Below are 57,671 nucleotides of genomic sequence, written 5' to 3'. Positions count from 1 at the left end.
CATCAATCATTGGTATGAAACAACAAAAACAGCTCAGTAACATTGCCTTCTAAGCTATTGGCGAGCTGCACCATCATGTCAATGTCACCTCTCATCATGCCAAGCTCTTCACTCTCTTCATCCATGCCTGACAAAATGACCATCGGCAAGGTCAGCTCCGCCACGTCTTTTTCGGTGTCAGCATCATCAAACCAATCCACAGACTCATCGCCATACATCGCCTCGATGAAGCCGATACACCACGCCACCACGTCTGAATTTTCGCCAAAGTCTTCTTCGTCGTCGTCAGCATCAAAGGGCAGTTCAACAGGCTCTTCGTCTTTTAGGGTTTGATAAATCCCATCTCGCCATGCCGTCAGGGCGGTTTTGACATCATCGCTCACCTCATTTTCATGCCCATCAAAATACACAGACAGCCAATTTGGCAGAGGCTTGCCGACGATACTGGCGGTCAAAAACCCATGCGTGGCAACAGGGTCAAAGCCATAAGGGTTCGTCTCTTCGCTGTATAGTAGCGTTATTAATTCATCGCGGGTCATGGGTGTACTCTTAGGGTTTGGGATTAAAATAGCATGGCTAAAAGTGGTATAATTAGATGACAGGCAAATGACAACACCAAACTTAGCCTAAGGCAAGTTTAGGCATCAAAATCATCATCGTCCAAATCATCAAATTCGGCAAAATCATCGTCATCTTCTAAGGCACGCATGAGTTTATTTAGGCGTTGCTCTTCGAGCATGGCGTCGATTTTAAGGCGTTTTTCTAAGGGTTTGGCTTTGGTGTCGTCTGCCAGTTGGGCATCGGCATCTTCTTCAAAATTATCATCATCAAAATCATCATCAAGACCGCTCATGATAACTCCTTTTGGATAAATGGGTTGGGGTAAATAATGGGCAATATGGATAAATTTGTTTTTATTTTTAAATCAATTTGGCAAAAACAAACTGACCCAATTTCAAAATCCTTATAAAGGTAAAATCATCTTTTGTCAAGTAAATTTTTAAAAATATTACCACCATTCCCCATTTTTATCCATCAGCCAGACAGCAATACCTTGTCTCGCACTCGCTCCAATGTCTCGGCATGGGAGACGCTCACGTGTCTTAGATGACGGCATTCACGCTCGGCGACACTAATCGGGTCGGCAAGTTTTAGAAAATTACCGTGAGACGATAAATCCGTGATGACACGATTTGGCATCAGCACCAGTGGTGTTTTGCGGTGTTTTATGCCCACGCTCACCACTTCATCTTGACGGGCGACGTCACTGACATAAGTACGTATGGGTAGGGCAAAGCGTTTGAGTTCACGGTGCTTGTCATAGATGGTTTGATTGAGCATGAGTGCCAGTCGTGCCAGCAGAATGGATGCTAGGGCAGATTTGCTGTATTTGTCTTTGCCTGACAGGACGATACGACAGCCTTGGTCATCAAAGGGCGAGATACTCTCGACGCTGACCCCATGAAACACCGGCAGGGCAAGCAGTTCTGTGGTCGCCTTACTCAGTAGCTGATGGCACAGTGAAAAATAGACGTTTTTGGTCTGATTGCTCACCGTGGCAAGCAGGTCGTTGGGGTCGTCAAAGCGGGCTTGGATGACATAGGTATGCTCGCTTTGTGTTTGATGTGACGGTTCAGATTGGGCGGGGGGCGTATCATACTTGGCGTGATGTGTACTAGATGAGCCTGTTTGAGTGCCGATGGGGTCGCCACTGCTGTGGGCGTGGTTCTTTTGATTGACATCATACAGCAGTCCCTTAGCAAGCAGGCGGTTACGCACGTCATGGGAAATCTCTGTGCAAATGGCGTCGGTCGGGCGTGCCACATAGCCATAAATAAGCAATAGCAGTGCATGTAAAAACGCCACGCCCACCAGATACATCCAGTTATCAGAGATAATCTTGGCTCGATTAATCTCATGCGTCTGCACCGTCACATGACCCAACACGCTTTGACTGCCTGTCACCACTTCTTTGACCGCATGCCCATTTGTCTCTTTGCCCACAGGCACGAGCAGATTGTCATTAACATCATACACCCCCACAAATGCCACGTCATCGCCCCGAATGTAGCGATTTGCCACCACGCTCATGCTGATGCGGTCGTTAATGCTAAGCGGTGCGGACAGCTCTTCGGCAATCGCCACCGCTTCTGCCTGTATGCTACGCTCATAACGCTCTTTTTGCTGTCGCTCGGCACTGATGACAAAAAACAGCAAATTTAGGGTTAGGCTTACCAAAATAAAAACAGCAAATAAGCCATGACGAGGGGCAGGATAGGTCATGATGAATCGTTCATTGGGCATGTGGACAAATAGGGTATAGATTTTATCATTTTTTTTGTGAAATTTTAAGCACTTAAACTCATACTGGCATGATTTGGATAAAATTTTTACATAATATTGACCAAGTTGTTATAAAATTTCAATAATTCATGTCCATGCCAATTTTAACTTTTCATTGCCCAGCTAAAAATGTTACAATAAAACGCAACATCAACAATAACGAGTACTAACGATGAATACTTACGCATTTCCCAAAGATTCTAAGGCATGGCAAAATGCCATTGATCGCGTGGCACATCTTTTGCCTGAGGGTACAACAGGCAGTATTCAAGCTCTAAAACAGTTGCCCGTTTTTGCCATTATTGTGGTGGTAGCAAAGACAGCAGTTGATAAACTGACAGACAGTGGTCGGCAGATGGATGACGTGGTGCAAACATGGAGCAGTGAGCAAAGGGGCTGGCAAGCTGTGGTGGTCGCTGATGATGAGATGGCGGTTGCTAATGCACATCTGATTGGCACTCATGAGCATCTCTCTGACGTGGCGGTATATCGTTATCTACTCATCCCAACCGACCACAAAGAGATGAATGCCGACAAGCGTGAGGCGGTCGCCCACATCATCGATGAACAGCTGACCGCTTATCTAAGAAAAACCTTAAAGCCCAAGCCCAACTATCAATTTCAAGTTGATGAGACAGGGCAAGTATCCGAACTTACCCCCGAGCAGATGGCACAACTCAAAAAAGGCTATATTGACGTTCATATCCTATCCATCGCCCAAATGCTTCGCCGTCATAAACTTGTTTGTTTTGACATGGATTCAACGCTCATTCATCAAGAGGTTATCGTTGAGTTGGCACGCATTGCCGGTGTGGCGGACAAGGTTGCAGAAATTACCGAATCTGCCATGCGTGGTGAGATAGATTTTAATGAAAGTTTTGCCAAACGTGTGGCACTCTTAGAGGGTGTGGATGTCTCGGTGGTTGATGAGATTATCAAAGACCACATCAGCTTCTCAGAGGGAGCATTTGCCACCATCAAAGCCCTAAAACGCAAAGGCTGTCGCACGGTGCTGATATCAGGGGGCTTTACCCCCTTTGCCAAATATGTTGCCGAGACGTTGGGCATGGATGAATATCATGCCAATCCCCTACTGGCAACAGGCGGTAAGCTGACAGGCAGAGTCGAGCGTGGCATCATTGATGGCAAAGCCAAAGCCCGCATCGTCGCTCATGTCGCTGATAAGATGGCGATAGACATGGAAGAAGTAGTGTGCGTGGGCGATGGGGCAAACGATTTGCCCATGATGGCGATTAGCGACATTGGTGTTGCCTATAAAGCCAAGCCCATCGTGCGTGTTAAAGCTGACACTTCGGTCAATATCACAGGACTAGAAGGCGTGCTGTACGCCATGGGTCATCGCTTTGATAAGCACTGATAAATCCAAGTTACCAAAAAACACTTTTAAACGCTCGGATTTGCGTTAGAGTATTATTTTTTATTTTGCCATTTTGAGAACATCATGCCAACTTTACCCATCATCGACGTAAAAACCGACCCTTTGGATGCCCTGCTGTACGGCTTAGGACTGCGACTGTCAGCCCTATCCAAGGGCGATAACGAGACTTATCACAACCTTATCAAAGACAAAGAGCTTGCCATTCAATTTAAAAGTGGCGATGACGTGGCACGCTACTACCGCTTTGTTGATGGGCATTTTGGGCAGGCGTTGGGGACTGCCAGACATGCTGATTTGACCATTGACTTTAAAAACTCCATGACGGGCGTGCGACTGCTTGCCAAAGGCGACATCACCAGTTTTATGAGTGCCATCCAAGATGGCGATGTGGTCATCTCGGGCGATTATAAGCTCGTGCTGTGGTTTGCAGGTGTTGCCAAGCAGGGGGCGAGCTTGCCTGAACCTTATGCTGATTATGTCAAACAAGCCAAGCCGTATTTTGAGCAGGCTCGTCCTTATATAAATAAAGCGGTTGATTTTACCAATAAGACGTTTGGTAAAAATTTTGGCAAGTCTGGTAAATAACATCTCATTCATCAAACGCATAATGCATGGGGCGTGGCATACATGCTCTTTTTTACACGTCCCTTTTTAAAATGGATGTAACAAATCGCCCCATGCCATCCCCAATTTAAATCACTACACCCATTACCCTACCCATACACCAATTTCTTACCGCTGACCAGTCCTGCCAACAGCTCCTTAATGCCGTCCACGTCCAGCACGTCCTTGCCCCGAGTGCAGGCGACATAGAGCAGGCGTAGCTCTTCGGGGCTGATTTTGACGGTTTGGCGATTGACATCGTACAAAAAGTCATCATCTATCTGCACCCTGCCCCATTCTAACCCCTTGGATTTGTGGGCGGTAGAGACGACATAGTCAGCGTGTGAATGCGTGGTTAGGTTATTGATGGCGGATGTGATGGTCTTGGTGCCATGCTCTTCGATGAGTCGCACCCATGTTTTTAGGTCACTGCCTTCGCCTGTCTCGCTAAACTCTTGGACTTCGCCCCAATGACTAAAAAAGGCAAGCTCGGGCGTGCCATAGGCGGATTTGCCATGTTTTAAGCTGTCCGCCCCTTGGCAAAATCGCAGTATTCTTGCACTGTCGGCTTGCAAGGCGACTTTATGCCCCATCTTTTGCCCTGCCAACAGACGAGCCATGGCGTTGGCGTTGGTGCGACAAAGGATGGCATCTTTTTGCCCATTTGCCAGCAGGCGTGCGGTCATCGAATGTTTGGCAGGGTTGCCTTTTAGGGGGATTTCTTCTTGTAATGCCTTTAAAAAAATATTGGCAACTTTGGCAATCTCATCGCCAAAGCGAAACGACTGCGTAAGTAGCGTGGCAGGATACGGCAAGCGTTTCATGGCGTTGGTCGCTCCCCGCCATTCATAAATCTGCTGATGAGCATCCCCGACATAAATGGTCTGCTTATTTTGTTGTAATAACGCCCCCATCATGAGCGGGTCGGCATCTTGGGCTTCGTCAAACAGGATGAAGTCGGCAGGAATGATGGGATTTGAGAGCGTCCACAGTTTTAGATAGACATCATGCCCTATCCCTGCTTGATGGCGGGGGTCGATGGACGACAGCCAGCGATATTCAAAGGCAGGATAGAGTAGCTCTTGCAATCGCACCTTGTCAGCATCGGACAGCCAAGACGGGGGCGTGATGTGGCGTGGGGCAGGATAGGCAGATGACGTCTTACAAAACGTGATGATGGCTTCGCTTATGATATTAGCAAGTTTGGCAGGGGTCAGCACCACGGATTTTTTAACCCCGTCAAAACTTCGCTCCACTTCGATGGCACTCAAGCCAAGCTCCGTTGCCAGTCTAGCAGGGGTCAGCCGTGGCAGACTCACTTTGGCGGTAATGCCCCGCGGCACATGGCGATAGGCGAGCGAGTGAAAGGTTTGGCATTTGACATTGGGGGGAAATTTGCCTTGGGCTTCACTGGCGATGGACTTATTAAATGCCAAATACAGCCCACGCCCACGCAAATTCTCGCTGATGAGTTTGAGTGTCGTGGTCTTGCCTGCCCCTGCATACGCCACGATTTTAAAGGAATCGCCTGTCATCGCCATATTTAGGGCGGATAATTGCTCATCGGTAGGGGCGTATGCGGTCATGGCGGTCGGTCTGGATAAAACGTGGTATTATAGCAAATTTTGCCTGCATTGTCGGTAGTTTTGGCAATAATAAACCGCCCTTTTTGGCGGTTTGTCTGACATCACAATCACAGCGAAGTCTTAGAATTAAATCTCATAAGACGCTCATACCGCCCAGCGAGCAACTCATTTTTGCCCAGCATTTCAAGCTCGTTTAATTGCTCGTTTAACAAATTTTTTAAATTTGTCATCACCACATCAGGCTCAATATGTCCACCAGCCCCTTCGTCCACAACTTCGTCAATGAGTCCCAACTGGTGCAAATTATTTGCCGACAGTTTCAACGCTTCGGACGCATCAGGGGCTTTTTCTGCGGTTTTCCACAGGATAGAGGCACAGCCTTCGGGGCTGATGACCGAATAAATGCTATTTTGGAGCATATTGACCTTATCCGCCACACCGATTGCCAACGCTCCGCCCGAACCGCCTTCACCAATGACGGTAGCGATGATTGGGGTGTTAAGACTGCTAAATACCGCAATGGCACGGGCAATGGCTTCTGCCTGCCCACGCTCTTCTGCTCCCACCCCGGGGTACGCCCCTGGGGTGTCGATGAATGTCAAAACAGGCAAGCCAAAGCGTTCTGCCATCTGCACAAGGCGAATGACCTTGCGGTAACCTTCGGGGCTTGCCATACCAAAATTGTGGGTAATCCGCTCACGAGTAGAACGCCCACGGTGCTGACCGATGACCATGACAGGCTTGCCGTCAAAACGAGCAAGACCGCCCAAAATCGCACGGTCGTCATGAAAAGCACGGTCGCCATGCAACTCATCAAATTCAGTAAATAGCGTCTTGACATAATCCAAAAACAGCGGACGGTCGGCATGGCGGGCAAGTTTGACACTTTCCCAAACGCTCACAGGTTGGTTCATAATGTTTCCTTATCATTCGTACAAATGTAAACTTATATAGTTTAGCATATTTTTTGGCGTTTGGGAAATGGTTTAGGGGTCGTCCCACGCTCGCCCATTGGTGTAGTTTTTCTTGACAAAAGGGAAATGGCTGGCGGTTGGGTCTTGTTGGAGCATTTTTACCATACTGTCAATTATCCAAATGCAACTTCTTAGGTTTTCAGGAATGTATCTTTCATTTTGATGGGTAAAATAAAAAATAGCTCCCATCTCATTGGAACTGATTACATAAGAAAAATCATGCCACAATGACTTTTTTAAACTTATCGCAAACGACAGATTGCCCTTAGACAGAATATAAACACTTCCTATCTTATCAATCGGCATAGCCACAAGCTCTTCACCAAAAGGGTCATACACACGCATGTCTTGATGATGAATGGTAATAAAAGGAGTGATTTTTGGTAGATTTTTAATTACTTTTAATTGCTTTTTATATTGGTATTTGTCAATCATTGAAATGACTGCAAACATCACGATGAGTAGAAGCCAAAACCAAATAATATCCAGTATCGAATTACCCAAAGATAACAAAAGACCCAACACAAACAGTTGTCCTATCACCACCAAAGCACAAAACAACCAACCATGCAGATTGTCTTTTTTATAATACTCTGCAAATCGCGCTTTGGTAGCATTCTCACGCATGATGACAAACGGCAAGGGAATGCTCATACGGCTTGAAATGTCATCATTGCTCTTGTATACGGTCATGGATTAGCCAACCACCGACAATTTCACCCCCCATTTGGCAAATTGGGCAATGTCATTATTTAATTCATTAACGATAAGCTCTTTGTGCAAGCCGTCTCCCAGCGTGATTTGCCAATGGTCTTTGTTTTTGTCCAAAATGGATAGGTAAATGGGGGCGGATTTTATGGTGCGTGAGTGGTTGGCGGTAACGGCAAGGCGTAAAATCAGGCACAGATAGGCAAGTTTGCGACCGCCTAAGTTTTCAATAATATCTAGGTTTTCGGATTTGAGTTTGCGTCTGTGGTTTAGGGCAATCTGAGCCATGCTCGCTTGACCCGTTTGGGCAAAACCTGCAATGTCCGAAAATTCAAGCAAATACGCACTATGACGCTGATAGTTGCTATGACCCACGGCAAGCCCAATCTCATGCAAATTGGACGCACGGCGGAGCAAGTCTCTGTCTTCATCATCAAAGCCCAAATCCGCCTTGACCATGTCAAACAGTCGCCCACAAGTCGTCATGACACGCCCTGCCTGCTTAAAATCCACCGAATACCGCTCAGCAAGGGCGGACACCGAACGGTCTCGCACGTCTTCATTGTCAAGCCGCCCCAGCATGTCATACATCACGCCTTCACGCAACGCCCCGTCTGAATAATAAAGGTCTTTAATATCAAGCGTTTGCATGATTGCCAAAAGCTCCGCCACTCCCGCTGGGAATACCGCTTGGCGATGAGCTTTTACCCCTTCAAAGGTGATTTTGTCAATGTTGCCAAGTTTGATAAGGTGTTTTTTTAATTTTATCATGCCGTCCAGCGTGATGACATCTTTGGCAAATCCAAGCTCTTCTAGCACAAGTTTACACGCCTTTGCTGTGCCAGATGACGCGATGGCGTTGTCCCAGCCTGTTTTTTTGTAGCGTTTGGCGATACTTAACAGCTCGGTTTGGGTTGCCGTCATCGCCCCGTCAAACGCACGCTCGCTGATACGTCCGTCTGCAAAAAATTTGCGAGTAAAAGACACACAGCCCATTTGCAAACTTTCCATTTCAATGGGTTCAAAGCCTTGTCCGATGATAAATTCGGTACTGCCCCCACCGATGTCAATCACAAGGCGTTTGTCGGTACTGGCGTTAGAGTGCGACACGCCAAGATAGATAAGGCGAGCTTCTTCACGCCCTGCGATGACTTCAATGGGCTTTGGCAAAAAAGCATTGGCACGGCGGATAAATTCTTGGGCGTTCACCGCCTTTCTTAGGGCGTTGGTTGCCACCACCCTTAGGCGGTCGGGGCTGATTTCGCTGACATGGGGCAAAAAGCGTTTTAGGCAATCAATGCCACGCTCCATGGCTTCCTCAGATAGGACGTTGTTTTCGTCAAGCCCTGCCCCTAATTGCACTTTTTCAGAAATGCTGGCGATACGGCGTACCTCCCCATGGTCAAGCCGAGCGATTGCCAAGTGAAAACTGTTTGACCCCAAGTCTATCGCCCCCAAAAGTTCATCACGGGACAGCCCTGTGTCAGAAATGGATTTGGCAATCGCTTCATGGCGGGCGGTCGTGTCTATCATTACAGGTTTCATGGCGTTTTTCCAAAAAATATAAATGACTACTGTAAAATAAAATTGGCAAATTGTCTAGGGCTTTTTGGGGAAATTGGGTTGATTTGGGGAAGCGTTCTATGTTTGTCTGTCGTAATGGTAAAGTGCGTATTACGCACCAATATTTTTTAAGCCTTTGCTAATTGATGATAATTTTGGATAGATTTGTAGGAGCAAATTGCAATTTTTCCCTACCAATTTATCCAAAAAACTTACCCATTAACAATGCCTAAAAACATAGTGGTGCGTGGTATGCACCTTACTTACTCTTAACTAGCTCTTAACCCATGTTAAATAATCGCACACAATCCTAAACCCTATCCCCCACAAACCCCCTCATATCATCAGGCATATCCACTTCAAACACCTGCACATTATCATCGCTTGGCACAGCAATCCGCCATGCGTGCAGACACAGCCGTTTTATGCCTTTTTGGGTGGCAAGGCTTGCTTGCGTGGGCGATTGGTATTTGTCATCGCCAAGCAAGGCATGACCGATACTTGCCATATGCACACGGATTTGGTGCGTGCGTCCTGTCAAGGGACTTGCCTTGACAAGGCTTACCGCCATGCCGTCTATCTCAAAAGTCGCCAGCACCTCTATCACAGTCTGGGACGGTTTGCCGTCTTTATCTACCTTGACCCGTCTTTCACCATTTTTTAGGGTATATTTAAGGAGCGGCTTGTCTATTTTTTGACCGCTCTTGACCGTGCCATGCACCACGCACAGATAGTCTTTTTGTATGGTTTTTTCTCTAAAATGGGCTTGTAAGTCTTTTAATGTACTGCGTTTTTTGGCGATAAGCAGTAGCCCTGACGTATCTTTGTCAATCCTATGGATAAGTTCTAAATATTTTTTGCCCGTTGCCACTCGCATGGCTTCAATCACCCCAAAACTCTCGCCACTTCCGCCATGCACCGCCAAGCCGTGCGGTTTGTTTAGCACAATCAAGCCGTCATTTTCAAACACCACTCGTCCAAGCAAGCTTTTAGCAAAGTCATCTGACACCACAGGTTCATCACGCACCGACAGGCGAATGGGAGCGACACGCACGACATCGCCTGTACTAATGCGGTCATGGGGCTTACAGCGTTTTTTATTGATGCGGATTTCATCGTCTCTGATGAGCTTATATAGGTGCGAGCGTGGCAAGCCTTTTAAGCGAGCGAGCAAAAAATTATCAATGCGTTGTCCGTCTTGGTTGGGCGTTACGCTGATAAAATTGACTTTGGCAAAGTCGGTGATGACATCGTCCGCTGATTGGGGTTTGGGCGTTGGTTTTTTGGGCGATTTGGAAAATGGTTTTTGCATAATTTGTAAAAAGTAAAAATTTTGGTAGGAAAAATCGGTCAAATCTGTTAAAATCCAACCGCTAATAACATAGTTTAGCACATTGCCCAATAAAGTGATGAGAAAATGTCAATTTTGCCAATCATGGCGTATGTTTAAAAATTTCAAGCAAATTTCTTTTTAAGGGTGTCATACCCACATTCATCAAACTTAAATCACGGCAATCACCCTATTTTTTATTTTGCACACAAAGTGCGTAAGAATTTTTGCCAAACCCACACGACCACACAAGACAAACACTGTGGTCGGAGAATTGGCGGTTTGGCTCATCGGTGCAAGCGATGATACGGATATTTTAGGAAATTTTTTGTATTGTATTTATCATCATGCCCAATTTATCGTGGTGCCTACACGCACCAAACCACATTGGCACGCTCACAATACCATCAAATCTCCCCCAATGTTAGGCGTTGAACTGATTTGGCAATCATTTGCCAAATGGGTTTTTAAATGTAAATTTTATGTTGCGTGATTGATTTTTAAAGCATAAAGTCAATCACAACCCAACCACTTTTGTCTAATAGGCAACGCCTCCTCTTACCACTTTGATGTGCCTTATGTTAAGGAAACATCAATGAAACGCATTCTTATCAACGCCACCCACAACGAAGAGATTCGTGTGGCACTGTGCAAAGACCACCACCTTTACGATTTTGACCTAGAAAATCGTACGCGTGAACAAAAAAAAGCCAACATCTACAAAGGGCATATTACCCGTGTTGAGCCGTCATTAGAAGCGGTATTTGTCGAATACGGCTCGGCTCGTCAGGGCTTTTTGCCCCTCAGAGAGATTGCCCCAGAGTACCTAAAAGGCAACCCACGCACCGACAACATCAGAGACATCATCAAAGAAGGCGACAGCGTCATCGTTCAAGTCGAAAAAGAAGAACGTGGCAACAAAGGAGCTGCCTTGTCCACTTATGTGTCGCTCGCTGGGCGTTATCTGGTACTCATGCCTAACAACGCCAAGGCAGGCGGTATCAGCCGTCAAATCTCAGGCAAAGTCCGTGATGAGATGAAGCAAATCATCGCCAGTCTGTCCATACCCCGTGGCATGAGCGTGATTGTGAGAACGGCAGGGATTGGCAAGGGCTTTGATGACCTACAAAACGACCTAAACCACCTGCTCGATGCGTGGTCATCTATCCAAGAGCAAAACCGCACTCGCCCCAGCCCCTGCCTTGTCCACCAAGAAGCAGGCGTGGTCACTCGTGCCGTGCGTGATTATCTTAGAGATGACATCGGCGAGGTATGGATTGACAGCGAGAACGCCTATAACGAAGCGGCGCATTTTATTGCGTCCGTCATGCCCACCCAAATGGGCAAACTGCGTAAATATACCGATTATGAGCCACTGTTTAGCCGTTTTGGGGTAGAGCGTCAGATTGAGACCGCCTATCAGCGTGAAGTACGCCTGCCATCTGGTGGCTCTATCGTCATCGACCAAACCGAAGCCATGGTGGCAATCGACATCAACTCCGCCAAGTCCACCAAAGGCTCGGACGTCTCCGAGACCGCTTATCACACCAACTTAGAAGCCGCCGATGAAATTGCCCGCCAGCTACGCCTAAGAGACATGGGCGGACTCATCGTCATTGACTTTATTGACATGAACGACCCACGCCACCAAAAGGATGTGGAAAAACGCTTGATTGATGCCACACGCTACGACCGTGCCAGAGTGCAGTTTGCCGAGATTAGCAAATTTGGGCTGATGGAGATGAGCCGTCAGCGTCTGCGTCCGTCCCTAGAAGAAGCCACAGGCTATCTATGCCCTCGTTGTCATGGCAACGGCATGATACGGGATTTGCGTTCGCTTGCTCTGTCTATCATGCGTCAGATTGAACAGATTGCCCTAAAAGAGCGTATGGGTGAGATTCAAGCCGAAGTGCCGACCGAGATTGCCGCCTTTTTGCTTAACGAAAAACGTGAAAGCCTTGTGTATTTAGAGCAAGACTCAGGCACACGCATTACCATTTTGCCCCATGCTCATCTAGAATCGCCCAATTTTAGCTTGCACTTCAACCCAGACGGCTTTGCCCCGTCAAGCTATGAGCGGATTGTTGATGTTGAAGAGCGTGAAAACATTGACCGTGGCTATGAAGTGAACTGGCAAACGCCCGAACCTGCCACACCAAAAGGGGCAAATCATTGGGACAAAACCGAACAAAAGCCCGCCCCAAACACCCAAAAAGACAAGCCCAAAGCCAAAGACACAAAACCTATCCATGAGCCAAAAGCCGTGGCGTGGTTATCCAACCTATTTGCCCCCAAACCACAGGCACGCCTTGCTCACACCCTAAATAACGAAGACGCTGCCGCTGCCATCGAATCCATCGTCAATGGTGGGGGCGTGAGCCTAGGTTCGTTTGGCACCCTAGCTCTGCCCGAAAAAGAACACAAAGAAGCAAAAGCTGACGACAAAACCCACGACAAGAGCGGTGACAAACATCATGACAAGACAGAACGCCTTGCTCGCTCTGAACGTGATGACAAATACAAGAAAAAGACCAAACGTGACCACAGCGACAGTGACAGTCAGAACAAGACCGACAAACGCGAAAACTATGATAAGGACAGAAACGAAAAAACCGACCGTCGCAGAAAAGAGCCAGACTATCCCAAGCGTGAGCCAAACTCTCAGCGTGAATCTCGTGGCGAAATGGTGCGTGGCGAGACATTAAGACCTGCCGACAAAGCGGACAAAGGGGCGGATAAAGGCATAGACAAGGGCATGGACAGATCGGCAACCAAACCCCAAGCCGATGAGCCAAAGCCAGAATCAAAACATAAGCCAAGAGCAGACAAGAGTGCTGATAAACCTGCCAAAGCTGACCGTAGCACACGCAAATCTGCCAACCCCGATGAAGTGGTGCTATACATCAGTCCCATCATCCAGCATGAAATGACAGGCGATGTGGTGCATGTCTCGCTAGACAACAGCAAACCCAAGCCAAAACGCACCAGAGCTGAAAAAGCCGAACCCGCCGATAAACCCAACAAAGACAGCGAAGTGGTAGACTTGGCGGTGCAAGCAGAAGTGGTAACAGAAACCATCAGTGTGGATGACAGTGTTACCACTCCTGTTACCACACCTGCCAATGATACAGGGGTAAATCAGAAAGGGCAAGCCACATCCACCCAAGTAGGTGGAGTAAGTGCTAATGCTTGCGACATGACACAGCAGGCAGACATGCCAACCGCTGATGTCGTGAGTGCAGAACGCCTAACCACGCTCGCCCAAGAGATGAATAAGGCAATCAACGACCCCCGAGTCGTGGCGGTCGCCCTGCGTGAGAAGCTTGGTCTGACCAAAGCACAGTCAGCCCCCACCACAACTCGCCCGACCATCACAGGCACGGCAGGCGAGTTCATCCAAAGCGTACTGGGCGACACCCTGCCCCAAGCATGGCGTGATGACTTTGTGGCACACTTTTTGCGTGCGGTAGACGCCATTCACGCTGACAAACCCACAGAGACTCACTCTGCGACAGATGGAGAGCAAGAGTTTGAACAGGCGTTCGCCAAGCAGTTCGCCAACTATGGCTACGCTCCACTCTCAAGCGAATATCTGGCGGACTTTGCCGAGCATACCACCGCACAGCGTGCATGGCACATCGGACAAGGCAAAACCAAAACCATGCCACGCCCCATCGCTCAGCGTGCCAGCAACGATCCCCGTGGTCAACACCCTGACTTAGGCACAAGTCCCATCCTTGATGAGACAACAGGCGAATCTGTCCCGAGTACGATTACAGACGAGACGCCAACCCCTGCCACAGAAACTCACAAGCCTGAGCCTGTGGACAGCCCTGACCTGCCAGTAGGCGACATGGCGGAGCCTAGTACACATGACACTACCGAGCCAAGCTTGTTAGAGTCTGCCAGCGACACCATGGATAAAGTATTAGAATCCGCTGAGTCCGCCTTGGAATCTTTGGTGCAAGCCTTGGATGATATCATCAGTCCAACTGATGAATCCAAAGACGACGATAAAATGTCAGATGCCAAAGCCCCCAAAGTAGCTGATAAGACTGACGATAAGACAAATGATGAGACCACCAAAACCAGTCCTGCCAGCTATAAGGACATGATTGAGAGCGTCTCGGGTCAACTGCTACAACCAACAGGGATTTTGAATTTGGTAACGCCCAAAAAGCCCAAACCTGCCAAAACAAAAACTCCAAAACCTGCCAAAACCCCTGCCAAGAGAACATCTAAGGCAGCCCAAAAGGCAAAAGTCGTCAAACGCAAACCCAAAGCCGATGACAACACCCCGCTTGATACCCCATCATCTGATGACAATCAAGCAGGATAAACCGCCATACAAACCCACCCAAATTTATTGGGCGGTTTTTGCTTTACAATCACAATACAAGTTAAAAATCGCTTGCAATCTACCAAAAACCTGCTATAATAATCGCCTATTCGGGGTGTAGCGCAGCTTGGTAGCGCACTTGCATGGGGTGCAAGGGGTCGCGAGTTCGAATCCCGCCACTCCGACCAAACAACAATCTAGGGCTATCCACAATCGTGCGATAGCCCTTTATTTTTCTTACTTTCCAGCCTTTTTGTTGTCTTGCACAGTCTTTAACAATCCATTGAAATCTATGCTTTTTGTTGGTATATTTGTTGGTATAAAAATCCTTATACCAACACTTAGGGCAAACCATGCTAACAGATACCACCATAAGACGGCTTAAACCGTCTGATAAATGCACCCCCAACCGCCCCGATAAGCATTCAGACGGCAACGGCTTACAATTATGGGTAAGACATACAGGGGCTAAAAAGTGGATTGTTGCTTATCGTCAGCATGGCAAACAAACCAACATCACTTTGGGGGATTATCCCACCATCAGCCTATCACAGGCACGCCTGCACGCCCTAGAAATCAAAGAAAAGCTAAAACAGGGCATAGACCCCAAGACCGCCAAGCCCAATACGGTGCTATTTGGGGAAATGGCAAGCGAGTACCAAGCCCAAAGAGACCCCAATAACCCAGCCAATAAAGGCAAACATACCGTAGCACCCACCACCCACAAGCGAGACTTTGCCCAATACCAAAACGACATCGCCCCACACCTTGCTCATATCGACATCAATGCCATCACACCGCAAATGGTGCTTGATGTTGCCAAACGCATAGAACAGCGTGGAGCGTATGACATGGCAAAGCGAGCCATACGCCAAATAGGGGCAATCTTTCGCCATGCTAGGGATAAAGGACACTATGACCGTATGCCACCCACAGACGGACTGGAAAAACGCCTAACCAAACGCAAATCAGAACACTTTGCACGCCTAGACTTTCACGAATTGCCACGCCTGCTAAATGACATTGAGCAATCCAGTTGCGAACCACTTACCAAACTTGCCTTTATGTTCATTTGCCTAACGTTCGTACGCACCAAAGAACTAAGGTTCATGACATGGCAAGAAGTGGACTGGGATAATGCCTTATGGCGTATTCCAGCCGATAAGATGAAAATGCGAAAGCCCCACATTGTACCACTTGCACCCCAAACCATCGCCATTTTACGGCAGATACAGGCAATGGGGCTATCTGATACATGGGTGTTTTTTAACCCCAAATCCAAAGCCCCAGTAAGTGAGAACTTTTTAACCCAAGCCTTAGGCAATCTAGGCTATAAGGGGCGTATGACAGGGCATGGCTTTCGTGGTATTGCCAGCACCAAACTACACGAACTACAATACGACCACCAAGCCATCGAGACCCAATTAGCCCACAGCAAGGCGGATAAGGTAAGCCTTGCCTATAATGGGGCAATGTACCTAGATTACCGCATTCAGATGATGAATGATTGGGCGAATTTGATAGATGATGAAAGGGCTAAATTCACTTTTTAACCCCCATTTGGGGGCTTTTTTATGAGCAAAATAAAAAATTGTGTAGCAGAAACCATAAAAAAACGGTGTAAACGGTGTATAAGCCTTTATCTATAAGGGTTTAGGGTTAAAAATACGGTGTACTTATACTAAAAAACGGTGTACTTTATTAAAAAAACGGTGTACTTTGTGGTGTACCGTACACCATTTTTGGCAAAGGCTTGTAAATCAAGGGTTAGAGCTTGATTGTTGGTAAAATTAGATTTATAATGTACACACACCAAACACACAAAAGGGTAATTCCATGCAAGCTACCGAGCGTATCAGCATAAGAACCACGCCCCACGCCAAAGCCGTGATTGAACAGGCGAGCGAACAAATGGGCGTAAGCATGAGCCATTTTATCTTAACCACCATGTATCAAAAATCGCTTGAACTACTACAAAAAGGCGAGCAGGTTAGCGAGAATTGGCAAATTGATAACGACCAAGACAAGGCAATCCTCAAAGAGTTATTGGACAATCCGCCACCGCCCACGCCTGCCATGAAAGAGTTATTAACACTTACAGACGGCATCAAGGATTTAACCCATGCAGTTTGAGTTATTGGACAAGCACCACGACCGCACCGCCTTTGACTGTGGGCAAGATGAGATTAACCGCTACTTATGGACAATGGCAAGCCAACACCACAAAAAGGGCGTAGCAAGGGTTCATGTATTGGCAGACGGCAAAACCATTATGGGATTTTATACCCTTGCTAATATTAGCATTGAGCTTGATTTAAAGGGCTATCCACGTTCCACACCTGCCATTATGATAGGCAGAATGGGCGTGGATAATCGCCATCAGGGGCGAGGATATTCAAAGGTATTACTATCCCATGCCATACAGTCAATTAAGCACATCAGCATAACAACAGGCGTTATGGTTATCGTGATAGATGCCAAAGATGAGCGATTAGCCCAATATTATGAACAGTTTGGATTTGTGCCAACCGCCAATCCATTGCGATTGATTTTAAATGTTCGTCAAATTTGAATTCAGGCAGGCTAGGAGTAGCAAAAGGCGGTTAGCACCCTAAATAGGGTGCATTTTCTTATTTTATTTTTAAAAACTATTGACAATCCGCAAAGCCACAAACCGCCAAAGTTAGAGCGGTGTTAAAATTATCCAATATGCCAAAATCACAATTTTATAAAAAACACAAGGGATTTATTTCATCTTTTCCAATACCCTTATATTGTCTAGCGTGCTATCATATCATCCTTTAATTCCCTAGTTCGTTCAGTGCAAGAGAGACGGCAAGATGAGTAAATTTGATGAAATGAAAAATAATTGTAATGCCACGTTTATTAGTGTAGATAAGTTGATAAATTTGATTTTAGAATATGATAGCGAAAGCAAAGACCATATACCAAACTTATTAAACGCCAAATTCTTTGCCAATCAAACTTGCATGGTTAAAGATGGTTATGCCCTAGAAGTTATCAGAATAGACCAAGCAAGCGAGCCAAGCTATAAAGCCATGAAACAGGCAATTTTGGATAAGTTAGAAAACCGCCATAATGATTTGTTGCATGATTATGGATTTAGTCGAAAACGCACCTTAACCAATTTGGAAAAGATAGGGATTTTTGTGAATGATGAGTTAATCGCACAAGCTAAATCATTTGTGCCAGATGATGATCACCAAGACGAAACAGGGGCATATTATGAATGCCTGCCCCATGAATATGCCCTATTGTATCATGATTATCAAGAGCTAGAAAGAAAATACCAAAATGCCAATACCGAAAAAACACTGGACGATTTGGACGTAAGAACGCTAAATAATTTTGTTCGTTTGTTATTGGCAATCAATCAAATTAAAAGCCCATTAGATTTTAGTAAAAATAAAATGGATAGCAAACAATTACAACAAATCAATGACCAGCTAGACCTTTTGGGGTATAGAGATTTAAAGGAAACCGCTTATAGAACCTTGATAGAGTTAATCAGCGAAAAAATAAGCAAAGGATTGTAGAAAAAAATACCACATAAAATCATACAGTTAAAAAATAAATGACCCTTATAAGGATTTACCCAAATCCCTATAAGGGTTTTTTGTATTCCCCACCGCCTACAATACGCCCTAATCCATTACAGCTTAGGAGCGTATCACATGAACCAACAAACACTACCCCATGACGGCATGAGCCGATTATCTCAATTACTGCCATTTTTGCCCATTGGCAAAAGCACCGTCTGGGCGTGGGTTAAGCAAGGTAAATTCCCACAGCCTATCAAGCTATCCCCCACCGTAACCGTATGGCGAAACAGCGACATTCACGCATGGTTACAAGCACAGGGGGAAGCATGAGCCAACGCCAGGACATCTACAACCACCTAATGACAGGGGCATCAATCACGCCCATCACCGCCCTTAATCTGTTTGGGTGCTTTTCCCTATCACAGCGACTAGGCGAGCTTAGACGGCATTTTGGTGTACCCATTTTGTCAAAGACGGTAGAGAATGCCGATGGCAAACGTTATGCGTGCTATTGGCTAGATAAAACCTATATCGCCAAAGTCAAGGCAGGCGAGATTAAAGGCTATGGCGTGTAAATCTTGCGTACCAGCTTGCGTACCGTGGAAACTTTTTTGGAAACTAATACTTTTCATTTTTGTATTCCATAAATTTATGAAAAACCTTGCTAACCAAGTTGCTAACCAAGCATTTCCTTGTTCACTTTGCTGTTCACCAGTACGCATACAAGTCCATGGAAAACCTTACTAACTTGTTTGCTAACCAAAGGGCTGTATTTTCAGATACGACCCTTTGCCACGTTTTCAAATCCAAGCAAGATTTTTTGGAACCTGTCAAAACCTAACATTCATTTCCACAAAACTGGGGAAAACCGCCACCACAAATTTATGAAAGCCGTTTTCTCAAAATTAGGAAAATCACAACACAGAGCATAAACCATGATAAAAGCGTATTTAACCAAACTGTCCCACGACCTACATACCACAACCGAGCTACTAGGCAAAATCAGCCAGGCAGTAATACTAACATTGACTAACAGGGCAAAACTTGACAAAAGTTGATATTCAAACCAACCCCATGGGAGTAAATTTTTATGATTGATATTGATTACCTGCAAAAAGTTGTGAATGCCCTAAACGCACACGCCGACAAAAACGACTGCATGGCAACGCTATTTTTGCAAGCCCATGAACTAAAAGGCGATACCATGTATCAAGACCATGCCATAATTTGCCTTGAACACGCCAAACAGCTTAGAGAACATAGCGAATATATCCAAGAAGTGATTGATGAACCGCATTTGTTGGTTAAGCAATAGACTTTTTCGGGAAATACTGTACAAGCGAAAAAATGGGGTTGCCCAAAGTTGGGCAAGGGTATTACTTTGAATGAGAAACAACCCCATGGCGAGCGATAAACGCCCATTTGAGAAACAAACCCCATGAAAGCCCCTTTTTAGCCGTCCAAGCCCCACCATAGGCAAAGACACCACCCACCGCCCTAAACCGCCACAGAACGCAACACAGGCGAAAACAGGGCAATAAAAAACCCCTTGCCAATCTTTGCAAGGGGAAATCCACCACAAGGATATTTTACTATGAATGAAATTCAATGTAAATCAAAATTGAGTGAAATTATTTCACTTGCCACGCCTGCCAAAAGTAGGGATAATTTAATTCTCTCTCAAAATTTACTAGCCGTTATGCCAAGCGGTTTAAATTGGCTTTTTTATTGTCAAAAATCTTTGGCAATCCCACCATATACAGGCGTTCGTCTATCCTTTATGGTGTGGTTGATATTGCAAAATAAGCCATTTGGCAAATATGCGAAGCGGTTACTAGTAAAGCCGAGAGTGAGACCACACCACCCTAATTTAGGGCATTCTACTCAAAACATTACTAGGAGCATTCCCATGCTAAACACTCAAACCACCCCCACCACCCGCAATCCAAACACCACAGCGGTTAAAGTCATTTATACCGTCCTATGCAAAGAGCCAAACGTTTACCAAGAGTTTAGCGACTTTGACACCGCCCACACGTTCGCCACACAGCTTGCACAGGACTACCCACAAGCCCACATTGAGAAAGCCAAAGTATCGTTATTTTTTGATGATTGTGATAATGACAATGGGGGGCAAGCATGAGCGAGATTAACACCATTGGCGAGCTTATCAAAACTTACACGCCTGCCACCACCGACCAGATTAACGCCATCTATCAGGGCATGGGGGAGCTATCCCCCAAATCCTTTGTGTGGATTGATGATGATATTAATGCCATCAAAACCGCCAATAATCTAGGTATGATTGTCAAAAACCCCAAAGGGCAAGCGGTCAATTTGGCAATTTTAAAGCCGTCCAAGCCCTATTTGCTAAACCACCGTGAAAAGGTAGGGGCAGGCGTGTTTGGCGATTTGGGGGCGGAGTGTGCTTACCTAGTAGATGATTTATTCACCGCCTTAGATTTGTCTTTTGCCCTAAAAGAGATGGGAGAGCGGTTTTGTGTACTGATGGCATTTGGCAATATTGACAAGGTTGCCAAAACCTTTTGCAAAACACACCGCCTAATCTTGCCCATAGGCAAACACCAAGCGGACGAGCTACAAAATAAAATAGGCAATTTGCCAAACGTGGAGATACACGCCTGCCTAGACCCCGTGGAGAACACCATAGAGCGGTTGAAGGGTAATGACACAGACACCCAAATCATCAAAGAGCTTGATTATCCCTATTTGGGCGGTCATTTTGTCATCAAAGATGGTAAGCTGTTTTATACCAAGTTAGATAGCAAAACCGACCACACCACCGAGACATTTTTATCAAATGCCTTGTACATTGACGGACAAACCCGAGACAAGACAAGCGGTAATTGGGGCAAGCTGTTACGCTTTACCGACCCAGACGGCACACAAAAGACATGGGCAATGCCAAATGATTTATTGATGGGTGATGGGCGAGAGTACCTAAGACCGCTTGCCAGCATGGGGCTTGTTATTGGCACAACCGCCAAAGCCAAAGCCCTATTAACCGCTTATATCCAATTTCATCCATGTACCGACAAACTTTTGTGTGTGGATAATGTAGGTTGGCACGGCACGGCATACGCCCTACCACACAAGATTTGGGGCGATGGCGTGGTATTACAAGCCGAGCAGATAGAGCATGGCTATCGTGAGCAGGGTACATTAGCCGAGTGGCAAGAACACATATCCAAGCCATGTATTAACCATAACCGCTTAGCCTTTGCCTTGTGTGTATCACTCACAGGGGCGGTGTTAGAGCCATTGGGGGCGGATAGCCTAGGTTTTCATTTTGTGGGTCCATCTAGCATGGGTAAATCCCTTGCCCTAAACATGGGGGCAAGCGTGTGGGGCGGACGTGAGTTTGTCCGCACATGGAAAGCCACAGGCAACGGCATGGAGAGCGTCGCAAGCATGCACAATGACGGCTTTTTAGCCCTTGATGAATTGGGCGAGTGCGAGCCTAAGCAAGTTGGGAGCGTGGTGTATATGCTAGGCAATGGCACAGGCAAAACACGCATGAACAAAGACACCACCACACGCCCCAGCAAAAAATGGCGGATTGCTTACCTATCCACAGGAGAGACCACCTTAGACGGCATTTTAAAGCAAGCAGGGCAAAGCATAAAGGCAGGTCAAGCGGTACGCCTAGCCCACATCAATGCCGAAGCAAAATACGGCATGTTTGACAGCCTAGCAGGGTTTAAAAGCGGTCATGAGTTAGCCGAGCGTTTGCGAGACAATGCCAAACGCTATCACGGCACGGCAGGGGTTGCATGGCTTGATTATCTTACCACCCACGACTATTTGGCACAGCTTAAAGCCTTTATTCATGATTTTACTAATTTGTATGATGGGCTAAGCAGTCAGGCAATGAGAGTGTGTAAACACTTTGCTATCGTTGCAGGCGTGGGCGAGCTTGCCACAGTCGCAGGGGTTACAGATTGGCAGGCAGGACAAGCCACACAAGCGGTCAAGGCGTGTTTTGATGATTGGTTAGCCATACATGGCAAGCATGGCGATTTGGAATTAACCGCCCTAGTGGAGCGTATCGTCCACACCATAGAGCGACACCAATATTCACGCATGGCAAGCCTAAGACACGAAGCCGAGAACCTAGAAAATAACTGGACGGACGGTAAACCCAATTTTCTAGGCTGTATTGATGAAAAAAACCGCCTTTATTTGTTCACAAGTGCAGGGTTTAGCGAAGTCAGCGAACCGCTACCGATTAGGCAAGCCTACCAAATGCTAAAAGCGGTCAATCTTACCACGGCAAGCCACCGACAACAATACCAAAAGAAAATCAATGGCAAAAAACGTTTATTTTATGCCATCAAAGATGAAATTTTGACGTTTTTAGACAATGAGCCATAGCAACATAATTTAACACAAAAAACCCATAATTAAATCATGGGTTTTTTTAATTTTTTCAAAACGGTGTACCGTACACCGTTTTTTTGATAAAGTACACCATTTTTAAAATCGTCAAAGCCTTGCCACATAAGGCCGGTACACCGAGTACACCAAGTACACCACAAAAAAATGCAGATACAGAAATTTATTTTTTTATGGGCAAAAAAACGGTAATTTTATGTAATTTTAGAAACATTTCATGATGGCAATTTTAGATTTAAAAACCAAAATCCACGCCTGCCGTTGGTGTACTTTTCTGACCAGTAAAGGGGGTATAAAAAAGACTTTTCCGACAAGTACGCACGCGCGAGACAAATGCGAAACCACCCCATGCAAGGGGTATTTTTTTACAGTATAAAAAAGACTTTTCGGAGCAGTACGAGAGCGAGAGTAATTCCGCATTTGAAATGCGAAACTGGTTTTTGCGAGCAGTACGATAATAGGTTGTTTTGTTATGTTGATTGGTTTTTAGCCAAAAATGAGGGTGACTTTTTTTATTGTTGGTATATTTGTTGGTATAAAAATGATTGTTGTTTTTTAAGTGATTGAAAATAATAGATAAATTTTAATGGTTCGAACTCCGCCACTCCGACCAAACAACAATCTAGGGCTGTCCGTCATCGTACGACAGCCTTAGATTTTCCTAGGCTTTAAGCTCTTTTCTTGTCTTTGGCTGTCCGTCATAATCTATTGCTATCCATAAAAAACTGGTATACGAGTTCGTAACCAAAATATACCAAAAATGAGCCTTACAGATACCGCCATTAAACGCCTACAGCCTAACGATAAATGCACACCGAATAAGCCCAATAAAATCAGTGATGGTAATGGGCTATGGCTTTATATGCGACATACAGGCACAAAAGTTTTTATATCAATTTACAGCCACAATGGCAAGTAAAAAGAAAAGGCATTAGGCAAATACCCTGCCTTATCGTTGGCACAAGCACGAGCCAAAAATATAGAAATCAAAGAGCAGTTAACACAAGGCATAGACCCCAAAGAAGTTGCCAAATAAGCCAAAATAAAGCAATCTGACAACCGTTTTGATACGTTCGATAAGCTGTGGTTGGGACACCCTTTTCACAAAAAAAACAGCTTAAAATTGCTTATAAGCTGTTTTTTATTTTTTATCTTTTGTAATAAATCAATCTTTTGTTTAGTGGTTTTTAAAAAGCCATGAAACATAGATCTTACCCACCCTTTGTATTTACAACGAAAACATCCGTTTAAAAGGCAGGCATTCTCCATTCTTGACAAAATTATTTGGCTGATTTAGGATAAATCAAAAAGATTGCCAATCATGAAATTTATCACTCCCTTACTTATCGCCCTATCATGCGTGGCGATTATCGCCATTATGCCATCGTCTAATAGTCAAAGCCAATTTACCCATATCGGCTATGATATGTGCATGCATAAAGAGCTTAGCAAGATTGCCCTAAAACATGGGGCGGATTTTATGACCAATCACGATTTTGATATGCCCGCCCTTGACATCATTGGCGACAAACAAACCATTCAAACAATCCAAGATGAATTTAATCAAATCCAAAATACGCACTCGGGGGCGGATAATTGCCATATCTCCAATCTTAACTACCACGCCAAGCACGTCAATCCCAAATTAGCACCCCACATTCCTAATGACGTGGATTATGTCAGCTATGCTCCGCCTAATATCGGACAGGATAAAGCGGTATATTGCCACTATCATTTTAGTGAGCAAATTTTTACCACGCCACAAGCAAAGTCGCAATGCCATTTTATTTATCTTGATAATGACCGCCTTATCACCGAAGACATTAGCGATTTAGAGCGACTGCATTTAACTCTCATGCATGACACACATCAATTTTATAAGCCGTATAGCTTTAATTTATGAATGGCATGATAACGCCCATTTACGCTATGGCATCACCTTTGTTGCTCAGGTTAATAATCAGCGTTATGGGTATGCAGGTGTTTATTAAGAGCAATTAAAAATTAGGCTCTGGTCTAAAAAGTATGCTAAACCCAACCATAGTTAATATAATGAAACACCAACTCAAATGCTTTGAAATGGTTTTCTAGCTTTTTAGAAAAACAGCAAGTTCTCCTAAATGCTCGCCTGACGAAGGTTCTCAGTCTGGTGTTATTGCCTTCAATACCCACAGTAAAGCGTTTACCAACTTGTTTTAAAGAGTGCTTAAAGGCAGTTAAAAAGCTATCCCAATCATCACAAGCAATTTTGTTGAAAGTAATGCCTAGTTGGGTAAGTTGTATTTTGAGTTTTTTGGCAGTAGCAAGGTTTCGTTTGCCCCACACAAAAGCAACAATCTCACCTGTGCCTTTGTCATAAGCATAGATGAGCCAAACTTTGTTTTTCTTGTTACCAACATAAGTCCAAAACTCATCCACTTCTAAGGTGTCGTAATGTTGTTGTTTGGGTTTGATTTTGTGGTTGCTGTTTGTGAGTACACTTAGCACCTTTGCTTTGCTCACTTGTTCAATTACCACAATATCTGCAATGCTACACCCACGAGCAAGCATTAAGCGTATTTTGTTGTCTATGTGCGAATAACAGCCCTTGTAGCTTAGTTCTGACTGTTGGACAAACTGTCTGTGGCAATTTTTACAAAAATAATTTTGTTTGCCATAGCTTTTTACGCCATTTTTCTTTATACTATGACATAGGCAACTTGGGCAAGTAATGGTAATTGTCGTCTTCATAACCGTAAATTACCACTGTTTGGTTAAGTTGTCTTTTTAGTTTTTGTTACAGCATACTTTTTGAACCACTGCCAAAAATTAATATAAAAAATAAGGGCAAATTTAATTACCCTTATTCATCTATCTAAAATTTAACACCAATAGATTTAAACAAACCCAAATCCCACTTTTTTATCATCAACCGCTTTATATTCTTTTTCATCAATATGGGTTAATTCGGCAAGGGTCATCTCTTTATCCACTGTAATATCTTTGCCAATGGATTTTAGATAGGCATTGCATTTTTCAATAGACAATTTACCAAATTGATATTCAGCAATGAGTCGCCCACGCCTTAATAAAGCATGGTCAATATCCATTAAATCGGCATTAAAGGTACAAATAAACTGGCATTCTAATACGTCTGACAATATCCCATCAGCGATATTTAGAATAATGCCCACCACATCCGTTTGATTGCCACCGCCGACACGCTCGGCAATATAATTTTCGCAGTCTTCTAATACCAATACCGAATTTTTTTGCTCAATAAGCATACTCATAAATTCAGGTTTGGCAAGCTCGCCAATCATATTATTTGGCACAAAGATAAAATCCTTATCGGGAATTTGGGCGGTGAGCCATTTGATATAATTAGTCTTGCCCGTCCCTGCCAAGCCGTGCAATAACACCACGCCTTTTTTTCCTTGTGCCAATTCATCTTTAATTTTAGCATGAACAGGCAAAAAGTCGTCATTATACATTGTCTGCAAATCAAGCGTATAAGGTTTAATGCCTTGATGCTTAAATACCAAATCTCGCCCTTCTTTTAATAATAGCAATACTTTACTATCTTTTGAGATGTATTTTTGCAAATACTCATTAAAAAAAAGAGCGAATATTGGTTAATGAATGCTCATTTCTTGGGTCATAAAAAATATGGTCTATTCGCAAAAATCCTGATTCAATAATGGTTTTGTCATATTCATTGCTTAGGTTTTCGCTGGCGACAATAAATAAGTCATATTTATCATAAAAATAGCAAATTTCATTTTCATAAAATACATGGTTCTTTTTGTCAAACGCCACAGGATGATAATCGGTACATTTAACAAAATCCACTAATTTGTCTTTTTTAATCACCATATCATGAAAATCAACACTGGGTAAAATGGACGATAAAAGCTGATAATAAGGGTTGTCATGCGTGGACGTAGAACGCTCCAAATCCTGTGCCACGATTTGATATTGATTGTCCATATAGACTTCATTAAAAATCTTTTTTGGATGATAATGTTTGGATTGTAAAATTTTCATAAGATAACTTCATTTTTTGTGAATTTATTAATTGCCAAATTGAGATAATAACAGATAAAGTTAAAAATTACCAATCATCTTTAAACATTCGCTTGCCATTATCATGCCCACGCTTGCCGTTACCGTTACTGCCGAGCCATAGCCACCACAGTTAAGCCCACTCTCGCAGGCATTGGCAAGTTTTAGGGGTTCGGATGAATAGACACACTTCATGCCAAACTTTTCCTTTAAAGATTTATTGATATTTTTATCTCTTAGATTTTGGCGTAATTTGGCAAGTAAGGGGTCTTGATAGACGTCTTTTAAATCACTTACCTTTATTTGTAAAGGGTCAATTTTGCCCCCTGCTCCGCCTGATATGATGAGCTTAACCTTATTAAATCGGCAGTATAAGGCGATTGCCAATTTGGCATTCATATCGTCCACACAGTCTAATATAATGAGCGGTCTTTTTTTGGCTTTGTATTCTTTTATGACATCAATACTTGGTAATAGATTATCGATATTATCAGGCGTGATAAATTCATCAATGGCATTGATTTTGATAGCAGGATTGATGCCTACCACTCGCTTTGTCATCTCGCCGATTTTGGATTCACCAAAGGTGTCCGTTAGGGCGGGCAGTTGGCGATTGACATTACTCTCCACCAACACGTCCATGTCAATGAGCGTCAGCTCGCCTATGCCGGTGCGAGCAAGGGCTTCTGTCGCCCACGACCCCACGCCACCGATACCGATGATGATAACGTGGGCATTGCTAAATTTATCAAAATCATCTTGATATAGCGTGCAGGTGCCTGTAAATCTGCGGTTGATCATTTTATTTTTACTCTTTAAATTTTGGGTAAATAAATTACCCCTATAACCTAAAAATAATTATTAAATAATTGATGAGTAGGTATTTTAAATTAAGATTAAATCATTTCATGGTGCGTAATACACACCCTACCAATTTTTACTTTACATTTTGAGCGAATTGCAATTCGCCCCTACCTTATTATCATTTTCAAAAATCATTTAACAATAGTCAAAATTAGTTTTAAATGCGTCATTGCTATTTTGCCAAAGTTTATATGCCAATTTTTCTTTATCCATATTAAATAATACCGATAACTCATCTAAAACATATATTAAATTTTTTGGCTCATTAAAATAATTACCGCCTATTTGAGCAGGAATAGGGTTCATATCAGGGCAATCGGTCTCAATAACAAAAGCAGATATACCAATTTTATCAAAAACCGTTTTTACTGCTTGGCGTAATTTTTTGGCATTGGGGTTGGTGATTTGCCCTGTAATGCCAATTTTAAAACCCAATTTGGCAAAATGCAACGCTTCATTTTCGCCACCGCTAAAACTATGAGCAATACCGCCTTGATTGTAGGCGTTGTATTTTTGCATCTTTAAAAGTTTTAGGGTATCGGCGTGTGATTTGCGAATGTGCAATAAAATGGGTAAATCATGCGTTTTTGATAAGCCGATTTGCTCTATAAAAAAACGGCATTGCTTATTATAATTATCCACCGATTTTAATTCATCAGAATAAGTATCAAGCCCTATCTCACCAATGGCAATGTTGGGATATTTGTTTAGATAATTATCTAAAATATACAAGTCATCATCGCCATGCTTTTTGATATATAACGGGTGCAAGCCACACGCCAAATGATGCTTGATTGAATAATGGTCATCGGCATAGTATTTGACCTGTCTCATTCTGTCAAAATACTTTGCCAAATAGCCGATAAGCACCACATGACGCACGCCATGCGTAAAAGCGGTGCGGTTGTAGTCATCTCGCTTATTGTCATATTCGGGTACGTCAAAATGGGTGTGGGTGTCAAATAAGTACATGGGCTACCTTTTTGGCGGATTGAGACTACTTCGTCTTGGTATCAATAACAATGCCAAGGCGGTTAGGGTCAGTTTAAGCAGTTTGGATTTTTTCATCAACCCTTATCCAACACCATTTTTAAAAACCGCCCTGTATGCGACTTTTCGTCTTGTGCCACTTGTTCGGGCGTGCCTGTGGCGACAATCTCGCCCCCACCCGAGCCACCTTCATAACCTAAATCCACAATGTGGTCGGCGGTCTTGATGACGTCTAGGTTATGCTCAATAACCACCACCGTGTTGCCTTTATCACGCAGAGCATGCAAAATGTCAAGCAGTTTGGCAATGTCTTCAAAATGCAAGCCTGTGGTCGGCTCATCTAGGATATAAAGGGTTTGCCCTGTGTCTCGTTTGGCAAGCTCTTTGGCAAGTTTCACCCTTTGGGCTTCGCCCCCTGACAATGTCGTGGCGGATTGCCCAAGCTGAATGTAGCCCAAGCCCACCTGCATCAGGGCTTCTAATTTGCGATGAATGGCAGGGATTGCTTCAAAAAACGCCAACGCATCTTCTACCGTCATGGCAAGCACGTCCGATATGGATTTGCCCTTATAGTGGACTTCTAGGGTCTCACGATTGTAGCGTTTGCCTGCACAGACATCGCACGGCACATACATATCGGGCAAAAAGTGCATTTCCACCTTTATCATACCGTCCCCTTGACAGGCTTCACAGCGACCGCCCTTGACGTTAAAGCTAAACCGCCCTGCCTTATAGCCCCTTGCTCGAGCTTCGGGGGTCTGGGTAAACAGGTCTCTGATGAGCGTAAACACGCCCGTATAAGTGGCAGGGTTGGAGCGTGGCGTGCGACCGATTGGGCTTTGGTCTATGTCCACCATTTTATCAAGGTGTTCAAGCCCTGTGATTTTGTCATACGGCTCAGGCACAAGCGTGGTTGCGTTATTTAGGTGCGTGGCAGACAGTGGCATCAGCGTGCGGTTGATGAGCGTGGATTTGCCTGAGCCTGATACGCCTGTGATACAGGTCATGACACCGATTGGGATGGCTAGGTTGACATTTTTTAGATTATTGCCCTTGGCTCCGTCTAGGCGGATATATAAGGGTTCGGTAATGGTTTTTTTGCCTTTTTTAATCTCGCCTGTCTTGGCACTGTGGCGGATTTTGGGAATCTCAATGCGTTTTTTGCCAGATAAATATTGTCCTGTTAATGAATCATCATTTTTGGCAATCTCGTCCGCCGTCCCTGTGGCAATCACACGTCCCCCATGCACGCCTGCCCCCACACCAATATCAATAATATGGTCAGCGGTGCGAATGGCGTCTTCGTCATGCTCCACGACAATGACGGTATTGCCTAGGTCTCGCAGGTGCGTCAGCGTGGATAGCAGGCGGTCATTGTCTCGTTGGTGTAAGCCAATGGACGGCTCATCAAGCACATACATAACCCCCATAAGCCCTGCCCCGATCTGGCTCGCTAGCCTGATACGCTGAGCTTCTCCGCCCGATAACGTCTCGGCAGAGCGGGCAAGGGTCAAATATTCTAGCCCCACTTTGGTCAAAAAGCCCAAACGCTCACGAATTTCTTTAAAAATCTTATCCGCTACTTCGCCTTTGTGTCCGCCGATGTGCAGGTTTTCATAATATTCCCACGCTTGCCCTATTGGCAGGGCAATGATGTCGCCCACGCCCCGTCCGTCCACTTTGACGTTGCGGGCGATGTCATTTAGGCGAACACCATGACACACGTTACAAGTCGTATCGGATAAATATTGAGCCAGCTCATCTCGCACGATGTTACTTGTGGTGCTGTGATAACGGCGTTCTAGGTACGGTAAAATCCCTTCAAATGGCACGGTTTTGGTTGTTTTACGCCCACGCTCATCGGTAAAATTAAAGGTCAGTTTTTCTTTGCCCGAACCGTTTAAAATGATAGTTTGCTCTTTTTTGGTTAAGTCTTGCCACGGCTTATCCATGTCAATGCCAAAATGCGTGCAAACGGTTGTCAATAGCCCAAAATAATACGCATGGCGTTTGTCCCAACCGTGTATCGCCCCTTGATTTAAGGATTTGGCAGGTTCGGTAACGATACGTTCGGCAGAGAAATACTGGCGTTTGCCAAGCCCATCGCAGGACGGACACGCTCCAGCGGGATTGTTAAAGCTAAACAGGCGTGGCTCTAACTCACTCACCGCCCTATCACAGGTAGGGCAAGAGTGCTTGGCGGACAGCACCGTCTCGCTCTCATCGTCCATGTTATGCAAAATGGCAATGTCCGAGCCTAGACGTAACGTGGTCTCCAAACTCTCCGCCACACGATTGCCCAAATCACCTCGCACCTTAAATCTATCTACCACCACGTCTATGGTGTGTTTGTGCGTTTTGGCAAGGGTGGGCAGCTCGTCCATGTCATAGACTACCCCGTCAATGCGAACTTTGGTAAAGCCCTGTGCCTGTAAGCCCTCCAATAGGGCAATATGCTCGCCCTTACGCTCACGCACGACAGGGGCAAGGAGCATGAGACGAGTGCCGTCAGGTTTGGCAAGAATGTCGTCCACCATTTCGCTCACGGTTTGGGCGACCATGGGCAAGCCGTGTTCAGGACAATGAGGCGTGCCGACACGAGCAAATAGCAAACGCAGATAATCATACACTTCGGTAATCGTGCCGACGGTGGAGCGGGGGTTATGGTTGGTTGATTTTTGTTCAATGGCAATGGCGGGGGATAAGCCTTCTATGCTGTCCACGTCAGGCTTTTCCATTTGCGATAGAAACTGGCGAGCATAAGCGGACAAGCTCTCCACATAACGTCTTTGCCCTTCGGCGTAGAGCGTATCAAAGGCGAGCGATGATTTGCCCGAACCTGATAAACCTGTAATCACGACTAACTTGTCTCGTGGAATGTCCACGTTGATGTCTTTTAGGTTGTGGGTTTTTGCCCCTTTGATACTGATGTATTCGTGTGCCATGATATGCCTTTTAATATTTTGATAAATGTTTAGGTATTTAAAATACGATAGGTTTATAAATGGGGGTATTTTTAAAATTTGAAATAGCAATAACCAAAATTTACAATGATAAAACAGCACAAAAAACCACCTAAATGCAGAGCATTTAAGTGGTTTTATTTTATGAACCCAATTAAAATTAATCAGGCAAATTTAACTTATTATTTAGCACTTCTTAGTACTTTACACGATACCATGCATCACGAGCAGCAAGTTTGGCTTGTTCCCACGCCAGACGTGATTCGCCTTTAACTTCATTCCATGAACGCTCCAAATCATTTTCATGATCTTCAAAGCGAGCATCAGCAGGATAATGTGGGCGGTTAGCATAACCTACGGCATAAGCAGGTAGGTAGTCACGGTCATAATCATAACCTGCTACATAAGCGGGCGATGTGGCATAGTGAGCACGCCAGTAGGCTTCTTCAATGGTTGGGTCAAAGGCTTCGCCTGCGGCACTGCCTGCACCACCACCAACGATTGCACCCACGGCACCGCCAATAAGCGCCCCTAGTGGACCTGCCAATGCACCAATGGCTGCCCCTGCGGCTGCACCGCCTAAGCCGCCGACTGCCGTGCCCACTGGGTGTGAACCTGGCTCGCCTGTGATTGGGTCAGCGTTTAGGTCTGCTTTAGTCTCATCGGACATATTTTTTACAACGTCACGATCGATATGGTCATAATTACTCATGATGAATTCCTTATTAAAATGGGTTTGTTACTTGGTTATTACTGATTTGGGCGAAGTGAAACTCTATTTTCATTTAACGTTGATTTTATTCATTATTTAAACTAACATAACAACCTAGCAAATCATCATTAAAATCATCCAAAATTAGCTTTACCCACGGCACCAACCATGTTACGTCATTCATGCTTATCATCTTGGTTCAACAGATATCAAGCATTCATTTAGTATTCATCTCTCGTTGGCGATGGATGTATGATAGGGGATTTTTGGGGCGTGTGATAGCCACAAAATGTAAAATCATCGGCAGTCTTGTGCGTGATTTAACCTAGAAATTTTAAAAATGTTACTATATTGTTGCAACTGTCGTGGTTGTGCGAATGCGTTCGGTAAAATGTAATTTTGCGTAAATTTTGGACAGTCTACCACATGAAAGCTTCTTTAAAAATTGACACTGATGTTTTTGATATCAGCAAGCGAGCATCAACATGACAATTGTTATCACAAACCTACCAATTCATCAATTTTTGCCATAACACTCGCCCAATCCATGCTATAATAGCTAATTTCCCCAAATTTACCCATTATGATAAGATTACAAGGCGTTAGCAAAACTTTCGCCATAAAAAAAGACGGCAAACCCACAACCTTTACCGCCCTACAACCGACCGATTTGACGGTGGCAAAGGGCGAGATTTTTGGTGTGATTGGAGCCAGCGGAGCAGGTAAATCCACGCTCATTCGCTGTGTGAACCTCCTAGAACGCCCCACGACAGGACACGTGTTTGTGGACGGTGTGGACTTGATGAGTCTAGATAACACCGCCCTTATCAAGGCTCGCCGTCATATCGGCATGATTTTTCAGCAGTTTAATTTGCTCTCATCTCGCACGGTGTTTGATAATGTCGCTTTAAGCCTTGAACTGTCTGGCACGCCCAAACACGTCATCAAAGAAAAGGTAAGCTCCCTGCTTGATTTGGTGGGCTTATCCGAGCGTCATCACGCCTATCCGTCTAGCTTATCAGGCGGTCAAAAACAGCGTGTCGCCATTGCTCGAGCGTTGGCAACCGACCCCAAGGTACTACTTTGCGACGAGGCAACCAGTGCCTTAGACCCTGCCACAACAGGGGCGATTTTGGATTTATTAAAAAAAATCAACAGCGAGCTTGGCATCACCATACTGCTCATCACGCACGAAATGGACGTGGTCAAACGCATTTGTGATAAAGTGGCGGTCATTGACAAGGGCGTGTTGGTGGAGCAAGGCACGGTGGGGCAGATTTTTGCCAATCCCCAAACCGAGCTTGCCCATGACTTTATCAAGGCGACTTTTCATGTAAGCCTACCTGATGAATTTTTGGCACGCCTGCACACCCATGAGACGGACGGCACTTATCCTGTGATACGCTTTGAATTTAGTGGCAAAACGGTGGACAGTCCGCTCTTTTCGGAGGCGACACGGCGATTTGGCGTGGCATTTAACATTTTGACTTCACAAATGGACTATGTGGGCGGTGTCAAGTTTGGCGTAACCATAAGCCAAATGATTGGCGAGCGGACGGCGTGCGTGGAGGCGTTGGCGTTTTTTACAGAACATCATGTTGGATTTGAGGTGTTAGGCCATGTGGCATGAGATTTATCAAGGCTTTATGAGCGAGCTGACCCCCCAAATGTGGCAAATGGTCTATAAGTCCACTTACGAGACGGTCTATATGGGACTGGTCTCTACCGCCATATCGGTGCTGGTGGGGCTACCGCTTGGGTTTGTGGCGTTTTTGACGGGCAAGGGGCGGATTTTGGCGAACAAGCCTTTATTTGCCATATTGGACGTGGTTATCAACGTGGGGCGGTCGGTGCCGTTTATCATTTTGCTCATTATTTTATTGCCCTTTACTCGTCTGATTGTGGGGACAACGCTCGGCACGACCGCCGCCATTGTGCCACTTGCCATGGCCGCCATTCCTTTTGTGGCAAGGCTTACCGCCAATGCTTTGGCAGAAATCGCCACAGGCTTGACCGAATCGGCTCATGCCATGGGGGCGACCAACTGGCAAATCATCACCAAATACTACTTCCCCGAAAGCCTACCCATACTCATCAACGCCATAACGCTCACTCTCGTCTCGCTCATCGGCTACTCGGCAATGGCAGGCGTGGTGGGCGGTGGCGGTCTGGGCAACCTTGCTATCAGCTATGGCGAACATCGTGGTATGGTCTATGTCAAATGGATAGCGACCGTCATCATCGTGGCGATTGTCATGATATGCCAAAAGGCGGGGGATATGCTTGCCGAGCGGTTTGACCATAGATGATATGCCAAAATGGCATAACCTTTTGTCAAAATTTTAGCCAAAATTCATATTGAAGTTTGGCTAATTTTTTGCTTTAATATACTAAAATTTATTGTTGTCATGATTTTGTCATTTGATAAATTCAATGATTTTAAATTGACAAACAGATAAATATCATTCCTTTTAAACAGAGAACCCTTATGAAAGCAAACAAATTTTTTGGTCTGTGTGCCTTAGCGTCAGGCATTGCCCTGGTCGGCTGTGGTGGCGACAAACCTACCCAAACCGACACCAAAACCGACACAACCACCCAAACCACAACGGTAAAAGCTTGCCCTGCTGGCGACCCTAACAAAATCAAAGTGGGCGTGATGAGTGGACCTGAACATAAAGTTGCCGAAGTGGCCGCCAAAGTCGCCCAGGAAAAATACGGTCTGGTGGTAGAATACGTTGAGTTCAACGACTACGCCTTACCCAACACCGCCGTATCCAAGTGCGACCTAGACGCCAACGCCATGCAACACAAGCCCTATCTTGACAAAGACAGCCAAGAGAAAAAGCTGGATAATCTGGTCATCGTAGGCAATACCTTTGTATATCCACTGGCGGGCTATTCTAGGAAAATCAAAAGCATAAGCGAACTTAAAGACGGTGCTATCGTGGCAGTGCCAAACGACCCGTCAAACCTAGCTCGTGCACTCATTTTACTTGAAAAACAAGGGCTTATCAAGCTAAAAGACAACACCAACCTATTCTCAACATCGCTTGACATCGTAGAGAACCCCAAAAAACTTGAAATCAAAGAAGTGGATACATCAGTCGCCGCTCGTGCCTTAGATGACGTGGATTTGGCAGTGGTGAACAACACTTATGCAGGTCAAGTGGGTCTAACCGCTAATGACGGCGTATTTGTTGAAGACAAAGATTCGCCTTATGTGAACATCATCGTTGCCCGTGCCGACAACAAAGACTCGGACGCCATCAAAAACTTCGTTCAAGCCTATCAGTCTGATGAGGTAGAAGCCGAAGCCAAAAACCAATTTAAAGACGGTGTGGTTAAAGGCTGGTAAATAATCAAAAAATAAGGGCGTGATTGCCCTTACTTTTTTACCCTGTTTTTATCAATCAAAAGCCCTTGAATATACAAGGGCTTTTGTTTAAGCGATGTTATTCAGAAGTTACCCGATACATCTCTTGGATACTGGTCGTGCCTTGCAAGACTTTCATGATACCCGAGCGTCTCAAATCACGAAAGCCGTGTTTCATCGCTTCGTCTTTGATTTGAATGGCATTACCGTCTTCCATGATAATCCGAGCGATACTTGGGTAGATTTTCATGACTTCATAGATACCCACACGCCCCTTGTAGCCTTCACGACACTCAGAACAGCCCACAGGCTCATAGATGACGTTATCAGGATTGGCAAGATCTTCTTCGGTAAAGCCCATTTCTAGCAGGCTCTGCTTAGGTACGTTGGTCGGCTTTTTGCAGTTTTTGCACAAACGGCGAGCCAGACGCTGGGCAATCACTAGGTTTACCGATGTGGCAATGTTAAACGATGCCACGCCCATATTACGCAGACGAGTTAGGGTCTCAGGAGCGGAGTTGGTGTGCAGGGTGGATAATACCATGTGTCCCGTTTGGGCGGCTTTAATGGCAATCTCGGCAGTCTCCAAATCACGAATCTCACCGACCATGACGATGTCAGGGTCTTGACGTAGGAATGCTTTTAGGGCGGAGGCGAACGTGAGACCCACTTTGGGGTTGACGTTTACTTGGTTAATCCCTTCTAAGTTAATTTCCACAGGGTCTTCGGCGGTAGAGATGTTGGTCTCGGGCGTATTTAGGATGTTAAGACCAGTATAGAGCGAGACCGTTTTACCCGAACCTGTCGGACCTGTGATAAGTAGCATGCCTTGAGGTTTATCAAGAGCTTCTAAGAACAGCTCTTTTTGGTCAGGCTCATAGCCGAGTGCATCAATACCAAGCATCGCTGATGACGGGTCAAGAATACGCAGTACGAGCTTTTCGCCAAAGAGCGTAGGGCAGGAGTTCACACGAAAGTCAATGGCTTTTGTTTTGGAGATTTTTAGCTTAATACGACCATCCTGGGGAGCTCGGCGTTCGGATATGTCCATTTGCGACATGACTTTAAGACGAGCGGCGATTTTACCTGCCAGTTGTACTGGTGGGCGATTAATGATTTGCAAAACCCCATCCACACGAAAACGCACACGGTAAGACTTCTCATACGGCTCAAAGTGCAAATCCGATGCTCCCATACGAATGGCATCAAGGAGCATTTTATTAACGAACTTGACCACAGGGGCATCTTCACCACCGCCTGAATTGACGTCAGCACCTTCATCATCTTCATCACCTGACCCACCATCAAAGTCCCCTGACAGGTCAACATCGCCTAGGTTGCCCAGTCCGCCACCGCCTGAGTAGACATTCTCAATCATCTTTTTGAGCTTGTCTTCTTCGACAACGATGGTCTCAACAGTCAGCTTGGCGTTAAAGGAGATGGCATCAATGGCATCTAGACGGGTGGGGTCGGACAAACCCACAAAAAGTTTATTACCCCGTTTAAAGAGTGGCAATGCCCCATACTGATTAATGATTTTCTCATCAACCAGCTCTTTATTGACCGCATCAGGAGACAGTGCATTTAGGTCAAATAATGGGTCGCCAAATTCATGAGCAAGCAGACTGGCAATCTTATTTGCAGGGGCAACTTTGTTTTCTACCAAATATGGCACAATCGCCATGCTTTGCTGCTGGGCTTCGGTCAGAGCCTTGGTCATGGCATCAGGGGCAACCAAGCCATTTGACACCAAAATGTGTGCCAAACCACCAAAATTCGGAGCGGACATAATATTTTCCTAAATCATTTGCCAATGTTTATTAAAATCAAATGAGCGACAAATTTTAAAAGAAATGTGTCATCAGATAAAAATTGGCGTGAAAATTGCATATATTTTTGCTTATTTTACTCCAAAAATACAAAATTTGCTGTGCTTTTGCCATAAAATTTTACTCAAAGGGCAAAGTTTTAGGATTATCGGAAAAACACCGCCAATAATACCGCCCATCATTTGTGTGCTGGTTTTTTGGGGAATGTTTGCTATAATATGCTGTTAGGTTAAAATTACAATAGAGCCAAAGGAAATCCCATGAGTCAAAAATACGTCATCGGCAACTGGAAGTTAAACCCTGCCGCCGTATCAGACGCGGCCGCCCTTGCCACAAGCCTGCCTGCCAATGATGGCTGTACTGTGGGCGTGGTGCCGAGCCTTGTGCATTTATCAGCTGTCAAATCAGCTTTGGCGGACGGCATCCTGCTCGGCGTGCAAGACATCGCCCATAAGACGGCTAAGACAGGGGCATTTACAGGCGATGTATCGGCTTGCCAAGTGGCGGATATTGGGGCGACTTTTACCCTTGTGGGACACTCCGAACGCCGTCAATATCATGGCGAGACCGATAAGATTTTATCCGCCAAAATCGCCCACGCTTTTGCTCACGGTTTATCGGTCATCTACTGCATTGGCGAGACCAAAGATGAGTATGAGCGTGGCGAGACGTTTGGGATTTTAAAAAACCAATTAGCCATTTTAAAGGCGTTTGTAAATCAAGCAGATGACGATGCTGCCAAACTTATCATCGCTTATGAGCCTGTTTGGGCAATTGGCACGGGGCTTACCCCAACCTTTGATGAAATTGAAAAAACACACCGCTTTATCAAAGACGAATTAGCTACATTTGGTATGACCACCCCCATTTTATATGGCGGTAGCGTGAACGACAAAAACGCCCCCAACTTTGCCAAATCAGATGTCATCGATGGGGCATTGGTCGGTGGAGCTTCCTTGAAAACCGACAGCTTTACCGCCATTATCCACGCATTTAGCCAATCAAAATAACGAGAACACCATGTTTACATTTATCTTAGCCATTCATATCATTGTCGCCATTGCCTTATCAGGTCTCATACTCATTCAGCACGGCAAAGGGGCGGATGCTGGGGCAAGTTTTGGCTCTGGAGCGGCAGGCACGGTGTTTGGGGCGGCAGGTTCGGCAAACTTTCTAACTCGCACCACCGCCATCCTTGCCACCATATTTTTCTGCACAAGCTTGGCACTGGGCTATCATGCCCAACAAGAAGCCCGTGACCAACTACGCCTAGATGTGCCTGTGGCTGATGCGTCCACGCCTACCAAAACACCGTGATTTGATGATGGGCAGGGGTCGGGTTTTGCCAAGCTCTTATCACAATGAATACTTCTCAATTTAACATCCGTGTCTTAATGGCAAGTCATTTAGACACGGATTTTTCGGCAAAATCAACAATACTTTTGGTTTCCCTCCCTTTTTCCTGTTCCGCTCTAGCCTAGCGACACACCAGCCCTACCGCCTTATCGGCATAGTCCAATTTTTGCCAATTAAGACGGCTAAAATCCCGATTTATCACATAACTTTGCACGCCTTTTTGACAGTCAAATAACACGTCCAATTTTTGGGCAGGCAAGCGTCTTTCAAAAAAATACACCTGAGCTTGTTTGGTTGTTTCATCAAGGCTGACAACATTGGCGGTATCTAGCACCACAAATTGAAACACTTGGGGCTTAACGTACGACCACGGACGAAACCACGTTGTCTTTGGCACGCTTGCCACCACCACGCTTCCATCGGGCAGTTTGGCACTGGTATCGCCAAACCATCGGTATTCGCTGTACACCTGATAACTCATCATACCAAGCCCTGCCATGATGGGAATGAACCATTTTGGCGTTTTTTTATAAAAAATCTTAATCGGCATGGCAAGCCCTGCAAATAAAAAGCCTGCAAATATCATTGCCGTAATGTCCCAAAACATCATGTTTTTCCCTTAAAATATATTTTAAAAAAATAGAGTTATACACAGTGTCTAAACTCAACATTATCGTATTAAACAACACCCAAATTTTTATCATTATAAATCAAATCCATATAAAAAACTGCCTAAAACCGAGATTTTAAGCAGTTTTTGGTAAGAGCCGATTAGTGGTCAACAGCAGCACCCGCTCCTTTTGGATAACGCACGCTTTCAACCAAGTCTTGAATCTCTTGTGATGGCGGTGCGGTCATGTACGATACCGCAAAGGCAACCACAAAGTTAATCAACGCTCCGATTGGACCAAAGCCTAGTGGGCTAATCCCCATAATCCAACCTGATGCGTCATCGGCAAGCATATTAGTACCAGGGATAAAGAACCAGCCTTTGAATAGGAAAATGTACACGCACGTTACGATAAGACCTGCCAGCATACCTGCCACCGCTCCTTTGTCGTTGATGCGTTTTGAGAAAATACCCATCATGAGTGCAGGGAACAAGGACGAGCCTGCAATACCAAAGGCAAGGGCAACCGTCTGGGCGGCAAACCCAGGGGGATTCATGCCAAGCCATGTTGCAATCGCAATCGCCACAATCATCGAGACGCGAGCGACATTGAGCTCACCTTTATCGCTAATATCAGGCTTGATAACCATCTTGATAAGGTCGTGCGAGATGGCAGACGAGATGGCAAGCAGTAGACCTGCGGCGGTAGATAGAGCAGCAGCGATACCCCCTGCGGCAATCAGACCGATAACCCATGGTGGCAAGTTGGCAATCTCAGGGTTGGCAAGTACCATGATGTCGTTGTTTACATCAAGTTCATTGCCTTTTAAGCCTTTTGATTCGGCGGCAGCAAGGAAAGCTTCGTCTTTTGACTTGTCGTTATAGTAGTCAATTTTGCCATCATTATTTTTGTCTTCAAATTTTAAAAGACCTGTTTGTTCCCAGTTTTTCATCCACTCAGGGCGAGCTTCGTACTCAATGGGGGCAGACTGCGTGCCGTTTGGATATACAGTATCCACCAAATTCATGCGAGACATCGTACCCACGGCAGGGGCAGCGGTGTATAGCAAGGCGATAAATACCAGCGTCCAACCTGCTGATGAGCGAGCGTCCGAGACTTTATTTACCGTAAAAAAGCGGATAATAACGTGGGGCAAACCTGCCGTACCGATCATAAGCGATAAAGTCAATAAGAACATATTGAGCTTATCAGGCACATCGGCAGTATAAGCGGCAAAGCCTAGGTCGGTAATCAGTCCATCGAGCTTGGCAAGCATGGTTTCACCACCTTCTACCGTGCCAAACATACCAAGAGCAGGAATAGGATTGCCTGTTAGGTTTAGCGAGATAAAAATCGCAGGAACGATATAAGCAATCATCAAAACGACATATTGAGCCACCTGCGTGTAGGTAATGCCTTTCATACCGCCAAGTACCGCATAAAACAGCACGACAATGGCAGCGATGATAAGCCCTGTGTTTTTATCCACTTCCAAAAAGCGAGAGAACGCCACGCCTGCTCCTGTCATCTGTCCGATGACATAAGTGGTACATGCTAGGATAAGGCAGACCACCGCAATCAAGCGAGCAGGTTTTGAGTAAAAACGGTCGCCAATAAAGTCAGGCACGGTAAATTTACCAAATTTACGCAAATAGGGAGCAAGTAGCAAAGCAAGCAGTACAAATCCACCCGTCCAGCCCATCAGATAAGCAGACGCTACATAACCGCCCATCGCAATCATGCCCGCCATCGAGATAAAGGACGCGGCACTCATCCAGTCGGCTCCTGTCGCCATGCCGTTTACGACAGGGTGAACACCGCCACCTGCGACATAAAATTCCTTGGTGGAGCCTGCTCTTGCCCAAATGGCAATCCCAAAATACAGGGCAAAGGACAGCCCCACAAAAATCAAGTTAATGGCAAATTGACTCATCCTTAGTCCTCCTCAACGCCATATTGTTTGTCCAATTTATTCATTCGCCATGCATAAAAGAAAATCAAGGCAACAAAGGTCAAAATTGCCCCCTGCTGCCCAAACCACAGCCCCAAATCCGTTCCCATAAAGCTAATACCCATCAAGGCGGGGCGAAGTAAGATGGCAAAACCGAGCGAGACGACCGCCCAAACGACCAAACAGCCGATGATGATACGCACGTTGGCACGCCAATAGCCTTGGGCATCTGCTGGGGCATTGGGTGACGGGGTGTTTGTTGGGGTGTGAGTGGTGTTTGAAGTTTCTGACATTGCTTTCTCCAAAGTTGGTAAAAAAGCAAAGAAAGCAGATTTTGATGGGTTTTCTCCCTTGAATAATTCATTGCTTCCTTGCAAATTACAGGTGTTTCTTACACCTTGATTTAGAATAGCACAACTGTGAGCAATTGCAATAGTCTATACAAAATTTTTTTGTTAATAAAAAGAATGGTTATCATCAAACCCTGCGATACCTAAGAGCCAAATACATCATCGCTACGTTGATGGCATCATTTAGGGCATCATGGCGTGGCAGGTCGGGAATGCCTAGGGCGTTTATCATCGTTGCCATTTTTAGGTCAATTTCGGCGTCATAATATTTATGGCGAGTTTCTTGGGCGTGGTAAATCCTTGATATTTCTATTTGTTTTTGGGGTAGGGTTATCCCTGCCATTGGTTTTAAAAATTTATTGACCATCGCCACGTCATATTCCAAAAAATAACCCACAAGCGGTCGCCCACCGACAAAGTCCAAAAACTGCCGTATTGCCGTTTCGGTGTCCAAGCCATCCTTTAAATCTTTGGGGCGTAGTCCGTGTATCGTTACATTAGTGGCACTCATGATGCCTTCGGGTTTAACTAGCACATAAAAGCTCTCGTCTGTCAAAATGCGATTGCCCCGAATCTTAACCGCTCCGATAGAGATGATATGGGCTTCTTTGACGTTAAGGCTTGTGGTCTCACAGTCAAAGCTAACCAGTTCATCAAGGTGCGGTTCATATAAGGGCAGATAAGGGGAGCCTGCAGGTAGGCGGTGCTTTGCCCAAGCGTGCTTTAGGGTGTGGAACATGGATTTTCCTTATGATGAATGTCTTCCTTGTTAAATGATGTCGTAAAATGGCATGTATCAAAATACAGGGGCTTGCCCTATTCTCAACTTTGTATCAGTGATGGATTTATCAAGGGCGAATTGCAATTCGCCCCCACATTGGCAAATTTTAAAAGCCCAACTTAATACCCCAAACTATTTAACGCCCGTTCATCATCGCTCCACCCTTTTTTGACTTTGACCCACAAGGTGAGCATGATTTTTTTGTCAAACAGCTTTTCCATGTCTTGACGGGCTTCTATGCCGACTTGTTTAATGCGTGAGCCTTTGTCGCCGATGACAATGGTTTTTTGCCCTGCCCGCTCCACAAAAATGGTCGCATCAATAAACGTTACCGCACGTCGCCATTTGCCCGTCTCAGGGTCTTTGTGAGCAGGCTCGTCTTTAAAGGTGTCAATTTGCACGGTCAAATCGTACGGCACTTCATCGCCAGACGCTCGCATGATTTTTTCACGGATAATCTCGCTCGCCAAAAACCGCTCACTGCGGTCGGTAATCTGCTCGGGGTCAAAAATGGGCGGACGGGTCGGCAAAAAGCCTGCAATCACGTCCATAAGCCTATCTAAGTTATGCCCGCGCAAGGCGGACACAGGCACAATGTCGGCAAAATCAAAACTTTCTTGGTATTCGCCGATGAGTGGCAAAAGTTTGGATTTATCTTTAATGGTGTCAGCTTTGTTGATGACAAGCACCACAGGCAGATTGGTCGCTGACAACTTTTCAAGGGTCAAAAGGTCGTCCTCTCGCCACTGGACACTGTCCACCACAAACAACACCAAATCCACATCTGATAAGGCGGACACGGCGGTTTTGTTCATACGCTCGTTGATTACCTTAACTTCTTTAGTGTGAATACCAGGAGTATCGACAAACACCATTTGGCAAGTGTCGTTGGTCAAAATGCCATGAATGCGATGGCGTGTGGTCTGTGGTTTACGACTGGTAATGGATAATTTTTGACCAAGCAAATGGTTCATGAGCGTGGATTTACCCACGTTGGGGCGACCGACAATCGCCACAAAACCTGCTTTAAAGTCATCAGAAACCACAGACGTGGGATTGTCATTAAAAAAGGCGGAAATGGTATTTTCATTATTGGTCTGGTTTTGGTCGTGTGCGTTTGTCATGGTTTTCCTAAATTCTCAAAATAAGGGCAATGTTGTCATTATATAACGACAACACAGGCGGGGCAAATGGTATTTGTAAATGTCGGTTGGTTTGGGAATTTAAAATGTGGATGATTAAAAATGGGTGATGATTGGTGTTATTTTTTGAGATTGTGGATTTGTAGGGGCAAATTACATTTGCTCTATATAAAAGCACTAATTTTTGGGCGAATGAATTGCCCCTACCTATTCAATTTTTAAAATATGCTTTATAACGCCTTAGGCTTTTCTAATTTATTGAGCTGATTTATCATTCGCTCGGCACATTTTTGCTCGGCAATACGTCTGCTCTCGCCCGTCTCGGTAATGGGCGTGCAGTCCGCCACAGCCACAGTACATGCCACCACAAAGGTTTGATTGGGGGCGTTGCCAATGGTATCCATAAGTGTATAAGTCGGCAGGGGCAGTTTGTTGCCTTGAAGCCATTCTTGCAGGCGGGATTTGGCATCTTTTAGCACTTTTTCTTCGCCCATCTCACCAATCAAGGTCTCATACCAGCATTTAACCAAGCCTTTCACCCGTTCAATGTCGCCACTGTCCAGATAGACAGATGCTAAAATCGCCTCCACCGCATCAGCCAAAATACTGGCACGGTGTCGCCCACCGCCTTTACGCTCGCCCACGCCCAGTATCAGATGAGATGACAGCTCCAATTTTTCGGCAATTTGCACAAGGGTCTCTTGGCGTACCAATGTAGCACGCATACGGGTCAGCTTGCCCTCATCATGACGGGGAAAAAAGGTAAACAACGCCTCGGCAATCACCGCTCCCAAAAGAGCATCGCCCAAAAACTCCAACCGCTCATAGCTCATCTTAGGGTCATACGAGCGGTGTGTTAGGGCGCGCTTTAACAGATTGGGGTCGTTAAAGGTGTAGCCCAATTTTGAACAAAGAACAGGGTAGCCCTGCTCAAAGCTGGTAAAGTGTGTCGGCAATGTGGTGTGTTTAGACATAACTCTTACTTAGCATCGGCTGCGGTAATCTCTTTTTCAAAGCGATTGACAATAAAGGTCTCGCCATAGAAATTACTTTCTACTTCGTATTGGCTTTTGACCGCCAACGCTCCAGGGGTTTTGTTGGTAAAGATAATCATTTCTTCTGGCTTGGTATTATAGTTGGCATTGATAGACAACTGCTGAGATAAGCTCTGCATGAACTGACGCTCGTTTTGCTTGGCATCATTGGCTTTTTTAAGCTCGCCTGCCACCAATTTGGTGAATTGATAATCACCAATATAAGCAGGAATAATCCCAAGTCCCAGCTTGATGATGATACCTGCCATCGCCAAACCGACAATAATCGTGGTAACGCTCGCCCCACGTTGGTCGGTTAATGAAGTTAGTTGTTGCATATCGCACCTGTTAAGTTTATGTTAAGCGATTAATCAATCGCTCCTGCTCGCCCAAAGCTGGGTAGATTAAGCCCAGGCTCTTTGTGCATCCAAATATAAGTTGCTCTGCCTGCCAAATGACTCTCTGGCACAAAGCCCCAAAACCGCCCGTCTGCACTGCGGTCTCTGTTATCACCCATAACAAAGTAGTGTCCATCTGGCACGGTAATCTGCCATGCTGTGCCACCTGATGTGGCAGTTTGCGGTGAGTTTTTTAATAAGAATGGAGCAATGGACGCACTATTTAAATCGCCCAAATAACGCACCGTATAGTCGTGCTCACCCAATGTTTCACGATAATAGTGAGCGTGCTTTTCTTCTTCCATGCCATATCTGGCACGCTCTTCATCGGACAGGCGATGATTCTCAATCACAGCCGGCATCAGCTTGGCATTAAGCTTATCTGCCATTTGGTAATCCACGGGTGTTGTATTTACCGCTTGTCCATTGATGGATAGCACGCCATTACTAAATGCCACCGTGTCCCCTGGCAGACCTATCATGCGTTTGATGTAGTAGCGCTTGGGATTTTTAGGATAGCGAAACACCACCACATCGCCATGCTTGGGATTGCCTGTATTTAAAATCTTGGTGTGCGTAATCGGCAATCTTAGCCCATAGGAGGATTTATTGACAATGATAAAATCGCCCGTGTATAGGCTTGGCACCATCGAGCTTGATGGGATATTAAAAGGCTCAACCACAAACGAACGCACCAACACGATGATGAGCAAGATGGGCAGGTACTCATACGCCCACTGCACCAATTTTGGCTCAACCGCCGGTTCGCCCACGTTCATCCCTGCCTGCTTTTGTGCCTCGGCTAGAGTGCGTCGGGCTTCATTATAGACAAGCGACTGATTTTTGAGCATCTCTGGCGTATGTTCATTGCCGATGAACTCAGCCGGTGCCTCATCATGTCCAAAACGCACGAGTGTCGCTTTAAACTCTTTTTCCACTTGCTCCAAATGAGTCTGAGCATGTAAGATGAGCTTGGTTTGTTTGGCGACCAATTTATGCTGTTTTAACACAAATTTATCCGCCAAATACGCCACCAGTAGCACCAGCGTAACAGGCACCAAGATTAAATTAATGTCAAATTCCACAAGCCACCTTTGTCATAAATATCTGCAAGTTTTATACCAATTTAGAAAGCCTTAGCCGTCCACTTTTAGCACCGCCAAAAACGCTTCTTGGGGGATTTCTACACTGCCCACCTGTTTCATGCGTTTTTTACCTGCTTTTTGTTTTTCTAAGAGTTTTTTCTTACGGCTCACGTCCCCGCCATAACATTTTGCCAAAACGTCTTTACGCATGGCTTTGACGGTGGAGCGAGCAATAATCTGCGAACCAATCGCCGCTTGAATGGCGACATCAAACATCTGTCTTGGAATCAGCTCTTTCATTTTTTCAACCAGCTGATTACCACGACGGCGAGCGTGTTCTTGGTGGCAAATCATCGCAAGGGCGTCCACTTTTTCGCCATTGATAAGTACGTCCACACGAGCCAATTTATCCGCTTGATAACGCTCAAAGCCATAATCTAAGGATGCAAAACCACGAGATGCCGATTTTAATTTATCAAAAAAGTCCATGACCACCTCGCCCATCGGAATATCAAAGACGACTTGCACTTGGCGAGCCATAAACTTCATGTCCACCTGCACGCCACGACGTTCAATGGCAAGCGTGATGACGTTGCCCAGATATTCTTGTGGCACCAAAATATTACAGCGGGCAATCGGCTCACGAAACTCTTGGATTACGCCTGTATCGGGGAGCTTGGACGGGTTATCCACATAGACAATCTCGCCATTTTTTTTGACGACTTCATAAATCACGGAAGGGGCAGTCGTAATCAAATCAAGGTCGTATTCACGCTCCAAACGCTCTTGGATAATCTCCATATGGAGCATGCCCAAAAAGCCACAACGAAAACCAAAGCCCAACGCCTCGGACGTATCAGGCTCAAAAAATAAAGCAGAGTCGTTGATTTGTAGCTTTTGCAAGGCTTCACGGAATTTTTCAAAATCAGACGAATCAATGGGAAACATACCTGCATACACTTGCGGAGTTACTTTTTTAAAGCCAGCAATGCTATCTACCTCAGGCGTTTTGGCAAGGGTAATGGTGTCGCCCACAGGAGCCCCTGCAATGTCCTTAATCCCTGCAATGATAAAGCCCACCTCGCCTGCTTGTAGGATATTTGTCTCCAAGCGTTTTGGGGTGAACACGCCAATGGAAGTTACCAAATGGCTCTCGCCTGTGGATTTGATAAAAATCTTATCGCCTGTTTTGACCTGCCCTTCACGCACACGCACCAAAGACACCACGCCCAGATAATTATCAAACCATGAGTCAATAATCAAGGCTTGCAAGGGGGCATCTCGGTCGCCTTGTGGGGCAGGGATTTTCTCCACTAAGGCTTGTAGCAATTCATCAATGCCCACGCCTGTTTTGGCGGATACTCGTGGAGCGTCCACCGCCTCAATGCCGATGATGTCCTCAATCTCCTCGATGACACGCTCAGGCTCAACCTGTGGCAGGTCAATTTTGTTTAAAACAGGTAAAACTTCTAAATCCTGCTCAATGGCGGTGTAGCAGTTTGCCACGCTTTGGGCTTCTACGCCTTGGGCTGCATCCACGACAAGTAAAGCCCCTTCACAAGCAGCGAGCGAACGAGATACTTCATAAGAAAAATCCACGTGTCCTGGGGTGTCGATAAAATTTAACTGATATTTTTCGCCACTTGGGTGATTGTAATATAGCGTTACCGACTGAGCCTTGATGGTAATGCCACGCTCACGCTCAATATCCATGCTGTCAAGCACCTGAGCCTGCATTTCACGGTCAGACAGACCGCCACACACCTGAATAAAACGGTCGGCAAGGGTGGATTTGCCGTGGTCGATGTGGGCAATGATAGAAAAATTACGGATATGAGAAAGTGCGGTCATGATGTCTATAAAATTTAAATGATAACAGGATATTGTAGCAGTTTTTTAAAAAAATGCCTATAAAAATTCATCACGGCGTGATAAATGATAAATATGGTGGTTATGAAAAGGGGTTGGGCTTATTTGGTTGTTATCGCATCCTGTGCCAAACTTCGATAAAAGCCCGACAGCTCCCACGGGGCTTTGCCATAAAATGAGCCGTTCAACTGCGTCTGCTCGATGAGATATTCCCTAAATTTTAGATAAAAATCACGGTCAGGGGCGGTCGGATTTGCCCAAAACTCAGCCAAAGGCTTTTGGTCGGTCAGTCCCGCCACATCATACAAGGCACGCCCCATGATTTTGGTGGGTTTTTGATGATATACTGATTGCAAAGCGGTGGTGCTGTTTACCGTAATCATGCCAATGCTTGCCTTCATCAGGCTCGGCAAGTGCATGTCACAGCCATAAAACACCCTGCCCTGCACCCCAAGCTCATCACCGAGCTTGGCAATCATGCGAGTGTAGTCACGATGTCCACGGTCTAAGGGGTGATGTTTAAACAGCAGGCTCGTGCCACTGGGGGCATGCTTGGCAAAACTTATCATGACTTCGCTAATAAAATCACGCACGTCCTGATAGTCGCTGTGATGGCTGATTTGTGAGTCGTTATGCACCTGCAAACTAACGAGATAGAAGTTTTTTTGCCCAACCAGTCGCTCTTGCAAACGCTTGTCCGAATGATAACGGGTAAACTTACGCACAGGGGCTTTGACCCACGCCCACGCTTCCGCCCATAGGGACAAGCCCCGATAATGCTCATAATGCGGATATCGCCACTGCCCTACAAACACCGCCACATAATACACCATGCTCGCCACACACAGCCGATAAAAACGGTTGTCGGTAAATTCTGGCTTGTCATTTGCCCGTTGCAGGGTATCAATGAGCGTTGAGTCCAGTCGTGAATAGCCGTTAATGCCATGCTCTTCTAGGGTGATATAATCAGGTCGCAGATAACCCTCTTCAAAGACAAAAAAGGCAACCCCCAGACGCTTGCACACCTGTCGTGCAATCTCATGATAAGGGCGACAGTCGTTAAAACAAACCACCGCTTTTAGCTGTTTGTCATCAATGAGTTTGGTTAAAAATTCATCAAACTCACTTTGACGCCCCCGAAAATTACTCATCTTGTCCTTATGGCAATAAAAAAGAGCATCGCCTGCATTAAAATTAACCTTATGCACTCGCTTGTCCTCACTCATCAAAAATGTGGCAAAACGACAAAAAAACGTCCCCATTTTGCCTTGCAGTAGCAAAATGTCATCATGAGATAGCAGACGTTTTAAGGTTAAAGACATAGACAATCAAAAAAGTAAAAAGATGATAAAAACTAACAAATGAAAATAAAAACTGATTAAAATACAAACAGTTGGCTGACGTATTGTATCATAGTTTTTATACAATTTTTTACCGTATGATGATTTTTCGTAATTGCATGGCGGTGGTTTTGACGTTTTGGGTCAGTCGTTTGGCAAGACTTGGCTTGGCGGTATGAGCTTGATTGTACAAATACTCGATGACTTGCTCAGGCGTGGCAAGTCCTATTCCATGCGGTAGATGATACATGGGATAGCTAATAAGCGTGCCATAGATGAGTCCATCTAGGGTCAAGGCGGGTAGATTGGGGCGGGTACGTCTGTTTAAAGCATTGATTTTGGAGGTATTATCAGACTCAACCACATCATCGGTCAGCCCAAAACCTGCATAAAACGGCAAGCCATAGCACACCACCTTTTTATCTCGCAGCAGGGCTTCAAACCCTGTCAAAGAGCTTATCGTATGCACCACATCGCACACATCTAGGCAGTCGGGCATGGCAACATCGTGGGCAACCATGTCCACCACATGATGATTATCCGCCTTGCCGACCCTTAGCCCTGCTTCCACATCGGGGTGCGGTTTATAAATAATCACATCATCAGGGAAATCGGCTCGCACCCTTGCCAGAAGCTCGCTGTTTTTTTTAATCAAGCTCGTACACGTCTGCACAGACGCATCATCTTCAACCTGTCCCACCACCAGACGAATGGGGCGGTTTGATTTCAAACCGTTGATTTGTTTGATAAAATCATGGTTTTTGGTGGGGAGGTTGTATTTACTGACTCGTTTGGTTAAAAGCAGTTCATGCAAGCCTTTGGCACGCTGTATCTCGTCATCAGTTAGGCAAATGCTGTTTAAAATCTGCTCCAAACGGCTCGGGGCGGTCGCATCAAAATAAATCCCCACATCGTCCATGACCACCGACAACGGGACGATGAGCGTTGCCCCCAAGCCATTTGAACGGATAAAGCCGTCTTCCATGCACCAAATGACAGGATTTGTCATGCCACGTTTGGCAAGCTTGTCTTTTAACAGGCGTTTGGATTTTTGCCCCCATACGACATAATCGGTAGTATTAGATAAAGCGTTAAATACTTTACTGTCGGCACGTTTGGCACGTTTTTCATTGATACCATATGGCAAAAAAAACCACCATTTGGTTTTGGGTTTGACGGTCAAATTTACCTTATCAAACCCCAAAAATCCCCACACAAATGGCACTTTCCAGCGACTAAAATCATAAACAAGCAGTTCGCTACCAAGCCGATTTTGCCAATCACGGCTGGCGATGAGATAGTCCATAACCGTCTCTATGTCGCACGCTCGTCCTGTGGCAGGATTGGCATAATGGCTATACTGCACATAACTGGCATAAAAAAGCTGATTAAGGCTTGCTTGTGTGATGTTTAGCGTTTGATAATGGCAGATAAGGTTTTGATACATAGATGTATTTTTGACAAAATCATCATCGGTCAAGCCAAAGCCAGCATACCAGTTTACGCCAAAATTATGCACTGTTTTGCCAAGCATTAATGCCTCAAAACCCATGTGCGAGCTGACTGTGTAGACCGCACAGGCTTGACGGATAAGGGCAATAGGGTTGCAGGGCGTATCTAAATAGAACGGCGGAGCGATGTCGGTCGGGGTAAAATAGCCCTTGCCAGCAGGGTGCGCCTTTATCCAGATATTAGCATTGGAATACCGCTCTTTGGCGTGGGCGAGCATGGCAAAAAAGCTGTCCGCACTCGCCCCTGCTCCTGTGATAGACGCATCATTTGCCACTTGGTCGATGATGATGATGTGGGGCTTGTCGTTATTTGCCAATGCCGATAAATCAGGGGCGGTGGTGGTTTGGTTGTATTTGGATAATTGGTGCGTGATGATTTTGTTGATTAACCGCTGTGCGTGTCGCTCTTTATCATCACTCCACTGTGCCATACAGTCGGCGATAAGTGCTTGCAAGCGGTTAGGGGTGGTTAGATCAAAATACACGCCCAAATCGTCTTTGATAAAGCTTGCCCCCACGCTGTGTATGCCACTGCCAAGCGAGCGTAAAAAGCCGTCTTCTACTGTGGTGAGTGCTAAGTTATGCGTGTCGGCAAAGGACACCGCCTTGCTACGGCTTGGTTTTTTCCCCCATGCTAGCACGGCTTGGGCAGTTTTGTCTTTATAAACAATGTCCGCCCCAAGTGCCACGCCAAGTAAGGGATTATTTTTAATAATCCCTTTGGTGGCACAAGACAAACGCACCATCAGAGTTTGACAATCACGCCTGTCGCCACGGCAAGCTGATAGATAACCTGTGCAATGCCACGAGCGACTTCCACTTTGCGAGTTTTGACTTTTGGCAAGACCATAATCTCATCGCCCTCTTGAATGCGATAGGCGGTATTAACGACACTGGTTTCGCCGTTTTGATGCATGACCAAAATCTCTTCGCTGTCGGCATTGTCATCAAATCCGCCTGACTTGGCGATGTAATCGCCCAACGTCAAATCGGCATTAAAGGTCAATGCCCCCTGGTTACGCACTTGACCATTTACGGTGATGACAGATGTTTGGGCAGGGATATGAATGATGTCGCCCTGCTCCAAGATGATGTCCTGCCATGAGTTTGGCACGACCACCACACGCCCTGTCGGCTCAATGCGGCGAGCCTTATTGATGAACTGCTCCACCAGTTTGGCATCCTGAGAGCGTAGCTGGGCTTCTTCTCGGGTTGTGGACTGGGTAACCAGTGTCATCTCTTCTAGGCGGTCTAAGGCTCTATTAATAGACGCTTTTTGGCTTGCCTTGACCGACTCACGGTAAATCGTCAAGTTATTGACATTGGCAAGGCTAGACGGTTCAAGCTGTGCAATCACGTCTTTTAATCTTGCCCCATAAGGCAATACCACCGCCCCATTGCCCTTATGAGCCCCCGTGACTTGCACCGCTATCGTCCCTGCATGACGGTCGGAGGTGACCACGAGCGTGTCACCATTTTGGACAGGGATGTTTTGTGCTTCATTTAGAGCATAGTATTCTGCCGTCTTGGCTTTGCCTGAGGCTCGGGTAATGCTGACGTTGGTGGCATCTGGCAGGGGGTTTGCAACAGCGAGCACGTCTGAGATGGTCAAATCATTGACCCCAAACTCAAAGACATATTCATTTTGTACTCGACCTGAGATGGCAAAGGTCTGTTTTTGGGAAGCGACATTAATCACATCCCCATCTCTGAACGAAAATGGCGACAAACGCCCCATGATAAGAAAATCATACAGGTTAATTTGTTGGACAACCTGACCGCCACGCAGGATTTGCACATCAATATAACTGCCACGCTTAGGGTCTACTCCCCCTGCACGGTCTAGGTAGGATAAGACACTATCGGCTGCCAATCCGCCATAGTACCCTGGTTGATTGACAAAGCCCGTGACAAACACTTTGACAGGTTGGGCTTGCTCCAAAGACGCATACACGCCCACATTAGAGCGGTAAATCCGTCCTATCGCCGACTGTACTACACTTTGCAATTGTCCATTTTGCACGCCTGCAATCCGTACCGGCCCGACATTTGGCAAAAAGATATTACCCTGCGGGTCAACGGTCATCGTGGCGGCATACTGATACGCCCCCCACATCCTCACTTGCACGTTGTCGCCGACATTGATGACATAACTGTCATTAAAGGTAGAGCCTGACGTGGTAGAGAACGCCCCACGAAAGAGCTGTTCACCAAAAATACGCACGTCTGTTTTGACATTTTGGATGACGGGACTATTGTTAATGATGGCATTGGTCGGCATGCTTGCCATTGCCACCGCTTCGGCGGTGGTTGCCTCTGACGGCACGCCCGTACCATTGACCACGCCTGCCAGTCTGCCTGTATTATTGTCCGTGGCAAAATTGGTATTGGCAAAGGCGGTATGCGTCAAAACCAAAGCAATGACCAAAGGGGTTTTTATCAATTTTTTCATTATTTTTCCTATGCAATCACTTGGCGTGGTCTTTGATGACCGCCAGTACCAACACGATAAAACCATACAAGATGAGTAGTAGCACAAGCGACGTTCCTAGCACATAGCCCACACGGGGGTATAAGGCATCTTCTGCCCGATGAGGGGAGGTGATGACCACCAAGTTTTTCATCTTACGCATGACTTCTGCCCGAGAACTCTCTAAGGACGTCAAGGCGATTTTATAAAGCTCACTGGCAAACTCCGCCTCTGCTTTTAAGGTTTCAAACTCCACCGTTTTGGCGTTAAGCTTGGCATCTCGTGGGGAGGTAAGTTTGGCTTGTTCATCTTTGATTTGCTTTTCTACCGAACGTATCTGACTACGCAGGCTCACCACTTGCGGAGCTTCTGGATTAAGATAGCTGAGCAGTTGACGCTCTTCGGTACGCAACGAGCTTAACTGTCCTTGTAGGGCACCAATGACTTGATTGACCATTTGGGCATTGACTTGCGGGTCAAAGATTTCATTTTGGTTTTGGTAGTCAATCACCGCCTTTTTGGCGTCATTAAGCTTTTGCTCGGCATCAGCAGCTTGGGCGGAGACAAAGGCAAGCTGTTCATTTGCCACATCTTTTGAGATGTTATTGACAAATTTTTCAGATTCACGCAAGATGGCTTGGTTGAGCTTTAAGGCATATTCTGGCTCAAAGCCCTCTGTTGTTACCGTAAGTACATAACTTAGCTCGTCAAGCGACACCGACACACGTTTTTTAAAGTACTCTCTTAGCTCTTCTTGGGTAGCATCACTTGGGATTTCATTGATAAAGTCCGCCCCATTAACATGATAGGCTTCACGAAACTTAAATTCTGCATCCAGTTTATCTATCATGTCATTAGACAGAATATATTTGGTCAAATATAGAGCATCTTCACGGTTGGTGTTATTAACCCCAAGCAATGATGAGATGCCAGTGGCGGATACGCCCTGCTCGGAGACTTGCTTGATGACCACATCCGATGTACTAACGTAGCGTGGGTGAGCCAATACGAGTGTATAAGCACTGATGGCAATCCACGGCAAAATCACCACCAAGATAAACAAGATGATGACTGAGCGATTACGCTTATTTTTTAGCTTTGTGAACATGTTCGTTATACACCTCAATGGCTTCTTTGGGGTCGTCAAAGACTTTGGCGGTCTGCTCCATCAGCACAATGCCAATATCACAATTTTTCTCGATGTCTTTTAGGTTATGCGACACCATCAAAAATCCTGCCTGCTTACGGCGGGCTTCCAATATCTCTTCGCTACGTTTACGAAACGCCGCATCACCGACCGCACCCACTTCATCTAACATATAATAATCAAAATCAAAGGCAAGAGACAGCCCAAAGGTCAGCCGTGAACGCATGCCCGATGAGTAGCTTTTGACTGGCATGTCGAAGTATTTACCAATATCAGCAAACTCTTCAACAAAGCGAATCTTCTCATCGATATAATCACCACTTGAATACAAACGGCACACAAAACGCACGTTTTGCCTGCCTGTCAGACTGCCCTGAAAGCCCCCTGCCACGCCCACCGGCCAGCTGATGGTACTATCAGTAACCACCTCGCCTTTATCGGGGGTATCTAGCCCACAGATGATGCGTAGCAAGGTTGATTTGCCCGCCCCGTTTCGCCCAAGCAGTCCTACCGACTGCTTATCGGCAATGGTCAAATTCAAATCCTTAAAAAGATAGTGCCGACCGTGTGGGGTCATAAAGGATTTGGTAATGTTTTTAATCTCAATCATCTCTTATCATCATTTGGCACGAATCAAATCACGCTCAAAGGCTTTATACAATAGCAGTCCCAAAAAATTCACACACACCGTCCATTTGGCAAAATACCACATGTCCACATGATAAATCGGATATGTCGGCGACAGCGAGTGCCTTATCATCTCTAAGTTATGCATAAAAGGGTTATACATCAGATAACTTAAATACGGCTCGGGTATCATATGCACCGAATACAGCACCCCTGAGGTAAAATACAGTATCGTAAAGATAATGCTAATAATTTTGCTAACCTCACCACCATAATGCCCCACAATCATGAGTATCATGGCAAGCCCAAAGGCAAAAAAGAACATCATCAGCCAACAAAACAGCACCATATCCAAATGCTCGGTACTAAACCCAATGCCAAAAAAGGCGAGCCCACACAACAAGATGACAAAGGTCATAAAATAAATCACCAGCTCCAAAAACGAGCGAGCGATAATCACATCAATATGCCGTACCGCCCGATACATGAGCAATCCAGCATTGGCAGAGACCGCTCCTAGTGAGCGAGTGGCGATTTTCTGCATCATAAAAAACGGCGTAAACCCTGCCACCAAAAACAGCATATAATCCATGCCAGGCAAGGCACGTTTCATGATAGCTCCAAAGATAATCATCATAATCGCCATTTGCAAAATGACTTCTAAGGGAGCCCACAGATAACCCAAACGATAACTGCCAAAACGGGTTTGTAATTCACGCATGAGTAGGGCATGAAACGCCGCACCCATGACGGCCAGTCCACTGCGTTTTTTTATCGGTCGGTATGGGGGTAGCTCAATGGACATGACAGGTGCCAAATTAGACAAGTTTAAAAGAGATAAAAAATTTTTGACATTGTAGCATAAACCATTAAAAATTACCAAAAAACTGTTTGTTTTGTCAAATAGGTCAAAAAAATAATCAGAAAAAAGACGTGATAAACACGCCTTTTATGCCAATTGATGTAGGGGCGTGCTGAGCACGCCTTATAAAACAGCCCCAACAAAGGGTGTGCTCAGCACGCCCCTACCAAACCCGTGGCAAATATTGGGCTTGTTAGGTTTAAATGAACTTGGGCAAATTACACTTTATCCCTACGCCCCATTATCAGCAATCTGTTTATCAGGCTTCACAATCATTCTTGCCACAACAAGCCCCAATTCAAACAAAATACACATGGGAATGGCAAGCATGAGCATACTTGCCCCATCAGGCGGTGTGATGATTGCCGAGACAAAAAAACAGCCCACGATGATGTATCGGCGTTTGTCGGCGAGCCATTCAGGGGTTACGATACGCATGAGTACCAGCAGCATGGTCGCCACAGGTATCTCAAACATGAGTCCAAACACCAAAAACAGCTTGATGACAAAATCCAAATAACTCTCAATGTCGGTCATCGGCAGGACGTTGTCAGGGGCGAATAAGACGAGAAATTTTAGGGCAGGCACCAGCACCACAAAATACGCAAACGCCATGCCTACATAAAACAGGACAATGGCGGACAGCAAAAGTGGCAGAGCCGCCCGTTTTTCGTGCTTATATAGAGCAGGCGAGACAAAACCCCAAATCTGAGCGATGATAAATGGCACGCAGATGAATAACGCCACAAAAAACGCCAGTTTTATCGGAGCCAAAAAGCCAGACGCCACTTGGGTGGCGATGATACTGGCGTTATGGGGTAGCAGAGCGACAAGCGGACTTGAAATCAAGTCATACAAGGGGCGACTAAAATACATGAGCGGTAAAAACACGACAAGCACCGCCACCGCCATGCGGATAAAACGGGTTCTAAGCTCGGCAAAATGTGCCATGAGTGGCATATCGCCATCTGCGGTCTGTTTATCTAACTCGCTCACACGTCCCCCTGATATAAGAGTTTGTCGGCTTTATAATTGGGCAAAAATGGGGCGGGGGGCAGACGGCGTTTTTTGTCATAATCGCCCAATAAAAAAAAGCGATAAGTTAAAGGTAAGGTGTCGTATTGGGAGGTATTTGCTTGGGGGTTTTCACTGTCTGTGTCAGTGTCTTGAGCGTCTTGCTTGGTGTCTTGAGTTTCTTGCCAATTCTCCAAAATCGCACTTTGGTTGGTGCGTGCCATTTGGTCAGTTTGGCGGATTTTGGCTTGCAGTTCCTGCATTTGGGCTTTCATCTTGGCTTCGGACGCACGAATCTCATCAATCTCCGCTTTTAGGGCGTTTTGTACTTCGGTGAGTTCAAGCTCGCTCACCAGCTCACTTTGTAGGCGTGCCGACATACGGCGAAAATTACCGTACCATTTGCCAAGCGTGCGTGCGGTGATGATGAGTTTTTCAGGGCCTAAGATGATGAGTGCGATGACCCCAAACAGCCCAAGCTCAAATAAGCCCAGATTAAACATAGCCTATCAGACCGTCTC

52 protein-coding genes, 1 tRNA gene and 1 pseudogene (1 of these 54 running past the window's edge) are annotated in these 57,671 nt (G+C 45.6%); 20 read left to right on the top strand and 34 right to left on the bottom strand.

Features of this window, described 5'->3' with window-relative positions; all coding sequences use genetic code 11:
* Positions 1-2: 2 nt before the first annotated feature.
* The 3 genes from LP107_RS01125 to LP107_RS01115 form a co-directional block, all read right to left on the bottom strand.
* Positions 3-539: a YecA/YgfB family protein gene (locus tag LP107_RS01125; protein ID WP_078272998.1), complete on the bottom strand. Its 537-nt coding sequence runs from the start codon at positions 537-539 to the stop codon at positions 3-5.
* Positions 540-637: 98 nt separating this feature from the next.
* Complete coding sequence (locus LP107_RS01120) at positions 638-853, bottom strand: PA3496 family putative envelope integrity protein (RefSeq protein WP_029102430.1); 216 nt, start codon at positions 851-853, stop codon at positions 638-640.
* A 182-nt stretch (positions 854-1,035) separates the two neighbouring features.
* Entirely contained in the window at positions 1,036-2,283 is a 1,248-nt protein-coding gene (locus LP107_RS01115) for a hypothetical protein (protein ID WP_112741737.1), read from the bottom strand.
* A gap of 232 nt (positions 2,284-2,515) precedes the next feature.
* Between LP107_RS01115 and serB the strand changes: the two genes are divergently transcribed.
* Entirely contained in the window at positions 2,516-3,721 is a 1,206-nt protein-coding gene (serB, locus tag LP107_RS01110) for a phosphoserine phosphatase SerB (protein ID WP_264676010.1), read from the top strand.
* Positions 3,722-3,805: 84 nt separating this feature from the next.
* Positions 3,806-4,327, top strand: a complete 522-nt coding sequence (locus tag LP107_RS01105) for a hypothetical protein (protein WP_112741735.1) — start codon at positions 3,806-3,808, stop codon at positions 4,325-4,327.
* Between the two features lie 128 nt (positions 4,328-4,455).
* Here the strand turns inward: LP107_RS01105 and LP107_RS01100 are convergent, their stop codons facing one another.
* From LP107_RS01100 to LP107_RS01080, 5 genes are all read right to left on the bottom strand, one after another.
* Positions 4,456-5,931 (bottom strand): UvrD-helicase domain-containing protein, encoded by a 1,476-nt coding sequence (locus LP107_RS01100; protein WP_078272994.1) that lies wholly within the window; start codon positions 5,929-5,931, stop codon positions 4,456-4,458.
* A 107-nt stretch (positions 5,932-6,038) separates the two neighbouring features.
* Complete coding sequence (locus tag LP107_RS01095; RefSeq protein WP_078272993.1) at positions 6,039-6,845, bottom strand: acetyl-CoA carboxylase carboxyltransferase subunit alpha; 807 nt, start codon at positions 6,843-6,845, stop codon at positions 6,039-6,041.
* A gap of 72 nt (positions 6,846-6,917) precedes the next feature.
* Positions 6,918-7,598, bottom strand: coding sequence for a hypothetical protein (locus tag LP107_RS01090; RefSeq protein WP_264676011.1), 681 nt, complete (start codon positions 7,596-7,598; stop codon positions 6,918-6,920).
* A 3-nt stretch (positions 7,599-7,601) separates the two neighbouring features.
* On the bottom strand, positions 7,602-9,158 hold the full coding sequence (ppx, locus tag LP107_RS01085; RefSeq protein WP_112741733.1) for an exopolyphosphatase: 1,557 nt from the start codon (positions 9,156-9,158) through the stop codon (positions 7,602-7,604).
* Positions 9,159-9,486: 328 nt separating this feature from the next.
* Positions 9,487-10,488 carry an RluA family pseudouridine synthase gene (locus LP107_RS01080; RefSeq protein WP_264676012.1) on the bottom strand — a complete coding sequence of 334 codons (1,002 nt, stop codon included), beginning with the start codon at positions 10,486-10,488 and terminating at the stop codon, positions 9,487-9,489.
* A gap of 613 nt (positions 10,489-11,101) precedes the next feature.
* On the opposite strand from LP107_RS01080, the gene LP107_RS01075 reads away from it, so the two are divergent.
* The 13 genes and pseudogenes from LP107_RS01075 to LP107_RS01020 all read left to right on the top strand — a co-directional run bounded on the left by LP107_RS01075 (position 11,102) and on the right by LP107_RS01020 (position 24,727).
* Positions 11,102-14,845: an Rne/Rng family ribonuclease gene (locus LP107_RS01075; RefSeq protein ID WP_112741732.1), complete on the top strand. Its 3,744-nt coding sequence runs from the start codon at positions 11,102-11,104 to the stop codon at positions 14,843-14,845.
* A 111-nt stretch (positions 14,846-14,956) separates the two neighbouring features.
* Positions 14,957-15,033 (top strand) — tRNA-Pro (locus LP107_RS01070).
* Between the two features lie 165 nt (positions 15,034-15,198).
* Positions 15,199-16,398, top strand: a complete 1,200-nt coding sequence (locus LP107_RS01065; RefSeq protein WP_264676013.1) for a tyrosine-type recombinase/integrase — start codon at positions 15,199-15,201, stop codon at positions 16,396-16,398.
* A 283-nt stretch (positions 16,399-16,681) separates the two neighbouring features.
* Positions 16,682-16,978, top strand: coding sequence for a type II toxin-antitoxin system TacA family antitoxin (locus LP107_RS01060; protein WP_264676014.1), 297 nt, complete (start codon positions 16,682-16,684; stop codon positions 16,976-16,978).
* Complete coding sequence (locus LP107_RS01055; RefSeq protein WP_264676015.1) at positions 16,968-17,417, top strand: GNAT family N-acetyltransferase; 450 nt, start codon at positions 16,968-16,970, stop codon at positions 17,415-17,417. The genes LP107_RS01060 and LP107_RS01055 overlap by 11 nt, the downstream gene beginning before the upstream one ends.
* 268 nt (positions 17,418-17,685) lie before the next feature.
* On the top strand, positions 17,686-18,402 hold the full coding sequence (locus LP107_RS01050) for a hypothetical protein (protein WP_264676016.1): 717 nt from the start codon (positions 17,686-17,688) through the stop codon (positions 18,400-18,402).
* Between the two features lie 138 nt (positions 18,403-18,540).
* Positions 18,541-18,738, top strand: coding sequence for a helix-turn-helix transcriptional regulator (locus tag LP107_RS01045; RefSeq protein ID WP_264676017.1), 198 nt, complete (start codon positions 18,541-18,543; stop codon positions 18,736-18,738).
* A complete protein-coding gene (locus LP107_RS01040) occupies positions 18,735-18,983 on the top strand; it encodes a helix-turn-helix domain-containing protein (RefSeq protein ID WP_115369716.1) in 249 nt (82 codons plus the stop codon). The genes LP107_RS01045 and LP107_RS01040 overlap by 4 nt, the downstream gene beginning before the upstream one ends.
* A gap of 515 nt (positions 18,984-19,498) precedes the next feature.
* Complete coding sequence (locus LP107_RS01035; RefSeq protein WP_264676708.1) at positions 19,499-19,723, top strand: hypothetical protein; 225 nt, start codon at positions 19,499-19,501, stop codon at positions 19,721-19,723.
* 594 nt (positions 19,724-20,317) lie between these two features.
* Positions 20,318-20,551: a hypothetical protein gene (locus tag LP107_RS01030; protein WP_264682800.1), complete on the top strand. Its 234-nt coding sequence runs from the start codon at positions 20,318-20,320 to the stop codon at positions 20,549-20,551.
* On the top strand, positions 20,548-22,803 hold the full coding sequence (locus tag LP107_RS01025) for a DUF927 domain-containing protein (RefSeq protein WP_264676020.1): 2,256 nt from the start codon (positions 20,548-20,550) through the stop codon (positions 22,801-22,803). The genes LP107_RS01030 and LP107_RS01025 overlap by 4 nt, the downstream gene beginning before the upstream one ends.
* A 781-nt stretch (positions 22,804-23,584) precedes the next feature.
* Positions 23,585-23,860 (top strand): annotated as a pseudogene (locus LP107_RS14390) (Arm DNA-binding domain-containing protein).
* Positions 23,861-24,145: 285 nt separating this feature from the next.
* Positions 24,146-24,727 (top strand): hypothetical protein, encoded by a 582-nt coding sequence (locus LP107_RS01020; RefSeq protein ID WP_112741731.1) that lies wholly within the window; start codon positions 24,146-24,148, stop codon positions 24,725-24,727.
* A gap of 125 nt (positions 24,728-24,852) precedes the next feature.
* On the opposite strand, the gene LP107_RS01015 is transcribed toward LP107_RS01020, so the two are convergent.
* The 7 genes from LP107_RS01015 to LP107_RS00985 all read right to left on the bottom strand — a co-directional run bounded on the left by LP107_RS01015 (position 24,853) and on the right by LP107_RS00985 (position 32,397).
* The gene (locus LP107_RS01015; RefSeq protein WP_078275358.1) at positions 24,853-25,554 is read right to left on the bottom strand and encodes an IS1 family transposase; all 702 of its coding nucleotides are present in this window, start codon (positions 25,552-25,554) and stop codon (positions 24,853-24,855) included.
* Between the two features lie 146 nt (positions 25,555-25,700).
* Positions 25,701-26,408, bottom strand: coding sequence for an AAA family ATPase (locus tag LP107_RS01010; RefSeq protein WP_244893670.1), 708 nt, complete (start codon positions 26,406-26,408; stop codon positions 25,701-25,703).
* A gap of 7 nt (positions 26,409-26,415) precedes the next feature.
* Positions 26,416-26,850 carry a hypothetical protein gene (locus tag LP107_RS01005; protein WP_228157747.1) on the bottom strand — a complete coding sequence of 145 codons (435 nt, stop codon included), beginning with the start codon at positions 26,848-26,850 and terminating at the stop codon, positions 26,416-26,418.
* Positions 26,851-26,910: 60 nt separating this feature from the next.
* Complete coding sequence (locus tag LP107_RS01000; RefSeq protein WP_078274620.1) at positions 26,911-27,669, bottom strand: tRNA threonylcarbamoyladenosine dehydratase; 759 nt, start codon at positions 27,667-27,669, stop codon at positions 26,911-26,913.
* A 198-nt stretch (positions 27,670-27,867) separates the two neighbouring features.
* Positions 27,868-28,704 carry a TatD family hydrolase gene (locus LP107_RS00995; protein ID WP_078274621.1) on the bottom strand — a complete coding sequence of 279 codons (837 nt, stop codon included), beginning with the start codon at positions 28,702-28,704 and terminating at the stop codon, positions 27,868-27,870.
* A gap of 95 nt (positions 28,705-28,799) precedes the next feature.
* The gene (gene uvrA, locus LP107_RS00990) at positions 28,800-31,667 is read right to left on the bottom strand and encodes an excinuclease ABC subunit UvrA (protein WP_078274622.1); all 2,868 of its coding nucleotides are present in this window, start codon (positions 31,665-31,667) and stop codon (positions 28,800-28,802) included.
* 214 nt (positions 31,668-31,881) lie between these two features.
* Positions 31,882-32,397 (bottom strand): hypothetical protein, encoded by a 516-nt coding sequence (locus LP107_RS00985; protein WP_078274623.1) that lies wholly within the window; start codon positions 32,395-32,397, stop codon positions 31,882-31,884.
* Between the two features lie 583 nt (positions 32,398-32,980).
* Here LP107_RS00985 and metN point away from each other — a divergent pair.
* The 3 genes from metN to LP107_RS00970 all read left to right on the top strand — a co-directional run bounded on the left by metN (position 32,981) and on the right by LP107_RS00970 (position 35,755).
* Entirely contained in the window at positions 32,981-34,027 is a 1,047-nt protein-coding gene (gene metN, locus LP107_RS00980; protein WP_078274624.1) for a methionine ABC transporter ATP-binding protein MetN, read from the top strand.
* Positions 34,017-34,706, top strand: a complete 690-nt coding sequence (locus LP107_RS00975; protein WP_078274625.1) for a methionine ABC transporter permease — start codon at positions 34,017-34,019, stop codon at positions 34,704-34,706. The genes metN and LP107_RS00975 overlap by 11 nt, the downstream gene beginning before the upstream one ends.
* A gap of 179 nt (positions 34,707-34,885) precedes the next feature.
* Positions 34,886-35,755 carry a MetQ/NlpA family lipoprotein gene (locus LP107_RS00970; protein WP_078274626.1) on the top strand — a complete coding sequence of 290 codons (870 nt, stop codon included), beginning with the start codon at positions 34,886-34,888 and terminating at the stop codon, positions 35,753-35,755.
* A gap of 97 nt (positions 35,756-35,852) precedes the next feature.
* On the opposite strand, the gene pilB is transcribed toward LP107_RS00970, so the two are convergent.
* A complete protein-coding gene (pilB, locus tag LP107_RS00965) occupies positions 35,853-37,562 on the bottom strand; it encodes a type IV-A pilus assembly ATPase PilB (RefSeq protein WP_078274627.1) in 1,710 nt (569 codons plus the stop codon).
* A 300-nt stretch (positions 37,563-37,862) separates the two neighbouring features.
* Here pilB and tpiA point away from each other — a divergent pair, with 300 nt between their 5' ends.
* Together tpiA and secG are read left to right on the top strand one after the other, a co-directional pair.
* On the top strand, positions 37,863-38,612 hold the full coding sequence (gene tpiA, locus LP107_RS00960; RefSeq protein ID WP_078274628.1) for a triose-phosphate isomerase: 750 nt from the start codon (positions 37,863-37,865) through the stop codon (positions 38,610-38,612).
* A 10-nt stretch (positions 38,613-38,622) separates the two neighbouring features.
* On the top strand, positions 38,623-38,919 hold the full coding sequence (gene secG, locus LP107_RS00955; protein ID WP_078274629.1) for a preprotein translocase subunit SecG: 297 nt from the start codon (positions 38,623-38,625) through the stop codon (positions 38,917-38,919).
* 160 nt (positions 38,920-39,079) lie between these two features.
* Here the strand turns inward: secG and LP107_RS00950 are convergent, their stop codons facing one another.
* The 18 genes from LP107_RS00950 to tatA form a co-directional block, all read right to left on the bottom strand.
* A complete protein-coding gene (locus LP107_RS00950) occupies positions 39,080-39,568 on the bottom strand; it encodes a hypothetical protein (protein WP_078274630.1) in 489 nt (162 codons plus the stop codon).
* 161 nt (positions 39,569-39,729) lie between these two features.
* Positions 39,730-41,502 (bottom strand): sodium:solute symporter family protein, encoded by a 1,773-nt coding sequence (locus LP107_RS00945; protein ID WP_112741730.1) that lies wholly within the window; start codon positions 41,500-41,502, stop codon positions 39,730-39,732.
* A 2-nt stretch (positions 41,503-41,504) separates the two neighbouring features.
* Complete coding sequence (locus LP107_RS00940; protein WP_078274632.1) at positions 41,505-41,813, bottom strand: DUF4212 domain-containing protein; 309 nt, start codon at positions 41,811-41,813, stop codon at positions 41,505-41,507.
* A gap of 184 nt (positions 41,814-41,997) precedes the next feature.
* Entirely contained in the window at positions 41,998-42,609 is a 612-nt protein-coding gene (locus tag LP107_RS00935; protein ID WP_078274633.1) for a 3'-5' exonuclease, read from the bottom strand.
* A 161-nt stretch (positions 42,610-42,770) separates the two neighbouring features.
* Positions 42,771-43,775, bottom strand: coding sequence for a GTPase Era (gene era, locus LP107_RS00930; protein ID WP_112741729.1), 1,005 nt, complete (start codon positions 43,773-43,775; stop codon positions 42,771-42,773).
* Between the two features lie 248 nt (positions 43,776-44,023).
* Positions 44,024-44,767, bottom strand: a complete 744-nt coding sequence (gene rnc, locus LP107_RS00925) for a ribonuclease III (RefSeq protein WP_078274635.1) — start codon at positions 44,765-44,767, stop codon at positions 44,024-44,026.
* A 5-nt stretch (positions 44,768-44,772) separates the two neighbouring features.
* Positions 44,773-45,165: a DUF4845 domain-containing protein gene (locus LP107_RS00920; RefSeq protein WP_078274636.1), complete on the bottom strand. Its 393-nt coding sequence runs from the start codon at positions 45,163-45,165 to the stop codon at positions 44,773-44,775.
* A 29-nt stretch (positions 45,166-45,194) separates the two neighbouring features.
* Positions 45,195-46,310, bottom strand: coding sequence for a signal peptidase I (gene lepB / locus LP107_RS00915; RefSeq protein WP_078274637.1), 1,116 nt, complete (start codon positions 46,308-46,310; stop codon positions 45,195-45,197).
* A 51-nt stretch (positions 46,311-46,361) separates the two neighbouring features.
* On the bottom strand, positions 46,362-48,161 hold the full coding sequence (gene lepA, locus LP107_RS00910) for a translation elongation factor 4 (RefSeq protein ID WP_078274638.1): 1,800 nt from the start codon (positions 48,159-48,161) through the stop codon (positions 46,362-46,364).
* 119 nt (positions 48,162-48,280) lie between these two features.
* Positions 48,281-49,501, bottom strand: a complete 1,221-nt coding sequence (locus tag LP107_RS00905) for a capsule biosynthesis protein (RefSeq protein ID WP_078274639.1) — start codon at positions 49,499-49,501, stop codon at positions 48,281-48,283.
* Positions 49,502-49,610: 109 nt separating this feature from the next.
* Positions 49,611-51,776: a capsular polysaccharide biosynthesis protein gene (locus LP107_RS00900; RefSeq protein ID WP_078274640.1), complete on the bottom strand. Its 2,166-nt coding sequence runs from the start codon at positions 51,774-51,776 to the stop codon at positions 49,611-49,613.
* Positions 51,776-53,482 carry a polysaccharide biosynthesis/export family protein gene (locus LP107_RS00895; RefSeq protein ID WP_112741727.1) on the bottom strand — a complete coding sequence of 569 codons (1,707 nt, stop codon included), beginning with the start codon at positions 53,480-53,482 and terminating at the stop codon, positions 51,776-51,778. Before LP107_RS00895 ends, LP107_RS00900 begins: the two co-directional genes overlap by 1 nt.
* 16 nt (positions 53,483-53,498) lie before the next feature.
* A complete protein-coding gene (locus LP107_RS00890; protein ID WP_112741726.1) occupies positions 53,499-54,608 on the bottom strand; it encodes a KpsE/RkpR family capsule polysaccharide export protein in 1,110 nt (369 codons plus the stop codon).
* Positions 54,586-55,257: an ABC transporter ATP-binding protein gene (locus LP107_RS00885; protein ID WP_029102398.1), complete on the bottom strand. Its 672-nt coding sequence runs from the start codon at positions 55,255-55,257 to the stop codon at positions 54,586-54,588. Before LP107_RS00885 ends, LP107_RS00890 begins: the two co-directional genes overlap by 23 nt.
* Before the next feature lie 9 nt (positions 55,258-55,266).
* Positions 55,267-56,079 carry an ABC transporter permease gene (locus LP107_RS00880; RefSeq protein ID WP_112741725.1) on the bottom strand — a complete coding sequence of 271 codons (813 nt, stop codon included), beginning with the start codon at positions 56,077-56,079 and terminating at the stop codon, positions 55,267-55,269.
* A gap of 288 nt (positions 56,080-56,367) precedes the next feature.
* A complete protein-coding gene (tatC, locus tag LP107_RS00875; RefSeq protein ID WP_112742773.1) occupies positions 56,368-57,096 on the bottom strand; it encodes a twin-arginine translocase subunit TatC in 729 nt (242 codons plus the stop codon).
* 32 nt (positions 57,097-57,128) lie between these two features.
* Positions 57,129-57,653 (bottom strand): Sec-independent protein translocase subunit TatA/TatB, encoded by a 525-nt coding sequence (locus LP107_RS00870; RefSeq protein WP_264676021.1) that lies wholly within the window; start codon positions 57,651-57,653, stop codon positions 57,129-57,131.
* A 6-nt stretch (positions 57,654-57,659) separates the two neighbouring features.
* Positions 57,660-57,671, bottom strand: partial view of a Sec-independent protein translocase subunit TatA gene (gene tatA, locus LP107_RS00865; RefSeq protein WP_264676022.1) — the end only. It continues 210 nt past the right edge of the window; the window shows 12 of its 222 coding nt (coding positions 211-222); the start codon falls outside the window, past its right edge; it ends in the stop codon at positions 57,660-57,662.

The sequence above is a fragment of the Moraxella bovis genome, from assembly GCF_025985205.1.
GTDB classification, from domain to species: domain Bacteria; phylum Pseudomonadota; class Gammaproteobacteria; order Pseudomonadales; family Moraxellaceae; genus Moraxella; species Moraxella bovis.
The sequence above is the reverse complement of the archived record's forward strand: the minus strand, read 5'-3'. Positions and strand labels throughout refer to the sequence as shown.

What these genes read in the sequence shown, in the direction of transcription:
- metN (WP_078274624.1), top strand. Translation starts at nt 32,981, where the DNA reads ATGATAAGATTACAAGGCGTTAGCAAAACTTTCGCCATAAAAAAAGAC.
- LP107_RS00905 (WP_078274639.1), bottom strand. Translation starts at nt 49,501, where the DNA reads ATGTCTTTAACCTTAAAACGTCTGCTATCTCATGATGACATTTTGCTA.
- LP107_RS00975 (WP_078274625.1), top strand. Translation starts at nt 34,017, where the DNA reads ATGTGGCATGAGATTTATCAAGGCTTTATGAGCGAGCTGACCCCCCAA.
- LP107_RS00920 (WP_078274636.1), bottom strand. Translation starts at nt 45,165, where the DNA reads ATGCAACAACTAACTTCATTAACCGACCAACGTGGGGCGAGCGTTACC.
- LP107_RS00880 (WP_112741725.1), bottom strand. Translation starts at nt 56,079, where the DNA reads ATGTCCATTGAGCTACCCCCATACCGACCGATAAAAAAACGCAGTGGA.
- LP107_RS00950 (WP_078274630.1), bottom strand. Translation starts at nt 39,568, where the DNA reads ATGATGTTTTGGGACATTACGGCAATGATATTTGCAGGCTTTTTATTT.
- LP107_RS01065 (WP_264676013.1), top strand. Translation starts at nt 15,199, where the DNA reads ATGCTAACAGATACCACCATAAGACGGCTTAAACCGTCTGATAAATGC.
- LP107_RS01080 (WP_264676012.1), bottom strand. Translation starts at nt 10,488, where the DNA reads ATGCAAAAACCATTTTCCAAATCGCCCAAAAAACCAACGCCCAAACCC.
- LP107_RS00985 (WP_078274623.1), bottom strand. Translation starts at nt 32,397, where the DNA reads ATGAGTAATTATGACCATATCGATCGTGACGTTGTAAAAAATATGTCC.
- LP107_RS00970 (WP_078274626.1), top strand. Translation starts at nt 34,886, where the DNA reads ATGAAAGCAAACAAATTTTTTGGTCTGTGTGCCTTAGCGTCAGGCATT.
- LP107_RS00885 (WP_029102398.1), bottom strand. Translation starts at nt 55,257, where the DNA reads ATGATTGAGATTAAAAACATTACCAAATCCTTTATGACCCCACACGGT.
- LP107_RS01090 (WP_264676011.1), bottom strand. Translation starts at nt 7,598, where the DNA reads ATGACCGTATACAAGAGCAATGATGACATTTCAAGCCGTATGAGCATT.
- LP107_RS01015 (WP_078275358.1), bottom strand. Translation starts at nt 25,554, where the DNA reads ATGAAGACGACAATTACCATTACTTGCCCAAGTTGCCTATGTCATAGT.
- LP107_RS01045 (WP_264676017.1), top strand. Translation starts at nt 18,541, where the DNA reads ATGAACCAACAAACACTACCCCATGACGGCATGAGCCGATTATCTCAA.
- LP107_RS00900 (WP_078274640.1), bottom strand. Translation starts at nt 51,776, where the DNA reads ATGGTGCGTTTGTCTTGTGCCACCAAAGGGATTATTAAAAATAATCCC.
- LP107_RS01060 (WP_264676014.1), top strand. Translation starts at nt 16,682, where the DNA reads ATGCAAGCTACCGAGCGTATCAGCATAAGAACCACGCCCCACGCCAAA.
- LP107_RS01115 (WP_112741737.1), bottom strand. Translation starts at nt 2,283, where the DNA reads ATGACCTATCCTGCCCCTCGTCATGGCTTATTTGCTGTTTTTATTTTG.
- LP107_RS00935 (WP_078274633.1), bottom strand. Translation starts at nt 42,609, where the DNA reads ATGTTCCACACCCTAAAGCACGCTTGGGCAAAGCACCGCCTACCTGCA.
- LP107_RS01100 (WP_078272994.1), bottom strand. Translation starts at nt 5,931, where the DNA reads ATGACCGCATACGCCCCTACCGATGAGCAATTATCCGCCCTAAATATG.
- tpiA (WP_078274628.1), top strand. Translation starts at nt 37,863, where the DNA reads ATGAGTCAAAAATACGTCATCGGCAACTGGAAGTTAAACCCTGCCGCC.
- LP107_RS01035 (WP_264676708.1), top strand. Translation starts at nt 19,499, where the DNA reads ATGATTGATATTGATTACCTGCAAAAAGTTGTGAATGCCCTAAACGCA.
- tatC (WP_112742773.1), bottom strand. Translation starts at nt 57,096, where the DNA reads ATGCCACTCATGGCACATTTTGCCGAGCTTAGAACCCGTTTTATCCGC.
- LP107_RS01075 (WP_112741732.1), top strand. Translation starts at nt 11,102, where the DNA reads ATGAAACGCATTCTTATCAACGCCACCCACAACGAAGAGATTCGTGTG.
- LP107_RS01005 (WP_228157747.1), bottom strand. Translation starts at nt 26,850, where the DNA reads ATGAAAATTTTACAATCCAAACATTATCATCCAAAAAAGATTTTTAAT.
- LP107_RS01120 (WP_029102430.1), bottom strand. Translation starts at nt 853, where the DNA reads ATGAGCGGTCTTGATGATGATTTTGATGATGATAATTTTGAAGAAGAT.
- LP107_RS01055 (WP_264676015.1), top strand. Translation starts at nt 16,968, where the DNA reads ATGCAGTTTGAGTTATTGGACAAGCACCACGACCGCACCGCCTTTGAC.
- LP107_RS00995 (WP_078274621.1), bottom strand. Translation starts at nt 28,704, where the DNA reads ATGTACTTATTTGACACCCACACCCATTTTGACGTACCCGAATATGAC.
- era (WP_112741729.1), bottom strand. Translation starts at nt 43,775, where the DNA reads ATGACAAACGCACACGACCAAAACCAGACCAATAATGAAAATACCATT.
- lepA (WP_078274638.1), bottom strand. Translation starts at nt 48,161, where the DNA reads ATGACCGCACTTTCTCATATCCGTAATTTTTCTATCATTGCCCACATC.
- rnc (WP_078274635.1), bottom strand. Translation starts at nt 44,767, where the DNA reads ATGTCTAAACACACCACATTGCCGACACACTTTACCAGCTTTGAGCAG.
- LP107_RS00940 (WP_078274632.1), bottom strand. Translation starts at nt 41,813, where the DNA reads ATGTCAGAAACTTCAAACACCACTCACACCCCAACAAACACCCCGTCA.
- uvrA (WP_078274622.1), bottom strand. Translation starts at nt 31,667, where the DNA reads ATGGCACACGAATACATCAGTATCAAAGGGGCAAAAACCCACAACCTA.
- LP107_RS01025 (WP_264676020.1), top strand. Translation starts at nt 20,548, where the DNA reads ATGAGCGAGATTAACACCATTGGCGAGCTTATCAAAACTTACACGCCT.
- LP107_RS00945 (WP_112741730.1), bottom strand. Translation starts at nt 41,502, where the DNA reads ATGAGTCAATTTGCCATTAACTTGATTTTTGTGGGGCTGTCCTTTGCC.
- LP107_RS01000 (WP_078274620.1), bottom strand. Translation starts at nt 27,669, where the DNA reads ATGATCAACCGCAGATTTACAGGCACCTGCACGCTATATCAAGATGAT.
- LP107_RS01095 (WP_078272993.1), bottom strand. Translation starts at nt 6,845, where the DNA reads ATGAACCAACCTGTGAGCGTTTGGGAAAGTGTCAAACTTGCCCGCCAT.
- LP107_RS01105 (WP_112741735.1), top strand. Translation starts at nt 3,806, where the DNA reads ATGCCAACTTTACCCATCATCGACGTAAAAACCGACCCTTTGGATGCC.
- LP107_RS00895 (WP_112741727.1), bottom strand. Translation starts at nt 53,482, where the DNA reads ATGAAAAAATTGATAAAAACCCCTTTGGTCATTGCTTTGGTTTTGACG.
- LP107_RS01030 (WP_264682800.1), top strand. Translation starts at nt 20,318, where the DNA reads ATGCTAAACACTCAAACCACCCCCACCACCCGCAATCCAAACACCACA.
- pilB (WP_078274627.1), bottom strand. Translation starts at nt 37,562, where the DNA reads ATGTCCGCTCCGAATTTTGGTGGTTTGGCACACATTTTGGTGTCAAAT.
- LP107_RS01040 (WP_115369716.1), top strand. Translation starts at nt 18,735, where the DNA reads ATGAGCCAACGCCAGGACATCTACAACCACCTAATGACAGGGGCATCA.
- LP107_RS00870 (WP_264676021.1), bottom strand. Translation starts at nt 57,653, where the DNA reads ATGTTTAATCTGGGCTTATTTGAGCTTGGGCTGTTTGGGGTCATCGCA.
- secG (WP_078274629.1), top strand. Translation starts at nt 38,623, where the DNA reads ATGTTTACATTTATCTTAGCCATTCATATCATTGTCGCCATTGCCTTA.
- LP107_RS01020 (WP_112741731.1), top strand. Translation starts at nt 24,146, where the DNA reads ATGAAATTTATCACTCCCTTACTTATCGCCCTATCATGCGTGGCGATT.
- serB (WP_264676010.1), top strand. Translation starts at nt 2,516, where the DNA reads ATGAATACTTACGCATTTCCCAAAGATTCTAAGGCATGGCAAAATGCC.
- ppx (WP_112741733.1), bottom strand. Translation starts at nt 9,158, where the DNA reads ATGAAACCTGTAATGATAGACACGACCGCCCGCCATGAAGCGATTGCC.
- LP107_RS01050 (WP_264676016.1), top strand. Translation starts at nt 17,686, where the DNA reads ATGAGTAAATTTGATGAAATGAAAAATAATTGTAATGCCACGTTTATT.
- LP107_RS00890 (WP_112741726.1), bottom strand. Translation starts at nt 54,608, where the DNA reads ATGTTCACAAAGCTAAAAAATAAGCGTAATCGCTCAGTCATCATCTTG.
- LP107_RS01125 (WP_078272998.1), bottom strand. Translation starts at nt 539, where the DNA reads ATGACCCGCGATGAATTAATAACGCTACTATACAGCGAAGAGACGAAC.